The sequence below is a fragment of the Candidatus Baltobacteraceae bacterium genome, assembly GCA_035502855.1.
Classification (GTDB): Bacteria; Vulcanimicrobiota; Vulcanimicrobiia; order Vulcanimicrobiales; family Vulcanimicrobiaceae; genus Aquilonibacter.
Map to the genome: position 1 here is coordinate 1 of DATJTX010000031.1, position 57671 is coordinate 57671.

Genomic DNA, 57671 nt, shown 5'->3' on the forward strand with positions numbered 1-57671 from the left:
TCGATCCGCGCGCGCACCATCCCCAAAAGGCACACACCCCGCCGATGACACACCCCTGGAAAAAACAAACCTACCGGGCGATCTCGACGAAGGGACATCTCTAACGAGTTTCAGGGGGACATCCCAGCCGAGCTTGTACACGGTGGGTGGCACGGTCGCGGCTGGAGCGCCCGGGCCCTTCGACAAGCTCAGGATGACAGAGGTGGAACTGTCATGGTGAGCCTGTCGAACCACGACACCATCGAAGCGCCCCAGCGCCCCTCCATCACGCATCGTGTCCTCGCTGGAAAGGGTTCAAATGGAAATCGTCCGACTAAATCAAAAGCGCACGCGCGGCTCCAAAAATAACGAGGCGCCGCATTACTGCGGCGCATTGCGGCTGGAGCGCCAACGGAATCGAATTTTTTGCACACCGCCCGCTTTTGTGGATTTCCCCGTGAAATCGGTTCCTCAAGACCCTCTCCGTCCCGTGTCGTCCCGCCTCGTAGGCTGACATTGGGCTGACGGAACGACTTAGGCTGCGGACTTTCGCGGGCGCCCCCCCTTGGCGCCGTTCGCCCTAGACGCCGTCGCGCGTGCCGGAGACTTCTTCGAAGCATTGATACGGGCTCCGATCGTTCCGAGCGTTGACTCGCCAGCGGCTAGCACGAGCAATTGCTCAAGGAGCACCCCGTCATCCACGGAGTCTGACCACAGAGATTCGCGCGCGGGCAGAATTGCGAGATCAGTTAGTTGCCCGGGGCGAGCTTTAGCAAATCCCGGGATGGCCTTTCGCGGTACAGCGAGCGTTGCGCCAGTGGAGAGGACGCTGACGATCGAATCGCATGACTTATCATATCGCGCTGAGATGATTTTCGTTGCCGTCTTCTCTCGTTCGCGCGTGCGCTTAACAGCCTGACGAATCTCAACGTCTGTCGTGAGCACTCTGCCCTTGGTAGATTTCATTGCCCTAATCCCCATGGCTTTTTTCCCAAAGCGCCAATAGGAACAGCGGCGCCGGCGTGATCGCCTGAAATGGCCCTGAAACGAACTTGGCCTATTCGCCTACTGCCCACTCCACTTTACGATAGAACCTAAGCCTAGGTTTGTCAATATTCGTAAGGCCGCGAGTGCCGACAGCACGAACGACCCCCACGGCCCGGCATTGTGTTCACCCGACATTGTGTTTAGTGGATCGACAGCTCAAGCTCAGCCGGAGTAAACCCATGATGGCTCGCTCGATCCTCGGAAAATGTCTCCGGATTGCTCGCGTGAACTGGAAGCGGTCAATTCCCGCTTTACCAAATTCGTGGCAGCAGATCCGCGTTGTAGACTCGCTTTCCGCCTCGCCCGCGGCGCGTTCGTCGACTTCTCATTGCTCGCGGCGATCGCGGCGGTAATTTCCGTGCGGCGCCGCCCGATCATCGTGATGAGCCTGTCGAACCACGACGCCATCGAGCGCCCGGCCTACCTCCATCCCGCGTAAGCGGGTTGTCGGGTAGCTCTGCGGAACTCACGAGAACGCCATGAGTTTGTTTTCGCCCCGCACGCCGCGCATCACGGAGTGATTGTCATAGCGATCCTCGTTGCGTTCCTCGTGCTCGTGAATCTCGCGTTCGCATTTCGCAGCCAGTACATCGCCTTCAATTCCCGTTTTGCGCTCGAATCCGTCCCTGCGCCGAAGGTCGCGCCGAAAATCAGCATCATCGTGCCGGCGCGTAACGAAGCGCACCAGATCGAACAATGCGTGCGCTCGCTGCTTGCGCAAGACTATCCCGACTTGGACGTCATCGTGCTGGACGATTGCTCCGAAGATCGTACCGCGGCGATCGTTGCACGCGTCGCTGCCGAAGATCCGCGCTTGCGCTTGATCCACGGCGAGCCGTTGCCGGAAGGTTGGGTGGGGAAGCCGTGGGCGCTCGATCAGGGCGCCCGGCGTGCCGACGGGGACTGGCTGCTATTCACCGACGCCGACACGACGCATGAACCCGGCGCACTGAGTGCGGCGTTCGGCTACGCTCGCGCCGGCAATCTCGACGTACTCAGCGTGCTGACCGAACAGGTCATGCAGACGCCGGCCGAGCGGATCTTTCTGCCCAGCATTCTGTGGACGATCGCCTTTGCGATCGGATCGCTGAAGGCGATCAACGATCCGGCGCGCGAGAGCGCCTTGTTCAACGGCCAGTACGTGCTCGCTTCGCGCCGTGCGTACGCCGCGATCGGCGGCCACGAAGCGGTGCGCGGCGAGATCGCCGAGGATCTCGAGCTCGCGCGGCGATTCAAGCGCGATGGTCGCTTTCGTACCGCGCTCGTCAACGGGAATGGGCTCGTACGCGTGCGGATGTACTGTTCCTTCCGTGAGCTCTGGCAAGGGTTCGTCAAGAATTTTTGGGTCGGCGCGCGCGATCAACATGTGCTGGCGGCAATCGGCGTGTTCTTGCTCGCCTGCGTCTCCCCGCTCACGCCGATCGTGCTCATCGCCGCGCTCGTCCTGCACGCATCGGCATTTGCCGTCGCGCTGGCGATCGCGATGTGCTCGGCGATCGCCGGTGCGGCGCCCGGCATGCGGCGGCTCGGGCTCGGTGCGTCGTCGCCGCTCTATCTACCGATCGGTATAAGCGCGGTGGCGGCCATTTTCCTCACGTCAATCGTTCGTCACGCCTGCGGCGGCGTTTCCTGGCGCGGTCGTCGGTATGCTTGACATGCCGAATCCGGCATGGTAGGGTGCGAGAAATGCTTCTGACCGCGCTCCTCATCGTAGTCCTCGTCCTTATTAGCCGTTCGTCGCCGAATCGGTTGGGATTGACTACTGCGTAAGGATTAGCGAAAAACGCACTAGCACGAGGCCCCGCCGGTTCGGCGGGGCCTCGTGTTTTCTTTATTGGAGGTCATCGTGCACGGGAGGCGTACGGGCGCAGCCATCGTTCTCGATACGCTCGAGAACCTCGGGGTCGAAACGGTCTTCGGGTATCCGGGCGGCGCGATCATGCCGCTCTATGACGCGCTCTACGATCACCGGCTCGCGCACGTACTGGTACGGCACGAAGCGGCCGCCGTTTTTGCCGCAAGCGGCTACGCGCGCTCGACCGGACGCACCGGCGTCTGCGTCGCGACCTCAGGGCCCGGTGCGACGAATCTGATCACCGGCATCGTCGATGCGCTGATGGACAACGTCCCGCTCGTCGCGCTGACCGGACAAGTGCGCACGGCGGTGATGGGAACCGACGCATTCCAGGAAGTCGACGTCGCGGCGATTACTCATCAGGTGACCAAACGCAACATCGTCGTGCGCTCGATCGATCAGATCGAGCCCGCGCTGCGCGAGGCGTTTTCGTTGGCTTCGGGTTCGCGGCCGGGGCCCGTGCTGGTCGATCTTCCAACCGACGTGCTGCGGGCGCTCGTGCCTTCAGAGCACCTCGATCCGCGTGTCGAATCGAGTTCGCCTCGGGCCAAGCCGCAGGCTGAGCCGGCGTTGCTCGACGCGGCGATCGCCGCGCTGGCAACGGCGGAGCGGCCGGTCGTCATCGTCGGCGGCGGCGCGCGCTGGTCGGGCGCGACCGAGGTCTTTCGCTCGTTCGCGGCGCGCGCCGGTGCTCCGATCGTGGCGACGCTCCACGGCTTGGGGGCGGCGTATCCGGGCGACCCTGCCTTCTTGGGAATGCTCGGTATGCACGGCTGGAAGCGCGCGAATCATGCGGTCGCGAAAGCCGACGTGATCTTCGCGCTCGGCATGCGCTTCGACGACCGCGTGACCGGCGATCCGTCGAAATTCGCACCCAATGCGCGTACGATCGTGCACGCCGATATCGATCGCTCCGAGTTCAACAAGGTCGTGCCCGCGCAGATCACGCTGCACGGCGACTTGCGCGAAACGCTGGTCGCGCTCGATCATCGCCTGGCTCGCGTCGCCCTTCCCTCGTTCGCGCAGTGGCGCGCGCAGGCGTGCGCTCCGCACGAACGGCTACCTTGCGACGATACGCGCGACGACCACCTCTCCGCAACCGATTTTCTGGATGCGCTCTTCGCCGCGCTGCCCGCCGACGCAATCGTCAGCACCGACGTCGGCCAGCATCAGATGTGGGCGGCGCAGCGCGTGCGTGCGAGTCATCCGCAGCACTTCCTCACCTCGGGCGGCCTGGGTTCGATGGGTTTCGGTTTGCCGGCCGCGATCGGCGCGCAGGTCGCTCATCCGGGGCGCACCGTGGTCGCGATCGTCGGCGACGGCGGCTTCCAAATGTCGATGGCGGAACTCGCAACACTGCGCCGGCACGATCTGCCGGTCAAGATCGTCTTGCTCGACAACCGCAACCTCGGCATGGTGCGGCAGTGGCAGGAGCTCTTTTACAATGCGCGCTACTCGGCAACGGCGCTGCCCGACAATCCCGAGTTCACCACGATTGCACGCGCCTACGGAGTCGAAGCGCGTCTGGTCGATCACGCGAACGCCGTGGACGCGGCGATCGCGCGGATGATCGAATCGTCAGGGCCGATGTTGTTGCACTGTGCATGCTATCCGCACGAGAACGTGTGGCCGATCATCCCGTCGGGCAAGGGCGTCGACGATCTGCTCGAGGCCTTACCGGCGTGAGAACCGTTACCGCGACCGACGGCCGGCTGCTCGCCCGCATCATTCACCTTGCCCACCGCTTCGGTTGCACGTATACCAGCGTCGCCTCGCAGCGCGCCGGCGCCGCCTATCGCATCGAGTTCGCTTTCGCGGGCCCGGGCGATGCGCTGCGCCGTCTCGATGCCCAAATCACCAAACTACTCGATGACGACAGGGAGACCATGGAATGAACGCCCTCTACGATCACGATACCGACGCAGGGACGCTGCGCGGCAAAACGATCGCCATTATCGGCTACGGCAGCCAAGGCCGCGCGCATGCGCTCAACCTGCATGAGTCGGGAGCGCGCGTGGTCGTCGGACTGCGCGAAGGCTCCGCCTCGTTCGAGGAAGCGAAGCGCGACGGTCTCGACGCGCAGACGGTCTCGCATGCCGTCTCGATTGCCGACGTGGTGATGGTACTCGCGCCGGACGAAGAGCACGGCGCGCTCTACATGCGCCAGATCCACGAGCACCTCGCGCCCGGGGCGTATCTCGCCTTTGCTCATGGGTTCTCGATTCACTTCGGAACGGTCGTTCCGCCCAAGACGGTGAACGTGTTCATGGTCGCGCCGAAAGGGCCCGGTTCGCTCGTCCGCACCGAGTACGAAGCCGGACGCGGCGTGCCGGCGTTGATCGCCGTGCATCAAGATCCGAGCGGCGATACGCGCGCGGTGGCGCTTGCGTATGCGGCCGGAATCGGCGCCGGACGCGCCGGCATACTCGAGACGACGTTCAAGGAAGAGACCGAAACCGATCTCTTCGGCGAGCAAGCCGTGCTCTGCGGCGGGCTCACCTCGCTGATCCAAGCGGGCTTCGAAACGCTGGTGGAAGCCGGCTACGCGCCGGAGATGGCCTACTTCGAATGTATGCACGAGATGAAACTCATCGTCGACTTGCTCTATGCGCGCGGCATCGAAGGGATGCGCGATGGTATCAGCAACACCGCCCAATTCGGCGACTACACGCGTGGGCCGCGCGTCATCGGGAGCGAATCGAGGGCGGCGATGCGCGCGATTCTCGCCGAGATCCAGAGCGGCGCGTTCGCGCAGGAATGGGTCACCGAGCACGCGGCGGGCAAACCGCGCTTCAACGAATACAAGCGCCGTTCCGACGCGCACCCGATCGAGCGCATCGGCGCGCAGCTGCGCTCGCTGATGCCGTGGATGCGCGAACCGGCGATCGCGGCCGAGGCGAAGGCCCGTACCGACGAGGACATGAAGTTCAGGGTATGCTGAGTCACATTCTCACCCAGGGCGCCACGCGCGCCGCGGCGCGCGCGATGTTCAAGGCCAATGGCTTCACCGACGAGGATTTGCGTAAGCCCTTGGTCGGTGTTGCCAACACGTGGGTGGAGACGATGCCATGCGGGTACCATCTGCGCGAGCTGGCCGAGCACGTCAAGGCCGGCGTGCGGGCGGCGGGCGGCACGCCGATGGAATTCAATACGATCGCGATCAGCGACGGTATCACGATGGGGACGCCCGGAATGAAAGGTTCGCTGATCAGCCGCGAGGTGATCGCCGATTCGATCGAATTGATCGGGCGCTCGCATTACTTCGATGCGATGGTGGGGTTGGTCGGCTGCGACAAGACCATACCCGGAACAGCGATGGCGTTTGCGCGTTTGAACGTTCCGTCGGTGATGATTTACGGCGGATCGATCGCACCGGGAAAGCTCGACGGGCGGGATCTCACGATCGTCGACGTGTTCGAAGCGATCGGCGCGCACGCACGCGGGACGATCGACGATGCGCAGCTCAAAATCATCGAAGATCGCGCTTGTCCGGGGCCCGGCGCGTGTGGTGGGCAGTACACCGCCAATACGATGGCGATGGCGATGGAATACCTCGGGCTCTCGCCCGTCGGCAGCGCCAGTCCGGGCGCAACGTCGCAGCGGCGCGCGCAGTGGGCGCATGACGCGGGCACGATCGTCATGGAGCTGCTCGCCAAGGAGGTTCGTCCGCGCGACCTGCTCACCCGCGCCTCGTTCTTGAACGCGATCGCGCTCGCGGCGGCAACCGGCGGCTCGACCAACAGCGTGCTGCATCTGCTCGCGATCGCGCACGAGGCGGGCGCGCAGCTCTCGATCGAGGACTTCGATAGCGTGAGCCGGCGCACGCCGATCATCGCCGATCTGCGTCCGGGCGGAAAATACGTCGCGCTCGACGTCGATGCGGCGGGCGGAACGCAATTGCTCGGCCAGCGTCTCGCGCAAGGCCATCTCGTCGACGTGTCGGTGATCACCGCGACCGGCCGTAGTTTCGCGCAAGAGGTCGAAGGCGCGGTCGAAACGCCCGGACAAGCGGTGATCGCGACCGCGGAGCGTCCCTTCAAACCGCACGGCGGCTTGATCATTCTCAAAGGAAATCTCGCCCCGGCGGGCGCGGTCGTCAAGATCGCCGGCTCGGAACGGCTCTATCACCGCGGTCCGGCGCGCGTATTCAATTCGGAAGAAGCGGCGATGCAGGCGATCCTCGATGACGAGATCATCGCGGGTGACGTGGTTGTGATTGCCTACGAAGGTCCCAAAGGCGGCCCCGGTATGCGCGAGATGCTCAGCGTAACCGGCGCCATCGTCGGCGCCGGTTTGGGCGAAAGCGTCGCGCTCGTCACCGACGGGCGCTTTTCGGGTGGAACGCACGGCTTGATGGTTGGACACGTCGCGCCCGAAGCGGCCGTCGGCGGGCCGCTTGCCGCCGTGCGCGACGGCGACGAGATCATCATCGACGTTGAAGCGCGTGTGCTCGACCTTGCCGTCGCTCCGCCGGTGATCGCCGAGCGTTTGCACGTATGGCGCGCACCCGAGCCGAACTTTCGCGGCGGCGTCTTCGCCAAGTACGCGGCGACGGTCGGATCGGCCGCGCACGGCGCGGTAACCACGACCGAGGTCTGCCCGTGATTGCAACGGCTCCGGCGCGCGAGCGCATGTGGTTCGACGGCGAGCTGGTCGACGCGGACGAGATCGCGGTTCGGCCCTTCACCCACGCGCTGCACTACGGTTCAGGGGTCTTCGAAGGCATTCGCGCGTACGAAACACGCAAGGGCACGGGCGTCTTTCGGTTGAGCGACCATCTGCGCCGTTTCTTCGTTTCCGCGGATGTCTACGGCTTGCACGTTCCGTACGACCAGGAAACGCTGGCGCGCGCGGTTTTCGCAACGTTAGAGGCCAACGCGTTTAGCAGCGGCTACATTCGACCGCTGGCGTACTTCGGCGAGAAGGGTATCTCGCTCGCCCCCACCTTTCACTGTCCGACGCACGTTCTGATCGCGCTCAAGCCGCTGGCCGGTTCGCTGCTCGGAGAATCGGCGGGCATTCGGGTGACGATGTCTCCCTGGCAGAAGACGCCGTCGCGCTCGCTGCCCTCGACGGTAAAGGCCTGCGGGCATTACACCAATTCGATTTTGGCGCTTCAGGACGCGCAGCGTCGCGGATTCGAGGAAGCCATTTTGCTCAACGACCGCGGCGACGTAGCCGAGGGCACCGGCGAAAACATCTTCGTCGTGAGGAACGGCGCGCTACGGACCAACGATGCGAGCGCCGACATCCTGGCGGGAATCACGCAGGCCAGCGTGGTCGAGCTGGCACGGGATCGCGGCATGACGGTTGAAATCGGCAACATCACGCCGGCGGATCTGCTTGCGGCCGATGAGATCTTCTTCACCGGTACGGCGGCCGAGGTGATGCCGATCCTTCAGATCGATGACTACGTGTTGCCGCAAGCGCGTCCGGTCACCGACGAACTCTGCCGCGCCTACGCGCGCGCCGTTCGCGGAGCCGATCCGCGTCATCCCGGCTGGGTTGAATACGCGTAAGGCGCTATTCGTCCGCGTCCCACGTCCGGGACGTCGTGACGACCAGGCTCTTGAGCATGCAATCGGTGAGCGCGACGAGGCTTGCGTCGAGCGACTGAACCTGCTCCTCTCCAAGCGTCTCCGTCACGTAGCGCTCGGCTGAGGCGATTCGCGAGCCGGCGCGTTCGAGAATCGCCTGACCTTTCTCGGTCAGGTGGGTTTCCAAGACGCGTCCGCCGCCCTTGCTGCGGGCGATGAGCCCGTCGGCCTCGAGCCGCGCAACGTTGTTCACCATTGCTTGCGGCGAAACGAAACACTCACGGGCGAGCTGCGCGCTGGAGACCGCGGGCGTCAACTCGATCGCGCGAAGAATCAAGAGTTGCGGGACGGTGATTCCGATGTCGTCGAGCACGTCGGTGAGCGCGGCACGCATGACCCCGTGGGCGGCCTTGAGGTGGAGGAAGAGTCGCCCAGTCTCCTCATCGGATTGCATGAGCGACTCTTCGGGACCGGCGGTCATTGGGCTTGCCAGATGCTACCATCGGCGAACGCGACCGACGCCACCGAGCACTGGACGCTGCCGAGATCGTCGCCGAATTCGGGCGTGGCGAAGCTGTGATCGATCTCGACGCCGCTGGAAAAGGTGCCCTTATCGACGATGCGGCTGGTCGTGCGGCCGTCGCTGACCGTGAAGACGACCGACGCGATCGGGCGCTGGTCCGTATTGACGAACGAGATGGCCGTCGAACTGACGCCGGCCGGCACGGCCGGGCCGAAGGGATAGGCGATCGACGGATCGGCGGCGTCGAGGGCACATGAGGCAACGCGAACCGGTTCGATCCCGGTATAGGCGGTCTGGGGCGGGGCCGGCGACAAGCCGGCGGCGAGAAGTAGTGAGGCGATGAACATTGGCGATCCTCCTGTAATTGATGCCATGTATTGTATATCAAGTAAGTTATATACAGTACCATGACAAAAGTCGGACCGGGGGTATTCGGCCGGGCCTGATAAATTGAACACCCCTTATGGAGCCCACGAACCCCCGCGTCACAATGGACGAGATCAGCGCTCTGGCCAAACGCCGCGGGTTTATCTTCCAATCGAGCGAGATCTACGGCGGGATCAACGGCTTCTGGGATTACGGTCCGCTGGGCGCCGTGCTCAAGCGCAACGTCAAGGAAGCGTGGTGGCGGGAGAACGTGCTGCTTCGCGACGACGTCGTCGCCTTCGATTCGTCGATCATCATGCATCCGCTGGTGTGGAAGGCCTCCGGCCACGTCGATGCGTTCCACGACAAACTGGTCGATTGCAAGGTATGCAAGCACCGGTTTCGTTTCGACCATCTCAAAAATCCGCACCAATGCCCCGATTGCGGAAGCAAAGACAGCTTCACCGAACCGCGCAATTTCAATTTGATGATGCAGACTCAAGTGGGCCCGATGGAAGATACGGCTTCGATTGCGTATCTGCGGCCCGAGACGGCGCAAGGCATCTTCGTCAATTTCAAAAATGTCTATCAAACGGCACGCAAACGGCCGCCGTTCGGCATCGCCCAGATCGGAAAGTCGTTTCGCAACGAGATCACGCCGGGAAATTTCACCTATCGCGTGCGCGAGTTCGAGCAAGCCGAACTCGAGTATTTCGTGCCGGACGACGGCAATGATTTGCGCGCGTTTTCCGAATGGGTCGATCGGCGAAAGGCCTGGTATTCGCAGTACGGCATCAAGCCCGACCGTCTACGCTTCTATGAACTCACGCCGCAGGAGCGACCGCACTACGCCAAAGCGGGCACGGACGTCGAATACCTCTTTCCGTGGGGCTGGGGCGAACTCGAGTCGATCGCGCATCGCGGCACTTACGATCTCGACGCGCACATGGCGCTCTCCGGCAAGGATCTGCGCTACTACGATGAGGCGAGCAAGACCCACTACACGCCGATTTTGATCGAGAGCTCGGCGGGCGTCGACCGCACGACGCTCACGATGCTGATCGACGCCTACGAACGCGAGAATAGCGTGGATCCGAACGGAAAAGAGACCGAACGCACGGTCCTTCGATTCCACCCCTTCATTGCGCCGGTCCAGGTGGCGGTGTTCTCGCTGGCGCGGAACAGGCCCGAACTCGTCGAGCGGGCGCGAGCGATCGAATCGGCGCTCCGCCCTCGGTACCGCACGCAGTACGATGAGGGCAATATCGGTCAACTGTATCGCCGTCAAGACGAGATCGGCACGCCGTTGTGCGTAACCGTCGACTTCGATACGCCGGCCGACGGAACGGTGACGGTTCGCAACCGTGATTCGATGCGGCAGGAGCGCGTCGGCGCGGAAGCGCTCGAAGGATATCTGGGTACACTGCTGCGGTAGATGAGGGGATAGTCACGTGGCCACGATTGTGTCGACAAACTACATCTATTTCTTCGACGAGGGCGATGAGTCGATGATCGACCTCCTCGGCGGGAAGGGCGCGGGCTTGGCCGAGATGACGCGTGCCGGCCTTCCGGTGCCGCAGGGCTTTACGATCACGACGCAGGCGTGCTTGGAGTACTTCCGCGCCGGTCGAACCTACCCGCGGGGCCTCGATGAGCAAGTGCAGCGTTCGATGCGCGAGCTCGAAGCGCGGACCGGCAAGCGCTTCGGCGATGCTTCCGATCCGCTACTCGTTTCGGTGCGCAGCGGCGCGCGCGTCTCGATGCCGGGCATGATGGACACGATCCTCAACCTTGGGCTGAATGACGCAACCGTGCTCGGCTTGGCGAAGCTCTCCAACAACGAGCGTTTCGCGTGGGATGCCTATCGTCGCTTCATCATGATGTTCGGTGAGGTGGTGCTGGGCATCGAGAACGAGCGCTTCGACGAATTGATCGACCAGCGCAAGCGCGAAATCGGCGTCGAGAGCGACCCGCAAGTCGACGCCGCGTCGTGGCGCGAGCTTTCCGGCCGGTTCAAGGCGCTCGTGCAAGAGCGTTCAGGACGCGCGTTTCCGCAGGACGTGAGCGAGCAGCTGCGCCTCGCGATCCAGGCCGTCTTCGATTCGTGGAATTCGCGGCGTGCCGTAGACTACCGCCGCTTCAACAAGATCTCCGACGAGTGGGGCACCGCGGTGAGCGTGGTCGAAATGGTGTTCGGCAACTTGGGCGAGGACTCGGGAACCGGCGTCGCGTTCACGCGCGATCCCAATACCGGCGATCACCTGCTTTTCGGCGAATATCTCACCAACGCCCAGGGCGAGGACGTCGTCGCCGGTACGCGTACGCCGCAAAAGATCGCCGATCTCGAGCGCGCGCAGCCCGAGATCTACCGGCAATTCGTCGACATCGCGCGGCGGCTCGAAGCGCACTACAAGGACATGCAAGACATCGAGTTCACCGTCGAGCGCGGTAAGCTCTACATGCTGCAAACCCGGACCGCCAAACGCAGCGCCCAAGCTGCGGTGCGCGTCGCGCTCGACATGGTCGACGAAGGTTTGATCGATAAGCGCGCGGCCGTTTCGCGCGTGAGCGCGGGATCGCTCGATCAGCTCTTTCACGCGCGCATCGATCCGCAGCAACGGGTGGTCGTCGCGGCCAAGGGGCTCAACGCCTCGCCGGGTGCGGCTGCCGGGCAGATCGTCTTCACGGCCGACGACGCGGTTGCGTGGAAAGAAGCCGGCAAGGATACGATCCTCGTTCGCGTCGAGACAACACCCGACGACGTGCACGGTATGATCGCGGCGCGCGGCGTGCTCACCGCCAAGGGCGGAGCGACCTCGCATGCGGCCGTCGTGGCACGCGGTATGGGCAAACCCTGCGTAGCCGGCTGCGAGGCGCTGGAGATCGATCGCCGCACCAAGACGGTCGGCATCGGTCCGATGGTTTTGCACGAGGGCGAGTGGATCACGATCGACGGGAATACCGGCAATGTGATCATCGGCAAGGTCGAGTTGATCGACGCACCGGCCGAGCTTCCCGAGTGGCTCGCGCGTTTTCTGTCTTGGGCCGACGAATTGCGGCGCATGGAAGTGTGGGCCAATGCGGACACACCCGAAGATGCGCGCAAGGCGCGCGAACTCGGCGCGCAGGGCGTGGGTCTGTGCCGCACCGAGCACATGTTCATGCAGCCAGACCGTCTCCCGGTCGTACAGCAGATGATCATGGCAACGACGCCCCAAGGCCGCGCGCAGGCGCTCGAAAAACTCCTTCCCGTTCAGCGCGAGGATTTCGTCGGGATTCTCGAAGCGATGGCCGGCCTGCCGGTCACGATCCGGTTACTCGATCCGCCGCTGCACGAGTTTTTGCCCTCGCTCGAGCAGCTTCTGGTGGAAACGACCGAACTGCGCGTGGGCGGCCGTTCCGGCGATCCCAGCTATCAAGAGAAGATGGCGATGCTGCGCCGCGTGCAGCAACTCCACGAGCAAAATCCGATGCTGGGGCTGCGCGTGTGCCGGTTGGGCATTCTCTTCCCGGAAATCTATGCGATGCAGGTGCGCGCGATCTTCGAAGCGGCATGCGAGCTCAAAGCACGCGGCGTCGATGCGCGTCCGGACGTCATGATTCCCGGTGTCGGCACCAAGGAAGAGATGCGCGTCACCTACGACGCGGCCAAGGCCATAGCCGACGCGGTCATCGCGGAGCGCGGCACTGCGGTCGACTACCACATCGGCACGATGGTGGAGTTGCCGCGCGCGTGCATCATTGCCGACGCGTTGGCGACGATCGCGCAGTTTTTCTCGTTCGGCACCAACGATCTCACCCAAACGACGTACGGTTACAGTCGCGACGACGCCGAATCGACTTTCATCCCGGCTTATCTCGATAAGAAGATCTTACGCGACGATCCCTTCCAAGTGCTCGATCGGGTGGGCGTGGGCGCGCTGATGCGGCAAGGCGTTGTACTCGGACGCGCCGCGCGTCCCGATTTGAAAATCGGAATTTGCGGCGAACACGGGGGTGAGCCCTCTAGCGTGGCATTCTGCGATCAGCTCGAGCTCGACTACGTCTCGTGCTCGCCCTACCGCGTGCCGATCGCGCGCCTCGCCGCCGCGCAATCGACCCTTGGATCTCTAACGTAGCGACGCAATGATTTTGGCACAGATGTCGCGGGCTTCGCGTACGTCGGCGCGGTCGCGCCGAACGAAGAGCTTGCGCCAATAGGCGGTGCCGCTGAGTTTGTTGATGAGATCGGATACCTCGCGCGCGTCCACCAGCCCGGCCGGCGTACCGACCCAAACGGTATGGCGTCCTTCCGCGACCAGCGGCAGGCGATGCATCACCTGCGATTGCTCGTCCGCCCACACCGCGTCGTCGCCGAAGCGCTCGCGCAGCGCCGCTTCGCTGGCCGTGAATGCCGCCTGATCCGCGCTCGCGTTGAACTCCGCCGCAAGGGCGTAGATGCGCAGGCGCTCGCGCAGGGCACGGGCTGATTCGCTCCTGCGATCGCGCAGTTCGTTGAGTACGCGAAAATCGTCCCACCGCAGAAACTCGTCGATCGAATCGAGCGCGCGCGGATCGGGCCACAGGTCACGCAGCGCGTCTTGCAAGATGCGCTCGAAAAGGCGCGTGGTGTGATGAAAGTAGACCGACGCGAACATCATGTAACGCGCCACGACGAACGATTCCAGCGCCACGACGCCGCGTGAGTCGATGCCGACGACGGCGGCGCCGTCGTGATCGAACAGACGCAGCGACGCAACCAGCTGATCGGCGTCGTAACGGCCGCTCGCGACGCCCGTAAAATACGCGTCGCGCAAGAGATAATCCATCCGGTCGGCGTCGAGGTTCGGACCGCTGACCAGCTCGCGCAGCGCCGGGAAGGCGGCCGCCGGATCGCCGACGATGAGCGCGAGCACGTCTTGCGGATCGACGTCCAGCGCTTCGATTCCGCGCCGCATCGGTTCCAGCGCGAGGATCTCGCGCGTCCGCGCTTCGTGCGCGATCCCGAGCACCGCTTCGCAGGCGTGACTGAACGGACCATGACCGATGTCGTGCAGCAGCAATGCGCAGCGCACGAGACGCCGCTGATACGCATGTTCGGCGCCGTGGTCGCCGCCGGCGTACCGGGCGAGGGTATCGTATGCGCGAGCGCCCATCGCGAGCGCTCCGAGCGCATGGGTGAAGCGCGAGTGCTCCGCCGAGGGGAACGCGAGGTAGGCGAGTCCCAATTGGCGCAGGCGCCGCAGCCGCTGCATCGGCGGCAAGTCGAGCAGCCGGGCTTCGCCGGGCTCGAGTTCGATGAAGTGATGGACCGGATCGAAGATGCGCTTCACGGTGGCTAACCGGGATTCGGCCGCCTGAGCCGAACCTCCGTTCTGTTACCGTCATGCCTCGGCTCGACCAAAGCGTCATTCGCGAGATCCACTCCCGGATCGATATTGCTACGTTCGTCGGTCAGTACGTTTCGTTGAAAAAACGTGGACGCGACTTGGTCGGGCTTTGTCCGTTCCACGGCGAGAAGACGCCCTCGTTTCACGTGCATCCCGAAGAAGGCTATTTCAAGTGCTTCGGGTGCGGCGCGGGCGGCGATGTGATCGCGTTTGCGATGAAGCTCGAAAATATGCCCTTCGCCGATGCCGCGCGCATGCTCGCGCTCAAGGCCGGGATCGAAATCGAATCCGAGGACCCGCGCGCGGCACGGCGGCGCAGCGAACGCGAAGCGATCTACGAAGCCAACGCGATCGCGGCCGCATATTTCGAACGGATGTTTCGCTCGCCGGCGGGCGCCGGCGCTCGCGCCTATTGCGAGCGGCGCGGCTTCGGCGAGGCGGTCGTGGAAAGGTTCCATCTCGGCTATGCGCCCGACGGCTGGAACGGCCTGGTCGACGAGTTGCGCAGCCATGACGTCGATCTCGTGCTGGCAGAGCGTGCCGGGCTCCTCAAACCCTCGCAGCGCGGCGGATACTACGATTTCTACCGCAACCGCCTGATGGTGCCCACCTACGCGACGACAGGCGAGGTCATCGCCTTCGGCGGCCGCGAACTCGGTGAGGGCGAGCCGAAGTATCTGAACACGAGTACGACGCCGGTCTATATCAAAGGCGACCATCTCTTCGCGCTCAACATTGCACGTCGCGCCGCGCAGGCCGATCGAACCTTGATCGTCGTCGAGGGATACCTCGATTGCATCGCGCTCCATCAGGCTGGTTTCGAAGGCAGCGTCGCGGCGCTCGGCACATCGTTCACCGAGCGTCAGGCGGCCGAACTGCGGAAATACGCCGAAAACGTCTATCTGTGCTTCGACGCGGACTCTGCCGGAAGCACCGCTGCAACCAAAACCGTCGATATTGCATCTAAGGTGATCGAGCATACCGGGTCCAGCGTCCGAATCGTGACGTTGCCCCCGGGCGACGATCCCGACAGCTTCCTGCGGGCCAAGGGAGCCGCGGCCTTCGCAGAATTGCTGCAAGCGGCCAAGCCCGCGGTCGAGCTCAAGCTCGAAGAACGGATCGCCGCCCTGACGAGCGGTTTCGAGTCTCGGGCCGTGATCGCTCGAAAAGGCGAGGCCGTCATTCGCGAACTGATGCCGCGCGAGGAGTGGGACCACTGGCGCGTCTACGTGGCCGGACGGTTGAAGGTGAACCCCGACGATCTTCGAAATAGCCGCTTCCTCGCAAACCCCGCCAATTTTACACGGCGTCTCGACGGAGCGAGTGCCGCGGGGAGCCGACACGTTCGTGTCAACGGAAGGTTTGATGCGGTCGAACCGCTCTCGTTCGAACGCGAAGTACTGGGAATCGCCGTCGAAGATCCCACACTCGTGCTCGAATACGCGACTCGGATCGATCCGCTTCGTTTTCGCGGCGACGTGTACCGGCGCGCATACCGGCTTCTCCTCGAACATGGGAGCGAACTGCGGACGGCGGCGGACGTGCTCGCGGCTTGCGCGGACGACGACGAAGCACGCGAACTGCTGGCATCGCTCGGGCAGCGGGATCGCAGCTCGACGGTTCGTTACGGCGACACCGAAGAGCGGCGCGCGCATTTGGACCGAATCGTCGAGCGATTGGCGCGTGAGGACGAGGCCAATCGGTACGCCGAGCTCTCCCGCTCGATCGATGAACTGTACGAAGCGGGTGAGTCCGTACCATCGGAACTCATGGGTGAGTTCGAGAATCTTAAACTAAAACTAAAGAAGTAAACCGAAAATCACGAGTCTAATGATACACAACTCCCGCAGGCTGATAGTCGACAGCCCAACCGGGGCCTCGAAGGGCCGTAGTACCCTTGGGGTCCCACGCCGCAGCGTCGGCGTGGGGGCGCGCAGTTCGGGTTTTTCCGCGAAGTGGAAAAAGTCGAACGAAGCGCCGGAGCAACGCGCAACGTGCGTTGCGATCTTTAAAGGGGGTGACGTCGAAAGTGGCACGTAAGAAAGCCGGCGGCGCGGTTGCGGAAGCGCAGCCCACGCTGACGCTGGACGAGCTGAAGAAGAAGCTGATCGCGCGCGGAAAGCAGCGCGGGTCGCTGACATACGAAGAGATCAATTCGGCGTTCGATGCGCTCGACGACGTCAACCCTGACGAAATCGACGGCCTCTTCGAAGAGATCACGGGCGCCGGTATCGAGATCATCGACGACCAAAAGGACGAGAAGCCCGAGGGTGAGCCTGAGGAAGAGCAAGAGGAACCGATCCCCGATGGGCTCTCGCTCGACGATCCGGTCCGGATGTATCTCAAAGAGATCGGTCGCGTGCCCTTGCTCTCCATGGAGCAAGAAAAATCGCTCGCGATGCGGATCGAAGCGGGCGAATTGGAATTGCAGCGCAACGGGACGGCCGACTCGCGCATCGTCACCGACGGCGAGGAGGCCAAACGCCAGCTGACCGAGGCCAACCTGCGTCTGGTCGTTTCGATCGCCAAGAAGTACGTCGGGCGCGGTATGCTCTTCCTCGATTTGATTCAGGAAGGCAATCTCGGTTTGATTCGGGCGGTCGAGAAGTTCGACTATCGCAAAGGCTACAAGTTCTCGACCTACGCGACGTGGTGGATCCGCCAGGCGATCACCCGCGCACTCGCCGATCAAGCTCGCACGATCCGTATTCCCGTACACATGGTCGAGACGATCAACCGCCTGATCAAAGTCTCGCGCCAGCTTCTCCAAGAACTCGGCCGTGAACCCTCGGTCGAAGAGATCGCCGAAGCGATGGCGCTGACGCCCGAGAAAGTGCGCGAGGTCATGAAGATCTCGCAGGAACCGATCTCGCTCGAAACGCCGATCGGCGAAGAAGAAGACTCACACCTGGGCGACTTCATCGAGGACCAGGAAGCGGTCGCGCCCGCCGAGGCTGCGTCGGTCATGCTTCTCAAAGAGAAGATGCAAGACGTGCTGCAAAACCTGACCGAGCGCGAGCGCAAAGTGCTGGTATTACGCTTCGGCCTCGAAGACGGTCATCAGCGCACGCTGGAAGAAGTCGGTCAAGAATTCGGCGTCACCCGCGAACGCATCCGCCAGATCGAAGCGAAGGCGCTCCGCAAACTCCGCCATCCTTCGCGCGGAAAAGCTCTCAAAGACTACTGGAGCAACGAATAAAATTCGGACATATCGGGCCCATGTTGTCGTCGGCTCGGTCCTCGATTACCATGTGTAAACTTCGGACCTCGCCTCCTAAACCTGGACCCAATCTGCCCGAATTTGGCTAGTCCATGCTTTGGGCGTTTGCGCTGGGATGCACGAGCGGATTCTTATCCGCGAAGGCGCCGTTGGGATTGGGCATCACCCAAACCTCGAGATCCCAGATGTTCGGGAAGAGAAAGACCGCTTTTACGGCGTTGACGTTTTTTGCCAGGCCCATCTTCACCAGCGTCGCAGCTTGCGGATCGTTGATATTGCCGCCGGCCGCCTCGAACTTCTTGACCGACGTGGAATGCCCGTAGGCCATCATGCCGCTCTGGTTGAGCACGTAATGAACGTGCGCGCCGAATTGAATCCAGCGGCTCGGGGCGACGCCCCAGAGTTTCGGCGGATTTCCGGCTGAGTACGGCTGTGAGAAGTCGGCTCCGAGCAGCTTGCCGTTGACGCCGTACCAGAGTTGGCTCGGGTGCTGGGGGTCGTTCGAGGTCCATCGCAGGTTGACGTAACTGATCGCCCCGGTGTCGTCCTCGTTGGTATAGCGGAAATAGCCGGCCTTCTCGGCATCGGCGATGGTTGGGAAACGCGCGTTCAGATCTTTTTGGATGCTCGCGACGAAGGCGATCTCGGCGCCGTGGGGTTTGGGAGATAACGCGGCTGCGCCGAGCGCGACGCCGGTGGCGAGCGCGGCCAGCGCGGCCAGCGCGGTGAAATATCGAAAAATCACGTGCGGCTCCTTTGGATTAGACGGGGGGCGTCGGTAGAACCGGGTTTGGTGTGAGTGCCGAGACCGGCGACGGTAATCCCGACGACATCGTCGGCCTCCCGGGCGTCAGCGACGGTACCGGCAGCGGCGGTTTGTAGTTATCCGGCGGTGAGGCCATCGGCATGGCTTTGAAAGACGAGATCGGCGTCTCGGCGTCCAGAATCAACGGCGCCGGCGTTTCGACCGCGACCGTGCCGCCGCTCTCGAGCAGGACGGTCGCATCGGTAACGGCTTTGATGCGCGCGCCGGGTTCGAGCACGAAGTTGCGGCCCTTGCGAAAAACGTGAAGCAGCAGCGTTGGTGCGAAGATGTCGCCGACCGTGTTCTCCACGTCCGCCGTCGACTCGTGACCGGCGGAAACGTGGACGCTCAGATGCGACGCCGGTGCGTGCAGCGGGATCAGGCTCCCGTCGGGAAGCGCGAGCGGGCGAAAATAGATGTCGACATAGCCGTAGATATCGGGATTCGAAGCCGGTGACGCGTCGGCGATCTTGATCTGCACCGGCGAGCCGGCCGGCAAGACGGTCACGCCTTCGAGCACGAGCGCGCGCTCGAGATGCGCCTGCACGATTTCGCCCGCCTTCGACTTCGACGACGAGATCGTGCCGTCGAGCACGAACGTGAGCGACGAACCGAACGGCAAAACATTCGGCGCTGCTTTGAGCGTCGGGATCGGTGAGGCACTGACCGGCGCCTGCGGCGTTTGGAGTGGAAAAGCGCTTACGCGGATCGGTGAAAACGGAGCAACTGCGGCGAGCATCACGCTCGCCGCGATCAATGTCAGGAAACTAACTTGCGCGCTTTTCGCGCTCCGCTTCTTGCGCAGCGGCTGCGCGCTTCCCCTCTTCGATGAGTTGCTTGACTTTCTGGCCACCTTTTTGTCCGATTCGTTCGTAGAAGTCTGGGCCGTAGCGGTCGCGCGTGGCTTCGCCACCTTTCTTTCCACCCTTCTTACCGATCTGCTCGTAGAACTCGTGACCGTGAGCTTGCTTGGTGGCCAGCCCGCCTTTACGTCCGATCTGTTCGTAGAACTCCGGTCCGTACTTTTTCTTGACGGTTTCGCCGCCTTTTTGGCCTGCTTCGCGGACGGACATGCCGCTGGTCTTCTTACCGCTGTCGGGGGTTGCCATGCTTGCTCTCTTTTCCACCTGTGGGCAGCCGTCCAAAGGGACGGCTATCATCGTGCATATACTAGAACGCAGGTTCGGTGCTATTGGTTTGGGGGACGGATGCGAGAATCGAGATCTTGGTTGGTTCGGCCGCTGCTTGTGGCCGCCGCCCTATTGGTGGGTGCGGTCTCTGCCGGCGACCGGTCGGAAATCCTCACGCTCGAATCCCACCGTTCGCTCGGCGGCGGCCGGTTGGCCGCGCTCCTCGCTTCGCCCGATGCCGCGACGGCAGCACGTGCTGCGCTCGCGATCGGGAGAACCAAGCAACCGGATGGCGTCTTGCTACTCGAACGTCACCTCCACGATCCGCGTGCTGCCGTCCGAGCCTTCAGCATATACGGCTTAGGTTTGATTGGGCTGGGAAGCGACGCGCCGGCCGTTACCGCGGCGGTCCGAGGCGACCGCAACGGGGCAGTGAAAATCGCCGCCATCGACGCCCTTGGCCGCTACGAGGAGGCGCGCAAACTGCCCGCCGGCGCCGAGGCGACGGCGGTGCGCCAGCTGGTTTCAGCGATGGCTGAGCGACGCTTCTCACCGGTCGTTCGCGGGCGCGCCGCGATTGCGCTCGGGCTCTTTGCCGGCTCGCCGGCGGGCCGGCACATCGCGGCTGCCCTGGCGACGGCCTACGGGCAAGAACGCGATGCGGGAGTCCGGGAGCGGATCATGTGGACGATCTTCCGTGACTACGCCGCCGGGGTGCCTTTGGCGACCCTTCGCGCCGGTCTGCGCGATCCGGACGAGGTCGTACGGATCGAGGCCGTCCGGGCCTACGGGCATCTCACCGGCCCGGCGCGCGCAGCGGAGCTGCAGCCGCTGCTAAACGATCGATCCTGGCGCGTCCAGGAGCAGACCGCCGAGTCGATCCGTCTGCTGCGCGGCGGAACGCTGACCCAGCACTGGACCGCGATTCCGGCGTTTGTCCACGTTCCGCCCGTCCGCCCCGATCCGTACGCGGCGCTGCCGGCGCTGCCGCGCCACCCGGTCGCCCCGGGCGCTCCGCGGCCGGCCGACGTCCCGACGGCGCCCTCGCTGCTGCCGCAAACCGCAGCCGAAATGACCGCTCCGGCGCACGGCGAGCATCCGCGTCTGCGTATCGTGACGAGCGAAGGCGACATTTACGTCGTGCTCTATCCGGAGTGGGCGCCGTTGACCGTGACCAATTTTCTCAATCTGATGAACCGCGGCTTCTTCGACAACAACCAGTGGTTCAGAATCGTGCCCGATTTCGTCGTGCAGACCGGCGAGCAGGACGCCAAGAACGCGCCCGGACCCGGCTACTCGATTCCGGCCGAAGAAAATCCGCTGGAACAGAACGGTTACGTGATCTCCATGGGCCTGAACTACGACGAGAAAACGAACACGCCGATTCGGGACTCGGCCGGCAGCGAGTACTACATCACGCTCTCCCCACAGTACCATCTCGACAACGCCTTCACGGTCTTCGGCGCGGTGTGCGGCGGCTTCGACGTACTCGGCCGGCTCACCGAATCCGACAAGGTCATCCGCATCGAGCGAATCGCCGACGTCGATCTCTAGCACGACGTCGATCTCTAGCACTTAGAACGCGCGCTGCGAATCGAGTAGGATCGTCACCGGCCCGTCGTTGACCAGTTCGACCTGCATGTCGGCGCCGAATTCGCCGTACTCGACGTGCAGGCCCAACCGCTCCAACTCGCGTCCGGTGCGTTCGTAGAGTTCACTTGCCAGCGGCTCCTTCGCCGCGGCGATGAACGAAGGGCGCCGTCCCTTGCGCGCATCGCCGTGCAGCGTGAATTGTGAAACGAGCAGAATCGAGCCGCCGGTCTCGAGCACGCTGCGATTCATCAGTCCGCCCTCGTCGGGAAAGATGCGTAAATTCGCGATCTTCTCAGCCATGTACCGCGCGTCGTCGTCGCCGTCCGGAGCGGCGACGCCGAGCAGCACGAGGAGCCCGGCTCCGATACTTCCGATCGTTCGGTCCTCCACGCGAACGCTTGCGCGCAAAACGCGCTGCACCACGGCGCGCACGTTACTTTGCGAACATCGACGAGAGCGCGAAGAGCGCGTTCTCGCGCCGCTCCATCACGCGGCGGTAGAAATATCCGGCCCAATGCGTTCCGAACGGAACGTAGACGCGCACGCGGTAACCTTGCGCCACCAGTTCGCGCTGAAGCTGCGGGCGGCAGCCGTAGAGCATCTGAAATTCGAAACGATCGCTCGCGATGGCGCGTTCGCGCGTGAACGCGCGAACCTCGTCGATGAGCGAGCGGTCGTGAGTGGCGATCGCGGGGTAGTTTCCGCGCTCGAGCAGCTCGTGCGCCAGTTGGAGGTAGGCAACGCGAATCGCCGGCATCTCCTTGATCGCAAGCTCCGGCGGTTCGTCGTAGGCCCCTTTGCACAAGCGTACGCGCGCGCCGATTGCGATCGCGCGCGCAACGTCCGCAGGCGTTCGCCGCAGATAGGCCTGCAGCACGATGCCGACGTTCGTATCCTTGGCGTAGGCCGACTCGAAGAGATCGAGCGTGGCCGCAGTGACCGCCGAGCCCTCCATGTCGATGCGAACGAACGGGTCGGCGTTGCGCTGCGCATCGTGCAGGATGCGCGTGAGGTTTTCGAGCGCGAACCGTCGATCGATCAACAGCCCCATGGCGGTCATCTTAACCGAAACGTTGCTTTGCACGCCGCTCTCGCGGATGCGGTCGAGCACGGCGAGGTAGGTATCCCGTGTCTTGAGGGCGGCATCGCGTTCGAGCACGTCCTCACCGAGGAAGTCGAGTGTTGCGGTCATGCCGGCGCTATTGAGCTCGCGGACCGCAGCGATCGCCGAATCGATGGTTTCGCCCGCCACAAAGCGCTTGGCGAGGAAGAAGAAGTTCTTTTGGAAACCCGAGTTGGGAGCGAGAAGTCGATCGATAAGGGCCATTTCGGGCACTAGACTACGACGCGGGTTCCCAAAACCCGGCGCCGGGCCCGAATGGGTGAGGTTTGCGGAGGGAGCGGCGCAGGGCAGCTGAAGGTTCCAGGCGGGATGTGCGACCACCGCGGCGGCCGGACCGTCATTATGGAAAATTTACCAAAGCCTCACGCGGCCATCCGAGGCGTGAAAGTGGCATACACGAATGGCTGAAGAGATGGTTCAGCGCAATTGGCGGGTATTGATCGCCGACGATGACCCGGCTATCTGCACGCTGATCGATACGGTCTTGCGCAAGGGCCCATATGAGATGATCATGTGCAACGATGCCGAAAGCGCGCTCGTTGCGGTCGACCGGCAGGGGCCATTCGACATCATCATCTGCGATTTCATGCTGCCCGGAATCTCGGGCATCGATCTGGTCGAACGCCTGCGCGCAAAAGACGGCACGCGCGGCGTCCCGATTCTGATGATCTCCGGTCACACCAACTACGCGATGGATGGCCGCGCCAAGAACGCCGGCGCCAATCTCTTCCTGAATAAGCCCTTCACGATCTCGCAACTGCGCGCAGCGGTGACTCATCTGCTCTCGCAATCGGTCAAACGCGACTCGTATTCAGGCGCGCCCTTCTTCTGATCAAGGTTTTCCTCGTAGCGTTTTCGCTGGCGCTCGACGTCTTCGCGGTGAGCGTCGGCGTCGGTGTGCGCGGCGCCTCGACTGCGGCAAAGATCCGTATCGGCGCCGCGTTCGCGAGCGCGGAAATTGCGATGAACTGTATCGGCGCCGGGCTCGGCCTGGCGGTTGGGCGCGTGATCGGCGACGGTGCCGCATACCTCGGCTACGTTGCGCTGGTCGCGGTCGGCGTCTACATGACGATCGAGGCGCGGCGCAATCTGGGCGATCGCCCTGCGCTCGAATTGGACAGCGGCTGGGGGCTTCTGCTCGCCTCGCTCGGTATCAGTCTCGACTCACTCGGCATCGGGTTCTCGATCCTCTACATCGGCGTGCCCTTGGTCGTGGCGCTCGTCACGATCGGCGTCGTTTCCGTCCTTGCCACGACGCTCGGGTTGAGCCTCGGCCGCGCGCTCGGCACGCGCGTGGAAGACGCTGCCGAGACACTCGGCGGCGTTTTGCTTGCACTGACCGGGGCCGCATTCATCGCGCTCAAGGCACTGCACGCCGGCTAGCGAAACGCGCGGCTATGCACGCGCGCGTCGGCGAATCGATTTTGCAGCTCTGGCGGGCCAGCGGCGCGCGGTCGCTGTTCGTGGCCGGCACGGCTAAGAACGTCGGTAAGACCGTCGCGCTGCGCGCCGTCTACCGGGCGTGCACGGCGACGGGATCCTTCCCCGGAATCGCCTCGATCGGCCGCGACGGCGAAGCCGTCGACGCCGTTGATGCGATCGCAAAGCCGCGACTCTGGCTCGAACCGCAAACGGTGATCGCCACCGCGCGCGACGTCTTACCCGCGTCTCCCGCGAGCGAACTGCTCGCACTCTCCTCCATCACGACGGCGGCCGGCGTGCTCGTCTTTGCTCGCGTACGCTGCGGCGCGCACTACGAGCTGATCGGACCACCGAACGCATCGGCGGTCCGCGCCGTCGTGGATCGGCTCGTCGACTACGCCGGGATCGCGATCGTCGACGGCGCGGTCGATCGCGTCGCCGCGCTGGCCGGTGGTGATGACGCGATCGTGGTGGCGTGCGGCGCCGCAGGTGCGGCAACGATCGGCGAGATCGTCGACGACGTGCGTGCGCTCGTTGTGCGCTTGCAGACGCCGCGCTACGACGGTCGCGGCGAAGCGCTCGCGATCGAGGGCGCGCTTACGCCTGCGCGCGTGGCGCAACTGATCCATGCCCGCGAGCAGCGCGCGATCGTGGTCCGCGATCCAACGCAGATCGTGCTCCGCGGAAAGGCCGTGCTCCACGCCTTCGAGCGGCTGCGGATCCGCTGCGAACGCCCTCTGCGCGTCATTGCTGCGACGGTCGCCTCGATCGGCGGCGACCGCTCCTTCAGCCCGCGCGCTCTGGCCGAAGGCGTCGCGCGCGCGACCGGGCTTCCGACATTCGATGTGTATGCGGCGGAGCGCGCCGCATGAGGCCGGGCCGGCTGGTCGATGCCCCGACCGCTGCGGCGATCGGCTTTGGTTGGCTTCGTGAAGCGCTCAAACCGCGCAGCTCGTACGGTGAAGCCGCCTTCGGTGATCTTTTGCCGTTCGCGCCGCATCGAGCGGCGCAGGCCCGCGCGCGTGCCGCGCGAATCGAACGAATCGCTGCCGCTCTCGACTCCGAGCAACTGGATGAGGCGCGCGAGGTCGCGCGGCACGTTCCCGACGTGACCTCGGCCATCGCGCGCGCTTCGATGGGCGACGTGCTCGAGGACGCGAATTTTTTCGAGTTGCAGCGATTCTTCGAGGCGTGCGAGCGGCTCGATGCGCTCACGGCCGCGTGCAACGATCTTCCCCGGACCGCGAGCACGCCGCTGCGCGAGTGCGCGCGCGTCCTCGAGTCTGGGCGCACCGCCCGTCCCGGTTTCTATCTCGCTGATGCATTCGATGACTCGCTCGCGCAGGTGCGCGCAGCGTTCGTACGCGCGCAAGCGCAATACGAGGCGGCGCGCGGCCGGGCAAACGCCGCCGTCGCCGAGGAGCTCGGGCGCGAGATCTCGCCGCCGGAATTCATCGTGATGCGCGCGGATCTCCGCGGGCCGCTGCCGGCGGGTGTGCGCGTCGTTCGCGAGGCGCCGACGTATCTGCTGTGCGAACTCGACGCCGATGAAACCGTGCTCGCGGCGCTGCGCCGGCGCGACGAAACCGCCGCGGAGGTGGCGCGTGCCGAGGGTTCCGTGCGAGCGCGCATCTCGGAGACGATACGCGCACACGTTCCCGCGCTCGACCACGCGATGCAGGCGTTCGGTCAGTGCGACGTGTTGATCGCCGCCGCGCGCTTCACGCGCGCACAGCGCTGCCACGTCGCCGAACTCGCCGATGACGGAGTCTTTTCGTTCGAGGGCGGACGGTTCGTACCGCTCGCGCTGGAACTCCAGACGCAGGGACGCAGGTTCACCGCGATCGACGTACGGCTCGACGGCATCGCCGTGTTGACCGGGCCGAACATGGGCGGGAAGAGCGTCGCGCTGCGGACCTGCGGATTCATCGCGCTCTGTGCGGCCTTCGGCGTGCCGGTTCCGGCCGCGCGTGCTCGCGTTCCGCTCTTCTCCGAAATCGCGTGGCTCGGTATCGGCGGTGACGGCGAATCGAGCGCCGGTGATCTCCTCTCTTCGTTTGCGCGCGAGATCGTGCGGCTGCGCGATTTGCTCGGCCGGCGCGCGGGACCGCGGCTGTTCCTGCTCGATGAGTTTGCCCGCACGACGACGCCGCGCGAAGGTAAGGCGCTGCTGGTCGCGGTGATCGAACGGTTGCGCGAGGAAGATGCGTCGGGATTCGCGGCAACACACCTCGACGGCATCGCCAAGGCGGCAGCGGCGCGGCACTACGCGGTGCGGGGTTTGCGCGGCATCCCCGAACGACCGGCGGGCGACGATCTGGAAGAGGCGCTTGAAACGCTGGCGGCCTCGATGGATTATACGTTGGAAGAGGTCGCAGCCGACGGGGCGCGGGAAGCTGACGCGATCGCGCTGGCCGCACTGCTCGGCATCGATCCCGCGGTCATCGACGCGGCTCATCGCGCGATGGAGTCGGAATGATCGACCTGAAAATGATGGACCTGAGAACGATGGATCTGAGATGAAACAGCGTACCGTCTTCGATGCAATTGCGATCGCCGGTTTGATCGTGCTCTTCACTTTTGCTCTCGACCGCGGATGGCACTGGCACACGTGGCGGATTCCGGTATATACGCTCGCGGTGTACTTGTTCTCGTGGACCCTCGAGCGCTTTCCGGAGCGCAGTTGGGTGCATCAGTCGATCGTCTTCATCCGGGTGGCGGTCGTGCTAGCCGCGTGCTGGGCGGAGTTCCACTTGCCGCGCTGAACCTTGCTCGGATGCAGCCGCTGATCATAACCTGCGCTCCGGTCGGCGCCGAAGTCACGCTCGATCAAACGCCGCACTTGCCGCACACGCCGGCCAAGCTCGCGGAGACGGCGCGCGCGATCCGCGCCGCGGGCGCGTCGATCGTTCACGTGCATTGCCGGAACGACGACGGCACGAACACGCACGAACTCGCGCGATTCAAGCAAGCCTACGACGCGATCCGCGGCGCGAGCGACCTCATCGTCCAATTTTCCACCGGCGGCGCGATCGGGATGACACCCGAAGAGCGGGCGAGCGTGCTCCAGCTGCGTCCCGAAATGGCGACGCTGACCTGCGGCACGGTGAATTTCGGCGACGACGTCTTCGAAAACAGCTTTCCGATCATGCGCGGCATCCTTGCGAAGATGCGCCAGTACGCCGTTCGCCCGGAACTCGAGATCTTCGATAAGGGACACATCGCCAACGCGCGCCGTCTGGCCAAGGAAGGTCTGCTGAATTTCCCGCAACACGTCGACTTCGTGCTGGGGGTGCCCGGCGGGCTCGAGGCGACGGTCCAGAATCTCTGCGACCTGGTCGATAACCTTCCGCTGGGCTGCACGTGGTCGGTTGCCGGAATCGGACGCGCACAAGTATCGATGGCGTTGGCGGCGATCGCGATGGGCGGCCACGTGCGCGTGGGCCTGGAAGATAACCTGTATTACAGTCGCGGGCGCTTGGCGCGCAATGAGGAACTGGTGGCGCGCGTGGCTCGTATCGCCGAGGAGGCCGGACGGCCGATCGCCGCCCCCGACGAGGCGCGCGAGATCCTCGGCCTGCAGAAGTTAGCCGCAGCTTAAGAGCGGATGAAGGTGCGCGGGGCCGGGGCTCTTAACTAGCCGCCGTTCGTGTTTACCTATGTCCTGCGCCGGACGCTCGCGGCCATCCCGCTGTTGCTCCTGATCTCGATCATTCTGTTCGTGATCTTGAATAACGCTCCAGGCGGCCCGCTTGCGCCGTATCTGCAGAACCCGCACATCACGCCGGCCGACATCGAACGGCTCAAGCACAATCTCGGACTCGACAAGCCGATCTGGTATCGCTACCTGGCCTGGCTCGGACAGATTTTCCACGGCGACTTCGGGTATTCGACCAGCAATTCCGAGCCGGTTCTACAAGCGATCGGTCAGCGGATCGGTGCGACGATCGAACTCATGGGCGTCTCGTTCGTCGTCGCGCTGGGCATCGGGCTTTCGGCCGGTATGTTTTCCGCGGTGCGTCCGTACTCGTTTGCCGATTATTTCATCACGACGCTGGCGTTCTTCGGCCAGTCGATGCCGGTCTTCTGGTTCGCCCTGATGCTGCAACTGCTCTTCGCGGTGCATGGCATTCCGCTTCCCGGGGGATACGAGATCGTCTTGCCGTCGGCAGGGCGATGCAGTACCGACACGTGCACGTTCGGTGACGCGATCGAACATCTCGTGCTCCCGGTCATCGTGCTCGCGCTGCTCAATCTTGCGTTGTACAGCCGCTTCATGCGCTCTTCGCTGCTCGAAGTGACCAAGACCGACTACATGCGCACGGCCGCGGCCAAGGGACTTGGCCCGGGCACGATTCTGTTCAAGCACGGCCTGAAGAATGCGCTCATTCCGGTCGTCACGATCGTCGCGCTCTCGTTTCCCGGCGTTTTGGGCGGCGCAATCGTGACCGAGCAGATCTTTGCCTGGCCCGGCGCCGGCCGCATGTTCTATGCCGCGCTGCAGCAGAGCGACATCGCGCTGATGATGGGCTATCTGCTGATCATCGCGGTGGCCGTCGTCTTCTCCAACCTGATCGCCGACCTACTCTACGCATGGCTCGATCCGCGCGTGAGATACGACTAAACCGATGGCATCGACGCTTCCGGCAAGCGCGCACCCATTCGACGACGACGACGCCGTCTATTCGAAGGTCACGTTTTGGACCCGTCTGCGCCGTCACCGTCTCGCGGTCGCCGGCATCGTTGTGCTTTCGATCATCGTGTTATGCGCGGTTCTGGCGCCGCTGCTCGCACCGTTCGACCCCAACGCGATCGACAACGTGCACTGGCAGGGAACGCCGCTGCCGCCGTGTTTCCAGGATCATATCTTGTGCGGCGGACATCCGCTCGGCACGGACGAGGTCGGCCGCGATCTGCTCTCGCGCCTGCTCTACGGCGCGCGCATCTCACTGACGATCGGCATCTTCACCGTCCTCTTCGAATTGCTCATCGGCGTGACGCTCGGCTCGCTCTCGGGCTACTACGGCGGCTGGGTCGATTGGCTGATCATGCGCATCACCGACGTGTTCCTCTCGATCCCGCTCCTGCCGCTATTGCTGGTACTGACCGCGATCGTGGCCGCGAGCTCGAACAAGGCCGCGCTCAGTTTTTGGGTGATCGTGCTGATCATCGGGGCGCTTTCGTGGCCGACGGTGGCGCGCTTGGTGCGCGCCTCGTTTCTCGTACTGCGCGAACGCGAGTTCACCGAGGCGGCGCGGGCCGTCGGCAACGGCGACTTGCGAATCATCTTCCGGCACCTCTTGCCCAACGCCGTCGCCCCGATCGTGGTGCAGGCCACGCTCGACGTGGCCAACGTCATCGTGCTCGAATCCACGCTCTCGTTCTTGGGCTTCGGCATCCAGCCGCCGACCGCGTCGTGGGGTAACATGCTCTCGGACGCGCAGGCCAACCTCCAAATCGCATGGTGGGCGGCGGTCTTCCCCGGCTTGTGCATCCTCTTCACCGTGCTCTCGATCAACTACATCGGCGATGGCCTGCGCGACGCCCTTGACCCGAACATGAAGTAGGCTATAAACTAGCGCAGTTGTCCAAAAAGAACCCTCATGCGCGCAAGTGGCGGAATTGGTAGACGCACTAGCTTGAGGGGCTAGCGGGAGCAATCTCGTGCTGGTTCGAGTCCAGTCTTGCGCACCAAAACCAAAGGGCCCTGAAATGGGCCCTTTGGTTTTGGTGCGCAAGACTACGGACTCGAACGCGAAGCGACTTCGAGTCACGCGCAGGACGCGCGTAGAGGTCCCGAGGGCAGGATGCCCGGCCGCGCGTTAGCGCGGCGGGACCCTTCAGTCTTGCGCACCAATTCAACAGCGATGATTCAGGATTGGAGCGTGGTGGCCCAGATTGCGGCCGGCGCGAGCGCGACCTTGTTGGGCCTGCTCTTTGTGGCCGTCCAACTAAACCGCGAGTGGATCGTAAAACACGCCGCGCTGCGAGGGCGAACGATTCAGACCCTTCTGATCTTCATGCTTCCGCTGATCGCGTCGGTTGTGCTTGCCATCCCGCATCAGTCGGTTCGCGTGTTGGGCGCGGAACTCGTGGTCATTGACTGCTTGTATGGGACGGGGCTTGTTGTCGTGAGCCGTATGAACAAAGCGATCACGCCACTCGACCGGTTGCGCAACATCGGTCCACCGGGCCTGCTGACCACGCTGGTCACGCTCATCTCGGGCGCAACGCTCGTATGTGGTCAATCGAGCGGACTTTATTGGCTCGTGGCGGCCATTGTTCTAGCGCTCATCGGCGGCGTTGGCGACGCCTGGATGCTTCTTATGGGTGACGTCGTCGGAGACGGCGGGAGGCCGCGTTACTAGCACCGCATCGAGAGCCGGAAGGCCCCTTAGGCATTGAAACAACGGCCGAGCCTCGCCCGTAGTGGTAGGCATAGCTGCCTCGGGAGAGTTTCGTTGTGTGGTTAACGCGCTTCGCCATCAGTCGCCCCGTGATCACGGCCATGATTTTCGTGGCGCTGGTCGTTTTCGGGACGATTTCGTATTTCGAGCTGGGGCGCAGCAACAATCCGCCGGGCACGACGTTCCCCATCGTCGAGGTCGACGCGTCCTATCCCGGCGCCTCGCCGCAAGACATGGAGAAGCTGGTCATCAAACCGATCGAAGATCAGCTCGACGGCATCGACCACCTCGATCTTATTAGCGCGACGGCCCAGGAAGGCACGGCGACGATCGTCGTGCAGTTCAAGCTCGGCACCGATTTGGACCTTGCCGCAGTCGACGTGCAGCGCCGAGTCGACACGGCCCGCGTGTACATGCCGACCGATCTCGATCCACCGGGCGTGTATAAGAACGGCAGCAGCGAGCCGCTGCTCGACATTGCGGTCAGCTCGGACTCGCTCTCGCAGCCGCAGATCGCCGACCTCGTCAATAACCAGATCAAGCCGCTGATCAGCCAAATCCCCAACGTCGCGAGCGTCAACGTCTATGGTACGGCGGACCGCGAGTTCCACGTCTATCCCGATCCCGTTGCACTCGTCGGAACCGGTGCAACGCTGGAAGATATTTACAACGCGGTCTCCTACAACAACGCCAACGTGCCGGGCGGAATCATGACGCAGCCGACGCGCGAAGCGACGGTCGCGATCCACGCCTACATCGATCACGCCAGCGACATCGCCGCGATACCGCTTTCACCGGTAGCGGTGTTGAACTATCCGGTGAAGTCCCTCAAAATCGGCGACGTCGCGCGGGTCGAGGACGGCCACGTCGAGATGCGCACGATCTCCCATTACAACGGCTTGCCGCGCGTCTATCTCAGCATCGGCCGCGACATCAACAGCGACGAGATCAAGGCGACCGAGATCGCGCGCGAGCGCATGAAAACGATCGAGTCCCAGTTCCCGCAGCTCAAGTTCACGGAGATCGACGCACCGGCGGATTACACCGCGAAGTCGTTGCTCGGCGTGGGACAATCTCTGATCGAAGGCATCTTCCTCACCGCGATCGTGATGCTGCTCTTTCTCCACGCTTGGCGCAACGCGGCCGTCATCTTCCTTGCGATACCGACCTCGATTCTCTCCACGTTCATCGTCATGCGCGCGCTCGGCTTCCACATCGACTCGATGTCGATGATGGGACTCTCCTTGATCATCGGCATCTTGGTGGACGACTCGATCGTCGTGCTGGAAAACATCACGCGCCACCGCGATCTCGGCGAAGACCCGATGAGCGCTGCAATCAACGGGCGCACGGAAATCGGTAATGCCGCGATTGCGATCACGATGGTCGACGTGGTCGTGTTCCTGCCCGTCGCCTTTTTGCCCGGCATCGTCGGCGCGTACCTGAAGGAGTTCGGCGCCGTGATCGTGATCGCGACGCTTTTCTCGCTTCTGGTGTCCTTTACGCTCACGCCGCTCCTGGCGGCGAAATGGAGCGTCAAAAAGCGTTCCGAGGCGACGCCGAAGTGGCTGCTGGCGCTCGACAGTGCGGTCGTCAATGCGGCGCTGTTCCTGACCGCGGTCGGTGCGTTCGTGGCAGGTATGGTGTTCCAAGTGATCTTGCTCAAGGTCGTCGGCATCCTGATCGTGGCGGTGTTGATCCTCAACCTCTTCGTTCACCGCTATGACGGCATTCTCGAAGCCTACCGCGCGAAGTGGCTGCCGTTCGCACTCGAACACGGATCCTTTGTGATCTTCACCTGCACGCTGCTGCTGACCAATTCGCTAGCACTCGTCGGTGGAGGTATGAACGCTCTCTGGGTAGACGCGGCCTGGCTCGCTGGTCTCGTTCTCGCGTATGCCGTTGCCGCTTTCGTCCGCCGAGGGCGCCGCTACACGCGCGGGTTCGCCTCGCTGGGGACCTTCCGCCCCCTGACCGTTCTCACGTTCCTCATGCCGGTCGCTTTGGGTGCGGCAATGACGGCGCTTGGCGGCATCAATTTCGATTTCGTTCCGCAAGAGCAAACCGGGCACATCAACATGACCGTCACGTATCCGCCGGGGACGCCGATCACGATGACCGATCACTATGTGACCCAATTGGAAGACGCGATCTTGAAGATCGACGGCGTCAAGGACGTCAGTTCCACGGTGGGGCGTAAACCGTCGGGTTGGGGATCCTCGATCGGCGGCAACTATGCCCAGCTCGGCGCCGACATGCAGCCCGACCGCCGCGGTGACACCAACGCGACCATTGCGAAAATACGCAAGCTCGCCTATCTGGTTCCGGGCGGTGAACTTCAAGTGGCCGGCGACAGCGGTAACGGGTCGGGCGCGGAGATCTTCTACGCGCTCTCAGGACCGGAAGACGAGATCGCTCCCGCGGCAGAAAAAGTCGCATCGGTTCTTCGCTCGACGCCGGGATCGGTGAACGTGCAGACCAGCGCGGAAAACGGTGCACCGCGCCTCAACGTCGACGTCGATCCCGCCAAATGCGCCGTGCTGGGCGTTTCCCCGGCTGACGTTGCGACGGTTGCGCGCATCGCGATTGCGGGCGCGGTCGCGACCAAGGTGCGAACCTCGACCGGCTTGGTAGACGTGCGCGTGCAATTCCCGGGCGCCGATCGCACCAACGTTGCGCAGCTCGAGAACGTGCGCGTTCGTGCCAACGACGGCACGCTCGTACCGATCTCGTCGGTTGCGACGTTCACGTGGGCGACGGCGCCGACGAAGATCGAGCGCCTCAACCGCCAGCGCGTCGTGAACGTTTTCGGTGACGTGCTCCCCGGCTACTCGCTCGGCGCGGTGACCGCGCCGCTCGAAGCGAAGCTCAAGCAGCCCGGTTTCCTCCCCCAAGGCGTGAGTACGACCGCCCAGGGCGACACGCAGTTCATGGAAGAAACGTTCACCAACATGGGCATCGCGCTGATCCTTTCGTTCATGCTCGTGTACATGCTGATGGTGATCCTCTACGGATCTTTCGTGGAACCGCTGATCGTGATGTTCTCGGTTCCTATGGCGATCATCGGCGCGTTGATCTTCCTGGCGCTCATGGGCCGGCTCGAGCCGGATCAGGGACAATCGCTCAACATCGTCTCGATGCTCGGGATCATCATGCTCTTCGGGTTGGTCGCCAAGAACGGTATTCTGCTGGTCGACTATTCGAACACGCTGTGCAAGCGCGGGATGCGCGTGCGCGATGCGGTGCTGCAGGCGGCGGCGACGCGCTTCCGTCCGATCATCATGACGACCGCGGCGATGATCTTCGGCATGCTGCCGCTTGCTCTAGGTTTCGCCGAGGGCGGCGAATGGAGGCAAGCGATCGGTACCGTCATCATCGGCGGCCTGCTCAGCTCGCTGATCCTCACGCTCTTCCTGGTGCCGATGATCTACAACACCTGGATCGGTTTCTTCGACCGACGCGCCGACCGCAAGGCTGTTGTCTCCGAACTGGAGACCTCACCCGCGATAGTTTAGCAGCGCCAACATGGCTGGGTAAAAGCGGAGCATGATACAACGTCTACTCGGCGCCGCGGCGTGTGCGCTGCTACTTCCTGCCGCGGTCATCGCGCCGGCCCTCGCGCAGCAGAGCGCCGGCGTCACCGTCATCGTGAACGGGCAAACGATGAACTTCCCTCAGCCGCCGGTCGAACAGGCCGGGCGCGTCTTCGTTCCGCTCCGCGGAATCTTCGAACAACTCGGGGCGAGCGTCGTGTACCAGAACGGCACGATCAACGCGACCGGTAACGGCCGCAACGTTTCGCTGCACATCGGCTCCACCCAGGCGACCGTCAACGGTCAGCCCGAAACACTCGACTCACCTCCGTTTATCGAGAACGCAACGACGCTCGTGCCGCTGCGCTTCATCGCCCAGGCGCTCGGCGCGTCGGTCAACTGGAACAATAACACCTCGACCGTAGCGATCTACAGCGCCCACGGGCATTCGGCCAGCGGTTACCGCGGCAACGCTTACAATGCTCCGCCGGAGCAACCGATGAACGCGGGGGCGTACGTCACCAATCGTGAGCCGGTCGGCATGACGCGCGATCGCGATCCGGCGATCTCGGCCGATTTCGCGCGGCCGGTGCGCCGCGATTCGGTGCACGTTACGCTCGACGGACGCGACATCACTGGAGCCGTCGATGTCAGCAGCGACGGGTTCCAATACACGCCCGATCGCCCCCTCTACCCGGGACGCCACACCATTCGTGTCAGCGGCGTGACCCAAGAGGGCGCCTCCTTCTCGACGAGCTGGGATTTCACCGTGTAAAACGGGAAGCACCACGGGTGCGAATCGACATCTGGAGCGACGTCGTCTGCCCGTGGTGCTACATCGGGGTCTCACGTTTTGAACGCGCGCTCGTGCTGTTCGACGGCGAGGTGACGATCCGGCTCCATCCGTTCCAACTCGATCCCGACGCACCGATTCCCGGAATCCCGGCGCGCGAGCGGTATGCCGCGAAATTCGGTGCCGAAGCCCCCGCGATACTGGAACGGGTTACGCGCGAAGCCGCGAGCGAGGGCTTGACCTTCGACTTCGACCGCGCGCTGACCGCGAACACGTTCGATGCGCATCGAGCGATGGCGTATGCGCGCGAGTACGGCCTCGATCGCGATCTCGAAAAGCAGCTCTTCCGCGCGTACTTCACGGATGGTCTCGACGTGAGCGACCACGGCGTACTGGCCGATGCAGGTGCGCGACTGGGTCTGGACCGCGCAGAACTCGCTGCGTATCTCGAAAGCGATCGGGGCGTCGACGAGGTGCGCCGCGAACTGGTGGACGGATTCGAACGCGGGATCACGGCGGTGCCGAGTTTCGTCTTCGAAGACGAGTTCTTGGTTCCGGGTGCGATCGATACCGCAAGCTTCGTTCGCGTCCTCGAGCAGATGCGCGCGGTTCGATGATGCCCCGCGCGCGCCGCGCGCTCGTCACCGGCGGCGGGAGCGGCCTCTCTTCCGGCATCGCCGCCGCGCTTGCGGCCGACGGTTTCCAGCACGTTGCCATTACCTATCGCGCGAGCGAACCCGGTGCAGCGCTGCGTGCGATCGAGGCCGCGGGTGCAACGTCGAGCGCGGCGCACGTCGATTTCTCCGGCGAGGCTGCGGCGATCGCCGCAGCGCTCGAACGCCTGGTCGTCGATCACGGCCCGATCGATACGTTGGTCCACGGCGTCGGGGCACTCACCGTCAAGCGTTTTGCCAACCTCACGCTGGACGATTACGATCGGCTCTTCGAAGCCAACGTCCGCAGCGCTGTGCTCGCGACCCGCGCCGTGTTGCCGGCGATGCGCGAAGCACGGTTCGGCCGTATCGTCGTTTTCGGCAGTAACGGGTCGAGCGCGACGCTGCCGTTTCGCGGGTTCAGCCTCTATCAAGCTTCGAAGAGCGCGTTGATCGCGTTCGCGCGCACGCTGGCGATCGAAGAGGCGCCGAACGGCGTGACCGTCAACGCGATCGAACCGGGCGACATTCGCGACAAAAGTCAAAGCCGTGAAGCTGCCCGCTTTCAGGAAAGTTCCAATCCGCGCGGACGCCCCGGCAGCGTCGACGACATTGCCGACGTCGTGCGGTTTTTGGTGGCGCCCGAGCGAGACTTTATGACCGGAGCGGTGATCGCGGTCACCGGGGGGTTGACGCAGGCCGACGGGCGAAACGCGAAGCGTCCATGAAATATCGCGATGACAATGAGACGCACCGCGCTTTCGCGCTACCCGGTTCCCCATTGCAATACGGTCCCGACAAGTCGGTCGCCGTCGAACACATCGATCTCCGCCTCGAACCGGACCTCGAACGCCGTTCGCTCGAAGGGATCTGCACCACGACGGTACGTGCGTACGACGAACCGGTCGAGCAGCTCGTCCTGAACGCCGTCGATCTCGCGATCGCCTCGGTGGAGCGAGACGGGAAGCCGCTTGCATTCGAGGCACGTGACGAGAAGCTCGACGTCCGGTTCGAGCCGCCGCTTGCCCCACATGAGCGCGCTACTTTCCGGATCGCGTACAGCGTAACGCGCCCGCGGCATGGGCTTTTTTTCATCGAACCGACGCCGCAGTATCCGCGCAAGGTGCGCCAGGCGTGGACGCAGAGCCAGGACGAGAATGCGCGCTATTGGTTCCCCGCGCTCGACTATCCCTCCGAGAAGCAAACTACCCAGACGACCGTCATCGTCCCCAAGGGGCTCTTCGCACTGTCGAACGGTGCGCTGGTCGAGCGCAGGGACGAAGGCGATCGCACGATCTACACCTATCGCGAGGACGTTGCGCACTCGACGTATCTCATGACAATGGTGGTGGGGCCGTTCATCGAGGCGCGCCAGGGCGACGCCGGCGCACGCAGCGTGCCGGTCTTTTACTACGTGCTTCCGGGCCGCGAAGCCGACGGCGCGCGCTCGTTCGGCAACACGCCAAGGATGATCGAGGCGTTCGAGCGCGCTATCGGAACGCCGTATCCGTACGCGCGCTATTCGCAGATCGCCGTGAGCGACTTCATCTTCGGCGGTATGGAGAACACGTCGGCGACGACACAGACCGACCGCACGCTTCACGACGAACGCGCCCATCTCGATTTTTCGAGCGATCCGCTCGTGTCACATGAGCTCGCGCATCAGTGGTTCGGCGATCTGCTCACCTGCCGCGACTGGTCGCAAGCTTGGCTGAACGAAGGCTTCGCGACGTACTTCGAATGCATCTGGCGCGAAGTCGACCTCGGATACGACGAGTATCTCTACGACGTCTTCGGCTGCGTCGCACGCTATCTAGAGGAAGACAGCGAGCGCTACCGGCGCCCGATCGTGTGCAACCGCTTCCGCGATCCGATCGAAGTATTCGACCGCCATCTCTACGAGAAGGGCTGCGCCGTGCTGCACATGCTGCGCTGCGAGCTCGGTGATCTCCGCTTCTGGCGCGCGATCGGCCGTTACGTGCGCGACAATGCGCAGCGCACGGTTGAAACGATCGACTTGGTTCGTGCGATCGAAGAAGAGACTGGCCGTAACTTGCGCGGGTTCTTCGACCAATGGGTCTATCGCGGCGGCCATCCCGAAGTCGAGATCGGCGTGAGTTGGGACGCTCAGCGCAAAGCCGCCACCGTGACGATCGAACAAAAGCAGACCGTCGACGATGAGAACCCGCCGTATCGATTCGACGTCGATCTCGGGTTTTGCGCCGGCGTTCCCGCGGCGATTGCTGCGAACGCCGGCCCCGGACCGCTGGCGGGCGAGCGGCGCATTCGCGTACGCGTCGAGCGTGCGCACGAAACCGTGACCGTCCCGCTCGACTTCGAGCCGAAGCTGGTGCGCTTCGACCCCGGCGCGTCGCTGCTCGGCAGCATCACGTACAAACTCGGTCCGACGTTCGCAGCCGCCGCTTTGCGAGGCGATCCCGATCCGGTTGCGCGCATTCGTGCGGCGCGCGAACTCGCCAAGGACGGTTCGCAAGGCGCCCGCGAGGGGCTGCGCGCGGCGTTCGAGCGCGATCCGTTTTGGGGGGTGCTCGCCGAAGCCGCGCAAGCGATCGGCAAAACGCGCGCACCGTGGGCGCGCGAGCTGCTTCTGAACGCGCTGCGGCACGCACATCCGAAAGTGCGGCGCGCCGTTGCCGATGCGCTGGGTGAGTTCCGCGCTGCGGACGTCGCGACCGCGCTGCTTGCGCTCGGGAAGGGCGACCCGTCGTATTTCGTCTGTGCGGCGGCGCTCGCATCGCTCGGAAAGACGCGCGATCCGCGCGCATTCGACGCGCTGGTTACCGCGATCGGCGGCACGTCGTGGAACGCGACGGTCGAAGCCGGTGCGGCGCGCGGACTTGCCGAACTCGCGGATCCGCGCGCGATCGATCCGTTGCTCGACGCCGTGCGATTGGGCCGTGACGAAGGCTTGCGCCGCGTTGCCGCCGGCGCGCTTGCACGCGCTGGCGAACTGCTCTACGAAGCGCGAGCGCGGATCGCCGATGCGATCGTGCAGCTGCTCGACGATCCGATGTTTTTGGTTGCGTTGGCAGCGATCGCAGCGGCCGAGGCGCTCGAAGATCCGAGCGCGCTGCCGGCGCTCGATCGCCTTGCCGTCAGCGGCTTCGACGGCCGCATCCGGCGCGACGCCGCCGAAGCCGCAATGCGGATCCGTGAAGCGGCAAAAGTTCCCTCTCAAGTGAGCGCTCTGCGCTCGGACCTCGATAGCCTGCGTGAAGAACAGCGTACGTTACAAGAGAAGATCGAAGCGCTCTCGCGGCATTAGACGCCGCCTCATCCTCGTCGTGGTGCTGGCCGTCATCGCACTCGCGATCTGGTCGCTCCTGCGCGGTTGTGCTGCGCGCGCCCCTGCGCCTAGACCGAACCAAACGGCTGCGGCCGCCCGTCCGGTGCCGCGCCCGGCGCCGTGGAGCGCCGCAGAGATCGCGCGATTGCATCGGGACCTGACCGACGCGTTCGCGCCGGCGCTCTCCGACCGGTACAGCCTAGCGGTAATCGACGCGACCGGAAGGGTGATCTATGCCGATCGCGCGCGCTCGGCAGTCACACCCGCCTCGGTGCAAAAGCTCATCGTCGCCGACGCCGCGCTGAATGTGCTGGGCACGAACTATCGCTTTCACACGCTGCTCGCCGCAACCCAAGCACCGTCGAACGGCACGCTCGAGGGTAACCTCTGGTTCATCGGATCGGGCGATCCCTCGCTCCGCAGTGATGACCTGCGTAGCGGCGTGCGTCTGCTCGCGCGCAGCGGTCTGAGGCACATCGACGGCGCGGTTGCGGTCGACGCGACGGCGATGAGCGGTCCGGAAATCAATCCGCACTGGGATCCGAGCGACGCCAACGAAGATTTCCAGGTGCCGACGAGCGCGGCTTCGATCGACGACGACACGGCCGAGTTTCGCGTCTATGGCGGAATGCCGGGCTCTCCCGCGCGGGTGGCCGTCGTTCCGGCTAGCCGCGACGTGCATGTGACCGGGGAGGTGCGCAGCAGCACGGGTGAGGATGACGTCATCATCGCGGCGGATTCGCCGAATAACTTTGCCTTGAGCGGCGCGATTCCGGCGCAGACCGAGGAGAAGTTCTGGTTGCCGGTGCACGATATGCCGGTCTACGTCGGTGACGTGCTCGCGCACATGCTGCGTCAAGCGGGCATTACCACCTCGCAGCAGCCACAGGTCTCCGCGGCGCCCCTCGATTCGATCGTGCTCTGGGATCACCGCTCCGCTCCGCTGCGAATGGTTATCGAACACATGCTCTACGTTTCCGACAATCACTACGCCGAACAGCTGATGCGCACGCTCGGGATCGATATCGAGGGCCGCGGCGACGACGCCGGCGGACTGGCTGCTGAACGATCCTTCTTGAATGCGCGCGGCATTCCGACCGACGGCATGCGCATCGTGGACGGAAGCGGATTAGCGGAGAGCAACCGGGTGGCGGCCATCACGCTCGCGCGAATTCTCAGCGATGCCGAATTGCGGGACCACGGTGTCGAACTCTACGACTTGCTGCCGGCCGGCGGACGCGACGGAACACTGACCGACTACGACTTTACCACCGCTCTTGGGCGGGTCCGTGCCAAGACCGGGCATTTGAGCGATGCCGATTCGCTCGCAGGATACGTGAATACGATGCACCACGGGCGCGTCGCCTTCGCGTTCATGATCAACGATTCGCCGGGCGATCCCGACAGCGCGTACGTGCGCGCGGTAGACGAACTCGCCACGTTTTAAAGGAAGGCTCGTTCAACCCGCCATGCTCGATCGCGACGTCTACCGCAAGCTTCTTGCCCGCGCACTGCGCCACGGCGGCGATTTTGCGGACATTTTTTGCGAGCGGCGTCTGTCCTACTCGTTCCGGCTCCAGGACGGCCGCATCCATGAAGGCTCGAGTTCCGTTGCGCAAGGCGTCGGCATTCGCGTGGTGATCGGCGAATCGGCGGGCTACGCTTATAGCGACGAGCTCGATTTCGATGCGTTGCTGCGCGCCGCCGAGGCGGCTTCGCTGATCGCGCGCGGTGCTCCGGCGCAGACGATTGCGCTTGCGGATCTCACCGGCACGCAAGTCGCGGCGCCTTACGATCAGTCGCGGGTTTCTCACGCACCGGCGCAGCAATATGTAGACCTGCTCGATCGAGCCGATCGCAGCGCGCGTGCATTCGATTCGCGCATCGTAGCCGTCAACGCGCACGTTGCCGACCAACTGCAGGACGTCTGGATCGCGACGAGCGACGGACTGCTCGTGCACGACCATCGTCCGATGATCGCGTTTGGCGTACAAACGGTGGCGAAATCAGGCGGTGAACGCGGAGCGGGCTACGTGGGAGACGGCGGGCGGACCTCGATTGCGTATTTCGACGATCACACGCCCGAAGTGCTCGCCGGCGACGCGGCGCGTATTGCGGTGACGAATCTGCAGGCCGAACCGGCGCCTGCCGGTGAGATGGAGATGGTTGTCGGCGCGGGCGGCGGCGGCGTGTTGCTTCACGAAGCGGTCGGGCATGGTTTAGAGGGCGATTTCAACCGGCGTGGGACCTCGCTCTACAGCGGGCGAGTCGGAGAGCGCGTGGCGAGCGAATTGGTGACGATCTACGACGACGGGAATCTACCGGAAGAGCGCGGCAGCGTTTCCGTCGACGACGAAGGCGTTCCCGGTCAACACAAGGTGCTGGTCGAAGACGGCGTGTTGCGCGGTTACATGCAGGACGAGCTCAACGGGCGTCTGATGGGCGTCGCCTCGACCGGCAGCGGACGCCGTCAGTCGTTCCGCTTCTTGCCGCAGCCGCGCATGTGCAATACGTACATGCCGAGCGGCACGAGCAGCGTGGAGGAGATCATCGCCTCGACCAAACGCGGTCTCTACGCCAAGGCGTTCGCGGGTGGCCAAGTGGAGATCAGCAAGGGCGACTTCGTGTTTATGGTCGCCGAGGGGTATCTGATCGAGAACGGCAAGGTGACGGCGCCGGTGAAGAACGCGACGATCGTCGGCAACGGACCCGAGGCGATGACCAAGGTCGTCGCCGTCGGAAACGATAGCCGTTTGGCGCGCCGCCATTACACCTGCGGAAAAGCTGGGCAACGCGTGCCGGTCGGTGTCGGTATGCCCACGCTCAAGATTTCATCCATCACCGTTGGAGGCACCGGATCGCTCCATGACGGACAGTGACGCGATCGAAGTCGCTGCCGGCGCCGTCGACTTCGCTTTGGAAGCCGGTGCCGACGCAGCGGAGGCGGCGTACGCGATCGCCGAGCGATTTCACGTCGAGGCGCGCGATGCGACGATCAGTAAACTGGAGCGCTCGACCGGGTCGAGCCTGCAGCTGCGCCTTTGGAACGGCGGACGCCACACCTCGTTCTCGACCTCGGATCTTCGTCCGGCGGCGTTGCGAGAAGCGGTCGCACGCGCATTCGAGCAGTCGGCGTATGTTGCCGCCGACCCGTACGCCGGCCTTCCCGACGAGAACGGATCGTTCGGCGGCGATCTCGAGCTTTTCGATCCGCGCATCGCGCAATTCGAAGGCGCCGCCAAGGTCGATGACGCGCTCGCGCTCGAGCGCGTCATCCGAGCCGTCGATCCGCGCGTCGTCAACTCCAACGGCTCACACTACTCCGATGCAACGAGCACGATCGCGTTGGTAAACTCCCGCGGGTTTCGCGGGCTGTACTCGGGCACGCGTGCGTCGCGATCGACCGCCCCCGTCGCGCAAGCGGACGGCACGAAGCGGACGGCCCATTATGGAACGGCAGGGCGCTTCATGCGCGACCTCGAGCCGGCCGAACGCGTCGGCGCGATCGCCGCGCGGCGCGCGGTCGAGATGTTCGGAGCGCGTAAACCGTCCACCATGCGCGTGCCGGTGATCTTCGAGCGCGACGTCGCGGCGGCCGTTCTCGACGATATTTTCGCGGCGGTCGCGGCTTCGAACGTGGCGGTGGGCAATTCTTGGCTGGCCGACCGGATCGGCGAGCGCGTCGGCAGCGAACTCGTGACGATTATCGACGACGGCACGTTACCCGGCCGCTTGGGCAGCGCACCATTCGACGGCGAGGGCGTGGCGACGCGCCGGACCCCCGTCTTCGAGGCCGGGATCTTGCGCACGTTTCTCTTCGACGCGTACTACGCGCGTAAGCTGGGCGCGCGGACCACGGGCAATTCTACCGGCGGGGGAATCGGCCCGAACAATCTCTACCTCGAGCCCGGGGCGAAATCGCTCGAGGAGCTGATCGCGGCGACCCCGCGCGGCGTTTTGGTCCTCGACACGATCGGCTTTGCCGCTGAGCATGCTTCCGGCGCGTACAGCCGGGGAGCGCGCGGCTTCATGATCGAAAACGGCGAGCTGACCTATCCGATCGACGAGTTCACGATAGCCGGGAACTTTGCCGCGATGCTTGCGGCCCTCGACGCGGTAGCGAGCGATCTACGCTTCGACGGCGCAACGGCTGCCCCGTCGTTTCGCGTAGCGGAGATGACCGTCAGCGGAAATTGAGAAGGAATGCCTCCTGTAACCATTAGCTTCACCCTAGTCATGCGTATCGAGATGCCGAACGAGAACGGCGCGTTCGGTGTGCTTGCCAACGCCATCGGCGATGCCGGCGGAGAGATCGTCGCCGTCGACATGCGTTCGGTTACACGAGCGCGCGTCGTGCGCGACGTAACCATCAACGTCAGCTCGGACGGAATCGGCACCGAAGTTCGCAATGCGGTTGAGCGGCTGGAAGGCGTGCGCGTCGTCTCGGTTTCCGATTCCACATTCCTGGCTCACCTGGGCGGCAAGATCCGTATCGAACCGAAGATGGCGGTCAAGACGCGTAAGGATCTTTCCATCGTTTACACGCCGGGCGTCGCTCGCGTCTCCATGGCCATCGCCGCCGATCCGTCCAAGGCGTTTCAGCTCTCGATCAAACGCAACACCGTTGCGGTCGTATCCGACGGTACGGCAGTGTTGGGTCTGGGCGACATCGGACCGCTCGGTGCGCTGCCGGTCATGGAGGGCAAGGCGATGCTCTTCAAGCAATTTGCCGGTATCGACGCCTTCCCGATTTGTCTGGAGACCAAGGACGTCGATGAAATCGTCGAGACGGTCGTCCGGATCGCGCCGGTCTTCGGGGGAATCAACCTCGAAGACATCTCGGCTCCGCGGTGTTTCGAGATCGAGCAACGGTTGATCGAGCGTCTCGATATCCCCGTGATGCACGACGATCAGCACGGGACCGCAGTCGCCATTCTCGCCGCGCTGATCAATGCGGCCAAGGTCGTGGACAAGGATTTGCGCGATCTGCAAGTGGTCGTTTCGGGCAGCGGCGCGGCCGGAACGGCGACGATCAAGATGCTTCTGGAAGCCGGGGTGCGCGACGTCATACCGGTCGATCGCAATGGAGCGATCAATCGGGAGGAGCGCTACGACAACGCGCACTGGCGATGGCTGGCCGAACACACCAACCGTGAAAACCGGCGCGGTACGTTGGGGGACGTGCTCGCAGGCGCGGACGTGTTCATCGGCGTCTCGGCGCCGGGCATCCTTCAGCCCGACCAGATCCGCGGGATGGCACGCGATCCAATCGTCTTTGCCATGGCCAATCCCACGCCGGAAATCATGCCGGACGTTGCCGCGCCGGTTGCCGCCGTGGTTGCTACCGGCCGCTCGGACTTTCCGAACCAGGTGAACAATTTGCTCGCCTTCCCGGGTATTTTCCGCGGCGCGCTCGACGTGCGCGCGAGCCGGATCACGGAACGGATGAAGCTGGCGGCGGCCTATGCAATCGCCTCGATCGTGACCGAGGAGGAGCGCGGCGCGGAATACATCATTCCGAGCGTTTTCGACCCCCGCGTGGTGGATGCGGTGGCAAAGGGGGTGGGCGCGGCGGCAGTCGACGAAGGCGTAGCACGGCGAACGCTGGTAAAGACCGAAGAAGAAGAGATTGATTCTAAAGTCTAGCCGCGTAGCGGCCGAGGTGAAAAGAGTGAGTGCTCGATGGCTCTAGCACGGATGTTGGTAATTGAGGACGACGAGGACGTCGCTCGCTTAGAGCAGACGGTCCTCGAGCGTGCCGGTTACGAGGTTCGGGTGACGTCGAGCGGTGCCGAGGGGCTGGAATTGGCGGACAGCTACAAGCCGGACGTGGTCGTGCTCGACGTCGGCTTGCCCGACATCTCGGGCCTAGACGTCTGCACCTCGCTTTCGAATTCGAACAACGCCTTCATCCTGATGGTCAGCGGCCACTCGCGCGAGCAAGACATCCTGCTCGGCCTGGGGTTGGGCGCGGACGACTACATCACCAAGCCCTTCTCGGGCAACGAGCTGGTTGCGCGCATCGCCTCGTTTCTGCGCCGGCGCGAGAAATTCGCGCAGAAGAAAGAGGGCAACAATATTCTCGCCCTGGGCAGCTCGCAGCTCGATCGCGATTTCCATACGCTGCACAACGGCGGCACGAACGTCTCGTTGACCGCACTCGAGTTTCGATTGCTGTGGTTTTTAGGTGAGGCTGAGGGCCGGCTTCTCACCCGTGCCCAAATTCTCGAGCAGGTGTGGAACGACACGTCGGGTGTCCCGACCCGCGTGGTCGACGTGCACGTAGCGGCGCTGCGCAAGAAACTGCTCGAAGTCGACGCCCCGCTCGAGATCTCGAGCGTACGGGGCATCGGCTATCGCCTCGACAAGCGTTGACCGACGGACGTGACTTCTCCCGAGCTTCCCTGAGCCTCGACCCGCGAGACGGTCGTCCCCTCTACGTTCAACTCGCCGACCAGTTCGCGGAAGCGATCGAGTCCGGCGCGCTCGCGCCGGGCGACCGGCTTCCCGCGATGCGCGTGCTCGCGCGCGATCTGGGCTGCGCCCTCGTCACGGTCACGCAAGCGTACGAATTGCTGGCGGCGCGCGGACGCGTCCTCTCGCGTGTCGGGAAAGGCACGTTCGTCGCCGGGCCGCCGGAAGCGCCGACGCCGTTTTCCCCGCGGTGGGAACCCGACGTCTCGCGCTTCTCGCGCGCGCAGCGGCTCGACGGTGTCATGGAGCAGCTCACCCGCGCGAATCATCCCGGCGCGATTACGCTGGCAACCGGACATCCGGCGCCCGAAACGTTTCCGCTCGCCGATTTCGGCCGCGCGGTGCATCGGACGCTTCTCGACGATCCGCCCGAGATGATGCAGTATCGTTCGTCTGCCGGCGATACGCAGCTCTGCGAAACCTTCGCCGAGCTCTTGCGCTCGCGCGGCGTGCAGGCCGATGCAAGCGAGGTGCTCGTGTGCAGCGGCGCACAGCAAGCCGCCGATCTGGTGGCGAACGTGCTGCTCGAAGCGCGCAGCGTCGTCGCCAGCGAGAGTCCAACCTATTCGGGAACGCTCGGCGTCTTCGATGCTCGCGGCGTGACATACGTCGAAGTCCGCAGCGATGATGACGGCGTGCGTGTCGACGACGTCGAGCGAGTCTTCGCCGAATATCGCCCGCGCTTGTTCTACGTGAATCCGATCGCGCAGAATCCGACCGGCGCCGTCTTGCCGGCTCGCCGCGCGAAGCAGATCGTCGCACTTGCACGCCGGTACGATGTCATGGTGTTGGAAGATCAGACCGGCTGGCAGCTCACCTATGACGGTCCCGCGCCGCAACCGCTTGCCGCGTTCGACACCGACGGCCGCGTGGTGGTAATGGAGAGCCTCTCGAAGTCGATCTTCCCGGCGCTGCGCATCGGATACGTTTACGCCCGCGGCGCCATCGCCGCGGCGCTCGAAGTGGCGAAGATGCGCGCCGACGTCTTCACGTCGACACTCACGCAGCGGGCGCTTTGGCGCTTCATGAACTCGCCCGCATATCAACGCCACTTGCGCAGCTCCCGTGCGCTTTATCGCGAGCGCCGCGATGCGTTCGTCGATGCGCTCGGCGAATATGTTGCGTGGTCACAAATTCGTTCTCCGGCGGCGGGCGTGAACGTTTGGCTGCCCCTCCCGTCGCGGATCTCGACGCAGGCGGCATTTGATGCATGCGCGCGCGAAGGCGTGCTGGTGATGCCGGCTGAGCCGTTCTATCCGACGCGAACGGGACCACCGGCATTGCGGCTTTCATTCGGTCATCTCGAGAAGGCGGCGGCGCGCGAAGGCGCTCGCCGTGTCGGTCGCGCGCTCGAGCTTCCCTGACGAAAAGGTTCCGCGGACCGCGCGTCCGTAGCCTAACCGGGTGAAGCCTGTAGGACCCATTGCGGCGGCATTGGCCGCCGTTTTGCTGGGCGCGGCACCGCGTTCGGCTCCGTTGACCGTCTACTCTGCTCCTGCGCGCGACCGGCTTGCCGGTGCGTCGGCAGAGCGAGCAACCGATGCGGTTTTGCCCGACGGACGCATCGCGGCGCCGCTGGGCGATGCGATCTTCGTCGGCACCGATCCGCTCGCCGTCGCCGTTACTCCCGACGGCCGTTACGCGATCGTCGCCAATGCCGAACAAAATCCCAATCCGCCGTCGCCGCCGCGATCATCGTCGAATATCGTCGCCGGCTATTCGCTTACCGTCGTGGATACGCGCACGATGCGGATCGCGAGCGTGTACCACGATCCCGCACTTGCACTCTTCACCGGCCTAGCCGTAACCCGCGATCCTTCCAATCTCTTGCGCACGCTCGTGCTCGTGCCCGACGGCGCACACGGCGTCGTTCACTTTTTCGATTTGAACCCCGATGGGTCGTTGACGCTCGAGCAGCAGAATGTCGCCGTCGGCGGATTTGCGGACGCAATAGCGCTCGCGCCGAACGGACGCACCGCCTACGTCGCGAGCGATCTCGGTAATCGCGTTACCGCAATCGACGTCGGCGCGCGACGGGTGCTCGGTGATGCGCAAACGGGATATTTCCCGGCGGGTATCGCCGCCGCCGGCGATCGGCTCTACGTCGTGAACGGCGGGCTCTCGAGCTACGGCGCGCTCTCGCAGCCGGTGCGCGCCCCGCGTTTCGCCAATCCGGCATCGGACGAAACGCAAGCTTCCTCGCTCTCCGTCTTCAGTTTGCGCCCGACCGGTGAGATCGACATGACGGACGCGCTGCCGAACCTTGCGATGGATCCGACACCCGACGGCGCGGTGGACGTCGGCGGCGCGCGTCCGGATGCGATCGTGGTGCGTCATCATGGCGCGTACGCATACGTCACGATGGCCAACGTGGACCGCGTTGCAACCGTTTCGCTCGACGGCGAACCGCACGTCGTCGCAGGATTGGATCTGCGGCAAGCCGTCGGCTGGCCGTACGGTACGCAGCCCAGCGCCGAGGTGCTCTCGCGCGACGACAGACGCCTCTACGTCGCGCTGGCCGGCCTGAATGCCGTAGCCGTACTCGATGCGCGCGCGCCGGCGCGGCTGCACCGGCTCGGACTCATTCCCACCGGCTGGTATCCCAGCGCGCTCGCGCTCTCGCCGAACGGACGATATCTCTACGTCACTTCGGCCAAGGGAGTCGACGGGTGGGGCGAATTGCAGCGCATCGACTTGCGGAGGCTGCCGCTCGAAGCCGCGACGCTCTCCGCGTTTCGCTACGATCGCACGCCGAGCGCTGCCAAGCTCAATGCCGTCGTCCCGCCGATGGGTTCGGGGAAGCGCAGCAGCGTCATCGATCACGTCGTGTACATCGCGATCGGCGACCAAAATTACGACGCGATTTTCGGCGATCTGGGAGAAGGCAACGGCGACCCGGCGTACACCGTCGACGGCGCAAGCGTGACTCCGAATCTGCACGCACTCGCGAAGGCATACGGCATCGCCGACAACTTTTACGTCGCCGATCCGGACCCCGATATCAACGCCCAGGCCTCGCTCGCGGGCGAGGCCTCGCTCTACACGCAGCGCGTGCTGCACGTCAACGCGGCACGGATGCCGCTCGACGACCATGGCAACGATCCCGAGGATTACCCCCGGGCGGGCTATCTCTTCAACGCGCTGGCGCGAGCCGGGCTCTCTTACCGCGATTACGGCGGAATGCTGACCCTCTCGGGCTATCGACCCCAAAGCCCGCCCCGATCCAGAAACGGCCGGCCTGCGCCGGCCTTGGGGGGGCCGGGCGGGCTCTATACGCTCGATGTGCCGGCCTTGGCGGCGCTCGACGGGCACGTGGACCTGGATTATGCCGGGTGGAACCCGCAGATCGGCGACGGCACCCGGGCGGACGAGTTCATCGACGACATGAGCCGGTTGGTGCAGGCGGACGAGGAGCCGGCGTTCACCTACATTCGGCTTCCCGCCGCGTCGGCAGACGGCTTAGCCGGAGCCGATCGCGCGCTCGGCCGCGTGATCGCCTTCCTGAGCGGCACGCCCCACTGGTCCTCGACCGCCGTCTTCATCGTCGGAGAAGGCGTTCTCAGCCCGCGTGATCACGTCAATCCGGCACGTAGTTTTGCCCTGGTCGTTTCCCCGCTGGCGCGGCCCGGCTACGTGGGCCACCGGCACTTGAGCGTGGCAAGCGTGGTCAAAACTGAAGAAGAGCTCCTCGGCCTCCCGGCCCTCTCGCTCTCCGATCTGCTCTCAACCGACATGGCGGACTTTTTCGGAGCGGTCCCGTATCCGTCGAGCTACCAAGCCATTCCGTAAGTCCTCGACAAGCAAAGGAACCGATGACGAGCATCGACTTTGGGCCGCGCCTGGTGGGCACACCGACCGGCAAACTGCGCGCCGCCCTTTTAATGAAGCCGAACGCCGCGCTCGAAGCGGCGAAGGCGCTGCCCGGCGAACCCGGCGCGGTGTACACGCGCGCGCTCGAACAGCACGAAATTCTCCGCAAGACGCTCGCGTATTTCGGCGTCGAGGCGATCGTGCTCGAACCGCGCGGTGACGATCCGTACGAGACCGCGATCGGCGATGCCGCCGTGGTGTTCGAAGACGGCGTGCTGATCATGCGCCCGAGCGCAATGTCGCGTCGCGCGGAGGCGGATCGCGTGGAGGCGGAGTTTTCGCGGCACGATATTCCGATTGCCGGATACATCGCGGCGCCGGGACTGCTCGACGGCGGCGACGTGCTGCTCGTCGGCCGTACGGCATTCGTAGGCAACGGAACGCGCGGCAACGCCATCGGCCGCGCGGGTTTCGCCGCAGTTGCCGGCGCGCATGGTTATCAGGTCGTGGAAGTTGCGCTCGCGCCCGACGTTTCCTCGCTGCGGTCGGTCGCCTGCGCGGTCGCGCGCGATACGGTCGTGATCGCGCCCGATAAACTCGACGCCCGCGCGTTCGCGGGATTTCGTACGATCGGAGTCGATCTGGGGGAGGAGCGCGCCGCCGGCGTGCTCTGTATCGGCGAACACCACGTGATTGCCGACGTGCGCTATCGCACGACGCTGACGCGTCTGCGCAAGGCCGGCGTGGTCGTCGAGGGCATCGATCTCTACGATTTCGAGAAGGTCGGTATCGCGCCGGCACTGCTCGCCCTCGCTTTCAAGCGCGACTGAGCGCTTTTCACGCATGCGCGTCGCGGTCGTTTCCGATATACACGGAAATCTCGTCGGTCTGGACGCGTGCTTGGCCGATCTGCATGCGCAAGGCGGCGCCGACGCGATCATCGCGGCGGGCGACCTTTGCCTCGATGGTCCCAAACCGAAGAAAGTGCTGCAGCGGCTCGAGGAGGTTGGAGCGCAATCGATTCGCGGCAACACCGACCGCTATCTCGCCACTCCCGGCGCCGAAAAATTCGAAACGCAGGAACACGCACTGCTGGAGTGGGCCCGGCGTGACCTAGGCGAGAAGTGGCTCTCGTGGCTGGCCGATCTGCCGTTCGCGATTCGCATCGGTGACGACGACAATCAGCTGCTGGTCGTGCACGCTAATCCGTCGAACGACGACGAACATCTCTGGCCCGACGCCGACGAAGAAACACTCGTCCGGCTCGTCGGCGATGAACGCGCGACCGCCATCGCGTTCGGGCACCTTCACCTGCCTTACGTGCGGATCTGGCGCGGAAAAATTCTGGTCAACGTCGCATCGGCGGGTCTCCCCAAGGACGGCGATGCGCGTGCCTGCTACGCGATCTTTACCGAACGTGCCGGCGGCTGGGAGGTCAAACATCGCCGCGTCGAGTTCGACGTAAAGAAAGTTGCAACCCAGCTCGCCGATTGTGGGATTCCGGAGAGTATCGAGCTGATCGCAACCTTGCGACGGCACCGCTACAGACGTCTCAAAGGATTCGTGCCGTAACACCTGCCATCGTCATCGACCATCTCGTCAAGCGTTACGGCGATTTCACCGCCGTCGACGACGTTTCGCTGCGAGTCGAGGCGGGGGAGTTCTACGGCTTTCTCGGACCCAACGGCGCCGGCAAGACCACGACCATCAACGCGATCGTCGGACTCGCGAAGCCGGACGCCGGCGCGATTTCCGTCCACGGCTACGACAACCGCGCGCAATGGCGCGAAGCGCGCCGCGTCATCGGGCTTGCACCGCAAGAGTACAACTTCGACCGGTATCTCTCGATTCGCGACGTGCTGATCTTCCAGGCGGGATATTTTGGCCTGCGCGGACCGGCCGTACGCGAACGGGCGGACATGCTGCTCGAGCGCTTCGGGTTGGCGAGCAAGGCGAAGGTCGAATACACACGCCTCTCCGGCGGCATGAAGCGCCGTCTCACGCTCGCGCGTGCGCTGATCCATCAACCGCAACTGGTGATCCTCGACGAACCCACCGCCGGCGTCGACGTCGAGCTGCGGTTGGAACTGTGGGACCTCCTGCGCGAATTGAACGGCGACGGGCTGACGATTTTCCTCACCACGCATTATTTGGAAGAAGCCGAAGAGCTCTGCAAAAACATCGCGATCATCCGTCAGGGACGTATCGTAGCCCAGAAGCCGACCCACGAGCTGATCGCCGACGGCGCGAGCCTGCAGGACGTCTTCTTGGAGTTGACCAGAACGTGACGACCACGCCAACGAGGATAAAAACTTCTTCGTTCAACGGCGTTGCGCTGTGGACGCTCGTCAAACGCGAGGTCATCCGCAGCCTCAAGATCATCAATCAGGTGATCTGGCCGCCGATCATTTCGACGCTGCTTTACGTCTTCGTCTTCGGTCTGGCGCTCGGAAGCCGCATTCAAAGCGTTCAGGGCGTAAGCTACGCGCAGTTCCTCATTCCGGGCCTGATCATGCTGCAATCGATCGATTCGTCGTACGGCGAGTGTTCGAGTTCGGTATTCCAGGGCCGCTTCATGAACTCGATCCAGGAGATGCTCATCGCGCCGATGTCGGCGTTCGAGGTCGTCGCGGGGTACGTGCTCGGCTCGCTCGCGCGCACCTATCTGATCGCCGTGCTGATCACCCTGCTCGGCGCGGTGCTGGTGCATACGTGGCCGCAAAATTGGGTTTTGTATCTCGGCGTACTCACGCTGGTATCGGTCTTGTTTTCCTCACTCGGCCTGATCTTCGGATTGATCGCGGAGAAGTTCGATCACCTGGCTGTCTTGACGACGTTCATCATTACGCCGCTGACCTTCGTGGGGGGCGTTTTTACCTCGGCCCAAATGCTGCCGCTGGTGTTGCGTCGTCTCGAACTCTTCAACCCGATCTTCTACACGATCGACGCCTTCCGCCGCAGCTATACCGGGGAGAGTTATCTCTCGCCCGCCGTATCGGTGAGCGCCATCGCGCTGCTCAGCGCCGTCGCGCTGGCGATCGCGTTGCGAATGGTGGCGAGCGGGTATAAGCTCCGGAGTTAGCCGCTAGGAAAGGCCCCGCATGTTCCTACCCCTCGTCCTCGCCGCCATCGGGATTACCCCTTGGAACGGAACGGATCTGCCGACCGCGACGCAGGCGGCCGCAAAATATCGCCTGACGGTCTCGGGCAAACCTGGAGCCACGATTCATCTCCACACGAGCGACGTCGCCCAGGGATGGATCGCGGCGTTCTGCGATATGAAGGTCTGTTCGCCGACGCAGGTGACGGAGACCATCCCGAAGTCAGGCACCATCGTTCTGCAGTTCGAATTGATCCGCGAAACCGAAGACGCGCCGCACCGGAGCGGCGCGGTCATCACGGCCAGCGACGGCTCACGGTTGGTCGTCCCCGCGGCCTCACGCTAAAAAAACGGGTTGTGCGCGCGTTCGAGCTCGATCGTCGAGGGTGGTCCGTGTCCCGGCATGATCACCGTAGCTTCGGGCAACGTGAAAAGTTTCGTTCGCACGCTGTGCAAGAGATCGTCATAGGTGCTCTCATCGGCGAAGATGCCGCCGACGCTGCCGGCGAAGAGCGTGTCACCGGTGAACACGGTCGATTTGAAGAGATACGAGACCGATCCGTCGGTGTGACCCGGCGTGTGCAGCATGCGGATCTCGGCGCCCTCGCCGAACGGCAGGGCCTCGCCGTCGCGCACGGCAAGCGCTTTATGCGCGAGCGAGCCGATCGCGCCGACGTCGAGGCGGTGCATGACGATTTGCGCTTGCGGAAAAGCTGCTGCGACCTCCGCCGTTGCATCGCAGTGATCGGCATGCTTGTGCGTGATGAGAATGTATTGCAGGTGATACGGCCCTTCGCGCACGGCACGCAAGAGATTGGCCGGAATGCCCGCCGGATCGACCAGCGCCGCGCGCCTCCCTCCGTCGAGAAAAAAGATGAAGCCGTTGCTGGGATGCGGGTTCTGCGGATGGTGGCGCACGTCGGGCAATTCGATCTCCGGCGGGTACCAGGCATCGGCCGCGCGATCGGCGAGCTTGCCGGGATCGAGGCGAAGAATGCGCGCGATCGCGCGCGCTTGCGCATCGTCGGCGACGCCGCGATCTTGCCGCCAGGCATCGATATCGGCGGGTGAAATACCGGTGCGTTCCGCGAGCGCGCGCGTATCGACGCCGTTGCCGCGCATCGCCTTGCGCAGCACGTCGCCGAACGTATCTTCCAGTGGAATCCTCGGCCAGGCAGTCATGCTCGCCCTCTTCTCCGCGCAACCGGGACCCACTGCCGCCGGGTCGAAACCAAAGAACGATATGGAACGAGTCCTCATCATCGGGTCCGGACCGGCGGGATTGACCGCCGCGATCTATGCGGCCCGTGCGAATTTGCAGCCCCTGGTTCTGGCCGGAGGTCTGTACGGCGGTCAGCTCATGCTGACCACCGACGTCGAGAATTACCCGGGTTTTCCCGAGGGGATCATGGGGCCCGATCTGATGATCAAATTTCGCGAGCAAGCCGAACGTTTCGGCGCGCGGATCGAGAACGTCGACGCGACCCACGTGGACTTTTCGAAGCGCCCGTTCGTCGTGCGCACCGCGGATGAGGAATATCATGCCAAGACGGTGATCGTCGCGACCGGCGCGAGCGCGCGCTGGCTCGACATTGCGGGCGAGGAGAAGCTGCGCGGCCGCGGCGTCTCGACTTGCGCAACCTGTGACGGCGCGTTTTTCCGCGAGAAGCACATCGTCGTGGTCGGCGGCGGCGACTCGGCGATGGAAGAGGCGCTCTTCTTGACCCGCTTCGGCCGCCGGGTAACGGTGATTCATCGCCGCGAAGGCCTGCGTGCGAGCAAGATCATGGCCGAGCGGGTGCGTTCGCATCCCAAGATCGATTTCATCTGGAATACGGTGGTCGACGAAGTGCTCGGCGAGCATCACGTGACCGGCCTAATGCTGCGCAACGTGCACGACGGCAGCGTAATGGAATACGAGGCCGATGCGCTGTTCATTGCGATCGGGCACACGCCCAACACCGCGATCTTCCGCGGGCAGCTCGATCTCGATGAGATGGGTTACATCGTCTCACCGGACGGGACTTCGACCAATGTCGAGGGCGTGTTCGTCGCGGGCGACGTCAACGACATCGCCTACAAACAAGCCGTGACCGCGGCGGGAGCCGGGTGCAAGGCCGCGATGGATGCCGAGAAGTATCTCGAAGCGCTCGAGTTTACGATCAAAGAAACGGTAGCGAGTTAGTGCTCGCGCGCCTGCTTGCCGGCCTCGTCGCGATCGGCCTGATCGTGACGCCATGGGAACCGGCGCGCGCGGCGCAGACGCGATTCGAAATCGTCGAAGGCATTCCGATCGTCGACGTGACGATCGATGGCCGAGGGCCGTTCCGGTTTGCCGTCGATTCCGGAGCGACGTGGACGATCGTCTCACCGGAGCTGGTTCGCAAATTGAATCTGGATATCGTCGGCATGCGACACGTCAGCGGCGCCGGCGCGGAGCAGATGGAAGCCGGGCAGCTCGTTCTCGATTCGCTGAACGTCGGCGGGGCGGTGGTAAAACGCACGGTCGCGTACAGCGTCGAATTGCCGCCGCGCCTCGCGCATCCCCCGGGATTCGCGCAAGTCGACGGTTTGCTCGGAGAGACGTTCTTTCACGCGTTCGTGACGACGCTCGATTATGAAACCAGCATGATCGAATTCGACGAGGTGCGCTCGTTCGCGCCTCCCACGCAGGCAGCGGCGCTGCCGATGCGGTTGGTCTCGGGCGCCGCCGTCCCGGCCGTTCCGGTGCAGGTCGACGGACAAAATACGTATTTCGAGCTCGACACGGGCAGCGGCAGCTGGCCCGTACTCACGCGCGCGTTCGCAGATTTGGGCATCAACGCGCGGTATCCGCAGGGCTCGATTCAGAGCGCTCAGGGCGAGGGCGGTTCGTTCTCGCTGCGTGCCGCCTGCGTTCGCTCCTTTGGGCTCGGCGGCACACAGTTCAACGACGTTCAAATGTACGTGCAGCCCGAAGACCTGGGCATCACGGCGGAGGGCGATTTCGGCGGGAGCTTCGGCTACGCGATCCTGCGCGATTTCACGGTCTCGCTCGATTTTTCCAATCGTACGGTCTATCTGACCAGAAATCTCGTGCGCGCGCTGCCGGGCTGTACCCGATCGCTGGCGGACAAGGGCCGCTAAGAACCGGGTCAGTGCAAGAGATCGCGAAGTGCCGAGTCCAGCCCCGTGAAGGCGAAGCGATAGCCGGAAGCGATCGTGTGCTCCGGCAGCACGCGCGCGCCGCTGAGCAAAATGTCGGCGCCCTCGCCGAGGATCGCGCGCAGCGCAAAGGTTGGTGTGGGAAGCACGGTCGGGCGGTGCAGTGCGCGACCCAAGGCGTGGGTGAGCTGCGCGTTGGTTACGGGCTGTGGCGCGGTCGCGTTGAACGTGCCTTCCGCGCCGTCGAGCGCATGCAGGTAGATGCCCACGACGTCGTCGACGTGAACCCACGAGACCCACTGCCGTCCGTCACCGATCACGCCGCCGAAGCCAAAGCGGAACGCCGGCAACATCATCCCGAGCGCGCCGCCGTCGACGCCGAGCACGACGCCGGTGCGCACGATCGCAACGCGCATGCCCAGTTCGGCGGCGCGGTGCGCTTCACGTTCCCATGCTGCGCATAGCTCGCCGAGAAAATCGTTCCCGTGATTGCTCGCCTCGGTGTAGGTCGCGCTCTCGCTCGGCGGGTAGTAGCCGATTGCCGAGGCGGAGATGTAGGCCGGCGGATGGTGCGCATCGCGTGCCAGCGCATCGAGCAAGGCGCGCGGAGCGTCGACGCGGCTGGCGCGCATGCGTTCCTTCGCAGCCGCTGTCCAACGTTGGGCGATCGGTTCGCCGGCGAGGTTGACGAGCGCATCGCAGCTGCGCACCGCAACCGCCGAGGTATCGGGCTCGCGCAGCGAGGCCAGGACGACATCGTCGCCGCGCGCCCGCAAGGCCGCTTGGAGATGGCGGCCGATGAATCCGGTTCCTCCGATCAGCCCGACGCGCATTACCGGCGCGGCGTCGCGGCTGCGATCGCGCTCGTGACGTCGTCGAGCTCGTGGACCGTGCGCCCGACCGCGGCCGAGATCGCGGCTTCGTTTCCGCTCGCAATCGCATCGCTCAGGATCGGAACCGGAACGGCGGCGTAGCCGTTTACGCCGTAGGCCAGCTTGTCGAGGCGGTGCACGAGCCCGATCTCGATATTGCCGTCGATCCCGCGATGGTCGGCGAGCGCGGCGCGGTACGCGAAGCGATCTACCGCGCGTAAGACCGGCGCAATATCGTGGCGATAGTGCGTTCCGGCAAGCCCGGCGACGCCGGCGCGCAGCACGCTCGCGTAGGGAACGAGACGATAGGGCATGATGCCGCCGGCAAGCCGCATCGTCAAAAGCGCGACCATTTGCGCCAGTGCGCGGTGATTCACGAATCCCGGATCGGCCTGCGTCATCGCGTAGTCGAGATCGTCGAATCCCGAATGATAGGTGCCGAAGACGCCGTGAAAGCCGACCTGCAGAATCGGAATGCCGAGTTCGTAGAGAAACGATTCGAAATCCGATCCGCCGCCGGGGGCGCGTACATGTATCCCTTGCGGCTGCGCTTTCCAGCGTTGATAGAGCGTCTGCGTCGGGGTAGCCGGATCGGGGACCATCTCGGTCGCGGGCTCGATCGCGTCGCGCAACGCCGCCGCGGCGCTCGCACCGAAGGTCTGACCGGTCGTGACCTCGTCCTCGTTGATGTACGCGATGCAGCCGCTCTCGAGCTGGCCCTGGTGCATGCGCACGTACGCCTTTGAACCGACTTCGCCGATCTCTTCACCGTCGAATCCGACGACGACGATCGAGTATTGCGGACGCCAGCCGCTGCGGTAGAGATAGCCCAGTGCCCGCGCGGCCGTGAGAATGACGGAGGTGCCCGAGCCGTTGTCGGTGACGCCGTAAACCCAGGCGTCGCGGTGTGCGCCGATCACGACGCTGTGCGTCGGATCGATCCCCGGAAGTACGCCGACCGTGTTCCACAGGCGCGCGTTGTGTTTGACGTCCATCTCGACGCTGAGCCGAAACGGTGTGTTGCTGATGCCGTTCGCGATCGTCGCGAGCACGCGCTGGGCGACGAGCGCATTCACCGGCAGCGTCGGAATCGTAATCGCGCCCTCGATCAGCGCGCCGCGCTGCACCGAGCCGAGAGGGCGATACGGACCATCGGGATAGGCGGGCCCATGCAGCGATCCGTCGGGATCGGCCGGGTCGGAGAAGAAGATCACGCCCGCCGCGCCATGATCCTGTGCGCGCTTGGCCAGCGTTCCGCGAAACTCGCGCCCGTAGCGGATCAACATGATGCGCGTGCGGACGTCGATCCCACGGGCTGCCAGCGAACGGTAGTCGGATTCGAGCCCGTGCCCGGCGTCGACGACATTGGCCACCACGATGCCGCTGCCGCTCCACGCGTTGAACGGCGGACCGGCATCGCGCCGCGTGCCGTCGGGGTCCTGCGCTATCGGCACTTCGCCGAGTTTGAAACGGATCCAATGCGGATACCGGAACATCTCCAGTCCGAGGAAGCGCGAGAACGGAACGTCGTGCGAGAAGACCTCGTTCGTCGCGATGAACCCGGCGGCGGCGAGTTGGCTGCGCATCCATTCCGCTATGTGCTCGTCGC

The 57671-nt window shown here is 64.2% G+C and carries 51 protein-coding genes and 1 tRNA gene (1 of these 52 running past the window's edge); 41 read left to right on the top strand and 11 right to left on the bottom strand.

Annotated features, from left to right (window positions below; translation table 11 throughout):
* Window positions 1-1231: 1231 nt before the first annotated feature.
* The 7 genes from VMF11_12540 to VMF11_12570 all read left to right on the top strand — a co-directional run bounded on the left by VMF11_12540 (window position 1232) and on the right by VMF11_12570 (window position 8400).
* On the top strand, window positions 1232-1465 hold the full coding sequence (locus tag VMF11_12540) for a hypothetical protein (protein HTU71131.1): 234 nt from the start codon (window positions 1232-1234) through the stop codon (window positions 1463-1465).
* Between the two features lie 78 nt (window positions 1466-1543).
* Window positions 1544-2680, top strand: a complete 1137-nt coding sequence (locus tag VMF11_12545) for a glycosyltransferase (GenBank protein ID HTU71132.1) — start codon at window positions 1544-1546, stop codon at window positions 2678-2680.
* Window positions 2681-2872: 192 nt separating this feature from the next.
* Window positions 2873-4567: a biosynthetic-type acetolactate synthase large subunit gene (gene ilvB / locus VMF11_12550; GenBank protein ID HTU71133.1), complete on the top strand. Its 1695-nt coding sequence runs from the start codon at window positions 2873-2875 to the stop codon at window positions 4565-4567.
* Window positions 4564-4776 carry a hypothetical protein gene (locus VMF11_12555; GenBank protein HTU71134.1) on the top strand — a complete coding sequence of 71 codons (213 nt, stop codon included), beginning with the start codon at window positions 4564-4566 and terminating at the stop codon, window positions 4774-4776. The genes ilvB and VMF11_12555 overlap by 4 nt, the downstream gene beginning before the upstream one ends.
* Window positions 4773-5822: a ketol-acid reductoisomerase gene (gene ilvC / locus VMF11_12560; GenBank protein ID HTU71135.1), complete on the top strand. Its 1050-nt coding sequence runs from the start codon at window positions 4773-4775 to the stop codon at window positions 5820-5822. Before VMF11_12555 ends, ilvC begins: the two co-directional genes overlap by 4 nt.
* Window positions 5816-7486 (top strand): dihydroxy-acid dehydratase, encoded by a 1671-nt coding sequence (gene ilvD / locus VMF11_12565; GenBank protein ID HTU71136.1) that lies wholly within the window; start codon window positions 5816-5818, stop codon window positions 7484-7486. Before ilvC ends, ilvD begins: the two co-directional genes overlap by 7 nt.
* Window positions 7483-8400, top strand: a complete 918-nt coding sequence (locus VMF11_12570) for a branched-chain amino acid transaminase (protein HTU71137.1) — start codon at window positions 7483-7485, stop codon at window positions 8398-8400. Before ilvD ends, VMF11_12570 begins: the two co-directional genes overlap by 4 nt.
* A 4-nt stretch (window positions 8401-8404) precedes the next feature.
* Here VMF11_12570 and VMF11_12575 read toward each other — a convergent pair whose 3' ends face one another.
* Window positions 8405-8872 (bottom strand): MarR family transcriptional regulator, encoded by a 468-nt coding sequence (locus VMF11_12575; GenBank protein ID HTU71138.1) that lies wholly within the window; start codon window positions 8870-8872, stop codon window positions 8405-8407.
* A 23-nt stretch (window positions 8873-8895) separates the two neighbouring features.
* Window positions 8896-9288, bottom strand: coding sequence for a hypothetical protein (locus VMF11_12580; protein HTU71139.1), 393 nt, complete (start codon window positions 9286-9288; stop codon window positions 8896-8898).
* Between the two features lie 143 nt (window positions 9289-9431).
* Between VMF11_12580 and VMF11_12585 the strand changes: the two genes are divergently transcribed.
* Window positions 9432-10742, top strand: a complete 1311-nt coding sequence (locus VMF11_12585) for a glycine--tRNA ligase (protein HTU71140.1) — start codon at window positions 9432-9434, stop codon at window positions 10740-10742.
* Between the two features lie 16 nt (window positions 10743-10758).
* Window positions 10759-13425, top strand: a complete 2667-nt coding sequence (gene ppdK, locus VMF11_12590; protein HTU71141.1) for a pyruvate, phosphate dikinase — start codon at window positions 10759-10761, stop codon at window positions 13423-13425.
* Here ppdK and VMF11_12595 read toward each other — a convergent pair.
* Entirely contained in the window at window positions 13417-14619 is a 1203-nt protein-coding gene (locus VMF11_12595; GenBank protein ID HTU71142.1) for an HD domain-containing protein, read from the bottom strand. The genes ppdK and VMF11_12595 overlap by 9 nt on opposite strands.
* Before the next feature lie 53 nt (window positions 14620-14672).
* Between VMF11_12595 and dnaG the strand changes: the two genes are divergently transcribed.
* Together dnaG and rpoD are read left to right on the top strand one after the other, a co-directional pair.
* Window positions 14673-16487 (top strand): DNA primase, encoded by a 1815-nt coding sequence (gene dnaG / locus VMF11_12600; GenBank protein HTU71143.1) that lies wholly within the window; start codon window positions 14673-14675, stop codon window positions 16485-16487.
* A 218-nt stretch (window positions 16488-16705) separates the two neighbouring features.
* Window positions 16706-17875, top strand: coding sequence for an RNA polymerase sigma factor RpoD (gene rpoD, locus VMF11_12605; protein HTU71144.1), 1170 nt, complete (start codon window positions 16706-16708; stop codon window positions 17873-17875).
* A 106-nt stretch (window positions 17876-17981) separates the two neighbouring features.
* On the opposite strand, the gene VMF11_12610 is transcribed toward rpoD, so the two are convergent.
* The 3 genes from VMF11_12610 to VMF11_12620 are packed head-to-tail and all read right to left on the bottom strand — an operon-like array spanning window position 17982 to window position 19861.
* Window positions 17982-18641: a hypothetical protein gene (locus tag VMF11_12610; GenBank protein HTU71145.1), complete on the bottom strand. Its 660-nt coding sequence runs from the start codon at window positions 18639-18641 to the stop codon at window positions 17982-17984.
* 16 nt (window positions 18642-18657) lie between these two features.
* Window positions 18658-19443, bottom strand: a complete 786-nt coding sequence (locus VMF11_12615; protein ID HTU71146.1) for a hypothetical protein — start codon at window positions 19441-19443, stop codon at window positions 18658-18660.
* A 25-nt stretch (window positions 19444-19468) separates the two neighbouring features.
* Window positions 19469-19861: a hypothetical protein gene (locus VMF11_12620; GenBank protein ID HTU71147.1), complete on the bottom strand. Its 393-nt coding sequence runs from the start codon at window positions 19859-19861 to the stop codon at window positions 19469-19471.
* A 69-nt stretch (window positions 19862-19930) separates the two neighbouring features.
* Here VMF11_12620 and VMF11_12625 point away from each other — a divergent pair, with 69 nt between their 5' ends.
* A complete protein-coding gene (locus tag VMF11_12625) occupies window positions 19931-21385 on the top strand; it encodes a peptidylprolyl isomerase (protein ID HTU71148.1) in 1455 nt (484 codons plus the stop codon).
* A gap of 21 nt (window positions 21386-21406) precedes the next feature.
* On the opposite strand, the gene dtd is transcribed toward VMF11_12625, so the two are convergent.
* The gene (dtd, locus tag VMF11_12630; GenBank protein HTU71149.1) at window positions 21407-21847 is read right to left on the bottom strand and encodes a D-aminoacyl-tRNA deacylase; all 441 of its coding nucleotides are present in this window, start codon (window positions 21845-21847) and stop codon (window positions 21407-21409) included.
* Window positions 21848-21857: 10 nt separating this feature from the next.
* Window positions 21858-22751: a proline dehydrogenase family protein gene (locus VMF11_12635; protein ID HTU71150.1), complete on the bottom strand. Its 894-nt coding sequence runs from the start codon at window positions 22749-22751 to the stop codon at window positions 21858-21860.
* 196 nt (window positions 22752-22947) lie between these two features.
* Between VMF11_12635 and VMF11_12640 the strand changes: the two genes are divergently transcribed.
* The 27 genes from VMF11_12640 to VMF11_12770 all read left to right on the top strand — a co-directional run bounded on the left by VMF11_12640 (window position 22948) and on the right by VMF11_12770 (window position 52392).
* Window positions 22948-23379: a response regulator gene (locus VMF11_12640; GenBank protein ID HTU71151.1), complete on the top strand. Its 432-nt coding sequence runs from the start codon at window positions 22948-22950 to the stop codon at window positions 23377-23379.
* A gap of 47 nt (window positions 23380-23426) precedes the next feature.
* The gene (locus VMF11_12645) at window positions 23427-23930 is read left to right on the top strand and encodes a manganese efflux pump (protein HTU71152.1); all 504 of its coding nucleotides are present in this window, start codon (window positions 23427-23429) and stop codon (window positions 23928-23930) included.
* 14 nt (window positions 23931-23944) lie between these two features.
* Entirely contained in the window at window positions 23945-24841 is an 897-nt protein-coding gene (locus VMF11_12650; GenBank protein ID HTU71153.1) for a hypothetical protein, read from the top strand.
* Window positions 24838-26448 carry a hypothetical protein gene (locus VMF11_12655; protein HTU71154.1) on the top strand — a complete coding sequence of 537 codons (1611 nt, stop codon included), beginning with the start codon at window positions 24838-24840 and terminating at the stop codon, window positions 26446-26448. Before VMF11_12650 ends, VMF11_12655 begins: the two co-directional genes overlap by 4 nt.
* 40 nt (window positions 26449-26488) lie before the next feature.
* Window positions 26489-26734, top strand: a complete 246-nt coding sequence (locus VMF11_12660; GenBank protein ID HTU71155.1) for a hypothetical protein — start codon at window positions 26489-26491, stop codon at window positions 26732-26734.
* 11 nt (window positions 26735-26745) lie between these two features.
* Window positions 26746-27570, top strand: a complete 825-nt coding sequence (locus tag VMF11_12665; protein ID HTU71156.1) for a 3-keto-5-aminohexanoate cleavage protein — start codon at window positions 26746-26748, stop codon at window positions 27568-27570.
* A gap of 48 nt (window positions 27571-27618) precedes the next feature.
* Complete coding sequence (locus VMF11_12670; GenBank protein HTU71157.1) at window positions 27619-28593, top strand: ABC transporter permease; 975 nt, start codon at window positions 27619-27621, stop codon at window positions 28591-28593.
* Window positions 28594-28597: 4 nt separating this feature from the next.
* Window positions 28598-29536, top strand: a complete 939-nt coding sequence (gene opp4C / locus VMF11_12675) for an oligopeptide ABC transporter permease (protein ID HTU71158.1) — start codon at window positions 28598-28600, stop codon at window positions 29534-29536.
* Between the two features lie 40 nt (window positions 29537-29576).
* Window positions 29577-29663 (top strand) — tRNA-Leu (locus VMF11_12680).
* 173 nt (window positions 29664-29836) lie between these two features.
* The gene (locus VMF11_12685; protein ID HTU71159.1) at window positions 29837-30337 is read left to right on the top strand and encodes a hypothetical protein; all 501 of its coding nucleotides are present in this window, start codon (window positions 29837-29839) and stop codon (window positions 30335-30337) included.
* A gap of 95 nt (window positions 30338-30432) precedes the next feature.
* The gene (locus VMF11_12690; protein ID HTU71160.1) at window positions 30433-33891 is read left to right on the top strand and encodes an efflux RND transporter permease subunit; all 3459 of its coding nucleotides are present in this window, start codon (window positions 30433-30435) and stop codon (window positions 33889-33891) included.
* A gap of 31 nt (window positions 33892-33922) precedes the next feature.
* A complete protein-coding gene (locus VMF11_12695; protein ID HTU71161.1) occupies window positions 33923-34684 on the top strand; it encodes a copper amine oxidase N-terminal domain-containing protein in 762 nt (253 codons plus the stop codon).
* 17 nt (window positions 34685-34701) lie between these two features.
* Complete coding sequence (locus VMF11_12700; protein HTU71162.1) at window positions 34702-35319, top strand: DsbA family oxidoreductase; 618 nt, start codon at window positions 34702-34704, stop codon at window positions 35317-35319.
* Window positions 35316-36083 (top strand): SDR family oxidoreductase, encoded by a 768-nt coding sequence (locus VMF11_12705; protein HTU71163.1) that lies wholly within the window; start codon window positions 35316-35318, stop codon window positions 36081-36083. The genes VMF11_12700 and VMF11_12705 overlap by 4 nt, the downstream gene beginning before the upstream one ends.
* The gene (locus VMF11_12710) at window positions 36080-38641 is read left to right on the top strand and encodes a M1 family aminopeptidase (protein ID HTU71164.1); all 2562 of its coding nucleotides are present in this window, start codon (window positions 36080-36082) and stop codon (window positions 38639-38641) included. Before VMF11_12705 ends, VMF11_12710 begins: the two co-directional genes overlap by 4 nt.
* Window positions 38642-38660: 19 nt before the next feature.
* Window positions 38661-40109: a D-alanyl-D-alanine carboxypeptidase/D-alanyl-D-alanine-endopeptidase gene (dacB, locus tag VMF11_12715; GenBank protein ID HTU71165.1), complete on the top strand. Its 1449-nt coding sequence runs from the start codon at window positions 38661-38663 to the stop codon at window positions 40107-40109.
* Window positions 40110-40131: 22 nt separating this feature from the next.
* Window positions 40132-41541 carry a metallopeptidase TldD-related protein gene (locus VMF11_12720; GenBank protein ID HTU71166.1) on the top strand — a complete coding sequence of 470 codons (1410 nt, stop codon included), beginning with the start codon at window positions 40132-40134 and terminating at the stop codon, window positions 41539-41541.
* Complete coding sequence (locus tag VMF11_12725; protein HTU71167.1) at window positions 41528-42859, top strand: TldD/PmbA family protein; 1332 nt, start codon at window positions 41528-41530, stop codon at window positions 42857-42859. The genes VMF11_12720 and VMF11_12725 overlap by 14 nt, the downstream gene beginning before the upstream one ends.
* A gap of 39 nt (window positions 42860-42898) precedes the next feature.
* The gene (locus VMF11_12730) at window positions 42899-44308 is read left to right on the top strand and encodes an NAD-dependent malic enzyme (protein HTU71168.1); all 1410 of its coding nucleotides are present in this window, start codon (window positions 42899-42901) and stop codon (window positions 44306-44308) included.
* Window positions 44309-44344: 36 nt separating this feature from the next.
* On the top strand, window positions 44345-45037 hold the full coding sequence (locus VMF11_12735) for a response regulator transcription factor (GenBank protein ID HTU71169.1): 693 nt from the start codon (window positions 44345-44347) through the stop codon (window positions 45035-45037).
* Window positions 45034-46500 carry a PLP-dependent aminotransferase family protein gene (locus VMF11_12740; protein HTU71170.1) on the top strand — a complete coding sequence of 489 codons (1467 nt, stop codon included), beginning with the start codon at window positions 45034-45036 and terminating at the stop codon, window positions 46498-46500. Before VMF11_12735 ends, VMF11_12740 begins: the two co-directional genes overlap by 4 nt.
* A gap of 40 nt (window positions 46501-46540) precedes the next feature.
* Entirely contained in the window at window positions 46541-48925 is a 2385-nt protein-coding gene (locus VMF11_12745; protein ID HTU71171.1) for a hypothetical protein, read from the top strand.
* A gap of 23 nt (window positions 48926-48948) precedes the next feature.
* Entirely contained in the window at window positions 48949-49776 is an 828-nt protein-coding gene (locus VMF11_12750) for a hypothetical protein (protein ID HTU71172.1), read from the top strand.
* Between the two features lie 13 nt (window positions 49777-49789).
* Window positions 49790-50518, top strand: a complete 729-nt coding sequence (locus VMF11_12755; GenBank protein HTU71173.1) for a metallophosphoesterase family protein — start codon at window positions 49790-49792, stop codon at window positions 50516-50518.
* The gene (locus VMF11_12760) at window positions 50437-51234 is read left to right on the top strand and encodes an ABC transporter ATP-binding protein (protein ID HTU71174.1); all 798 of its coding nucleotides are present in this window, start codon (window positions 50437-50439) and stop codon (window positions 51232-51234) included. Before VMF11_12755 ends, VMF11_12760 begins: the two co-directional genes overlap by 82 nt.
* Window positions 51231-52028 carry an ABC transporter permease gene (locus VMF11_12765; protein ID HTU71175.1) on the top strand — a complete coding sequence of 266 codons (798 nt, stop codon included), beginning with the start codon at window positions 51231-51233 and terminating at the stop codon, window positions 52026-52028. Before VMF11_12760 ends, VMF11_12765 begins: the two co-directional genes overlap by 4 nt.
* Before the next feature lie 19 nt (window positions 52029-52047).
* A complete protein-coding gene (locus VMF11_12770; protein ID HTU71176.1) occupies window positions 52048-52392 on the top strand; it encodes a hypothetical protein in 345 nt (114 codons plus the stop codon).
* On the opposite strand, the gene VMF11_12775 is transcribed toward VMF11_12770, so the two are convergent.
* On the bottom strand, window positions 52389-53228 hold the full coding sequence (locus VMF11_12775) for an MBL fold metallo-hydrolase (protein HTU71177.1): 840 nt from the start codon (window positions 53226-53228) through the stop codon (window positions 52389-52391). The genes VMF11_12770 and VMF11_12775 overlap by 4 nt on opposite strands.
* A gap of 61 nt (window positions 53229-53289) precedes the next feature.
* On the opposite strand from VMF11_12775, the gene trxB reads away from it, so the two are divergent.
* Complete coding sequence (gene trxB, locus VMF11_12780; protein ID HTU71178.1) at window positions 53290-54231, top strand: thioredoxin-disulfide reductase; 942 nt, start codon at window positions 53290-53292, stop codon at window positions 54229-54231.
* Window positions 54231-55172: a retroviral-like aspartic protease family protein gene (locus tag VMF11_12785; GenBank protein HTU71179.1), complete on the top strand. Its 942-nt coding sequence runs from the start codon at window positions 54231-54233 to the stop codon at window positions 55170-55172. Before trxB ends, VMF11_12785 begins: the two co-directional genes overlap by 1 nt.
* A gap of 8 nt (window positions 55173-55180) precedes the next feature.
* Here the strand turns inward: VMF11_12785 and VMF11_12790 are convergent, their stop codons facing one another.
* The gene (locus VMF11_12790) at window positions 55181-56023 is read right to left on the bottom strand and encodes a TIGR01777 family oxidoreductase (protein HTU71180.1); all 843 of its coding nucleotides are present in this window, start codon (window positions 56021-56023) and stop codon (window positions 55181-55183) included.
* On the bottom strand, window positions 56023-57671 hold the 3' portion of the coding sequence (locus tag VMF11_12795) for a M28 family peptidase (GenBank protein HTU71181.1). The gene runs 178 nt beyond the window's last position; 1649 of the gene's 1827 nt are visible here — the last part of the coding sequence; the start codon falls outside the window, past its right edge; the stop codon is at window positions 56023-56025. The genes VMF11_12790 and VMF11_12795 overlap by 1 nt, the downstream gene beginning before the upstream one ends.

Excerpts from the sequence above, each read along its gene's own strand:
- VMF11_12640 (HTU71151.1), top strand. The coding sequence starts at position 22,948 with ATGGCTGAAGAGATGGTTCAGCGCAATTGGCGGGTATTGATCGCCGAC.
- VMF11_12620 (HTU71147.1), bottom strand. The coding sequence starts at position 19,861 with ATGATAGCCGTCCCTTTGGACGGCTGCCCACAGGTGGAAAAGAGAGCA.
- VMF11_12750 (HTU71172.1), top strand. The coding sequence starts at position 48,949 with ATGACGAGCATCGACTTTGGGCCGCGCCTGGTGGGCACACCGACCGGC.
- VMF11_12710 (HTU71164.1), top strand. The coding sequence starts at position 36,080 with ATGAAATATCGCGATGACAATGAGACGCACCGCGCTTTCGCGCTACCC.
- VMF11_12755 (HTU71173.1), top strand. The coding sequence starts at position 49,790 with ATGCGCGTCGCGGTCGTTTCCGATATACACGGAAATCTCGTCGGTCTG.
- VMF11_12665 (HTU71156.1), top strand. The coding sequence starts at position 26,746 with ATGCAGCCGCTGATCATAACCTGCGCTCCGGTCGGCGCCGAAGTCACG.
- VMF11_12635 (HTU71150.1), bottom strand. The coding sequence starts at position 22,751 with ATGGCCCTTATCGATCGACTTCTCGCTCCCAACTCGGGTTTCCAAAAG.
- VMF11_12655 (HTU71154.1), top strand. The coding sequence starts at position 24,838 with ATGAGGCCGGGCCGGCTGGTCGATGCCCCGACCGCTGCGGCGATCGGC.
- VMF11_12735 (HTU71169.1), top strand. The coding sequence starts at position 44,345 with ATGGCTCTAGCACGGATGTTGGTAATTGAGGACGACGAGGACGTCGCT.
- VMF11_12540 (HTU71131.1), top strand. The coding sequence starts at position 1,232 with ATGTCTCCGGATTGCTCGCGTGAACTGGAAGCGGTCAATTCCCGCTTT.
- VMF11_12705 (HTU71163.1), top strand. The coding sequence starts at position 35,316 with ATGATGCCCCGCGCGCGCCGCGCGCTCGTCACCGGCGGCGGGAGCGGC.
- VMF11_12775 (HTU71177.1), bottom strand. The coding sequence starts at position 53,228 with ATGACTGCCTGGCCGAGGATTCCACTGGAAGATACGTTCGGCGACGTG.
- ilvC (HTU71135.1), top strand. The coding sequence starts at position 4,773 with ATGAACGCCCTCTACGATCACGATACCGACGCAGGGACGCTGCGCGGC.
- VMF11_12695 (HTU71161.1), top strand. The coding sequence starts at position 33,923 with ATGATACAACGTCTACTCGGCGCCGCGGCGTGTGCGCTGCTACTTCCT.
- VMF11_12730 (HTU71168.1), top strand. The coding sequence starts at position 42,899 with ATGCGTATCGAGATGCCGAACGAGAACGGCGCGTTCGGTGTGCTTGCC.
- VMF11_12575 (HTU71138.1), bottom strand. The coding sequence starts at position 8,872 with ATGCAATCCGATGAGGAGACTGGGCGACTCTTCCTCCACCTCAAGGCC.
- VMF11_12660 (HTU71155.1), top strand. The coding sequence starts at position 26,489 with ATGAAACAGCGTACCGTCTTCGATGCAATTGCGATCGCCGGTTTGATC.
- VMF11_12790 (HTU71180.1), bottom strand. The coding sequence starts at position 56,023 with ATGCGCGTCGGGCTGATCGGAGGAACCGGATTCATCGGCCGCCATCTC.
- VMF11_12585 (HTU71140.1), top strand. The coding sequence starts at position 9,432 with ATGGACGAGATCAGCGCTCTGGCCAAACGCCGCGGGTTTATCTTCCAA.
- VMF11_12580 (HTU71139.1), bottom strand. The coding sequence starts at position 9,288 with ATGTTCATCGCCTCACTACTTCTCGCCGCCGGCTTGTCGCCGGCCCCG.
- dnaG (HTU71143.1), top strand. The coding sequence starts at position 14,673 with ATGCCTCGGCTCGACCAAAGCGTCATTCGCGAGATCCACTCCCGGATC.
- VMF11_12685 (HTU71159.1), top strand. The coding sequence starts at position 29,837 with ATGATTCAGGATTGGAGCGTGGTGGCCCAGATTGCGGCCGGCGCGAGC.
- VMF11_12770 (HTU71176.1), top strand. The coding sequence starts at position 52,048 with ATGTTCCTACCCCTCGTCCTCGCCGCCATCGGGATTACCCCTTGGAAC.
- VMF11_12650 (HTU71153.1), top strand. The coding sequence starts at position 23,945 with ATGCACGCGCGCGTCGGCGAATCGATTTTGCAGCTCTGGCGGGCCAGC.
- ilvD (HTU71136.1), top strand. The coding sequence starts at position 5,816 with ATGCTGAGTCACATTCTCACCCAGGGCGCCACGCGCGCCGCGGCGCGC.
- VMF11_12725 (HTU71167.1), top strand. The coding sequence starts at position 41,528 with ATGACGGACAGTGACGCGATCGAAGTCGCTGCCGGCGCCGTCGACTTC.
- VMF11_12720 (HTU71166.1), top strand. The coding sequence starts at position 40,132 with ATGCTCGATCGCGACGTCTACCGCAAGCTTCTTGCCCGCGCACTGCGC.
- trxB (HTU71178.1), top strand. The coding sequence starts at position 53,290 with ATGGAACGAGTCCTCATCATCGGGTCCGGACCGGCGGGATTGACCGCC.
- opp4C (HTU71158.1), top strand. The coding sequence starts at position 28,598 with ATGGCATCGACGCTTCCGGCAAGCGCGCACCCATTCGACGACGACGAC.